Origin of the sequence: Vibrio lentus (assembly GCF_030409755.1) — a bacterium.
Classification (GTDB): Bacteria; Pseudomonadota; Gammaproteobacteria; order Enterobacterales; family Vibrionaceae; genus Vibrio; species Vibrio lentus.
This window is the reverse complement of record NZ_JAUFQE010000001.1, coordinates 346030-403700: the sequence shown is the minus strand read 5'-3', so window position 1 is coordinate 403700 and position 57671 is coordinate 346030. Positions and strand designations below refer to the sequence as shown.

At 44.9% G+C, this 57671-nt stretch carries 31 protein-coding genes (2 of these 31 only partly in view); 13 read left to right on the top strand and 18 right to left on the bottom strand.

Annotated elements, in window-relative coordinates; genetic code table 11:
- Nucleotides 1-2638, top strand: partial view of an aminomethyl-transferring glycine dehydrogenase gene (gcvP, locus tag QWZ07_RS01635; protein WP_192852596.1) — the 3' portion only. It extends 242 nt beyond the left edge of the window; only the last 2638 of its 2880 coding nucleotides appear in the window; its start codon lies off the left edge, out of view; it ends in the stop codon at nt 2636-2638.
- Nucleotides 2639-2983: 345 nt separating this feature from the next.
- Here the strand turns inward: gcvP and QWZ07_RS01630 are convergent, their stop codons facing one another.
- A complete protein-coding gene (locus QWZ07_RS01630) occupies nt 2984-3742 on the bottom strand; it encodes a hypothetical protein (RefSeq protein WP_192852595.1) in 759 nt (252 codons plus the stop codon).
- A gap of 398 nt (nt 3743-4140) precedes the next feature.
- On the opposite strand from QWZ07_RS01630, the gene QWZ07_RS01625 reads away from it, so the two are divergent.
- Nucleotides 4141-5523, top strand: coding sequence for an MATE family efflux transporter (locus QWZ07_RS01625; protein WP_192852594.1), 1383 nt, complete (start codon nt 4141-4143; stop codon nt 5521-5523).
- Nucleotides 5524-5619: 96 nt separating this feature from the next.
- Here QWZ07_RS01625 and QWZ07_RS01620 read toward each other — a convergent pair whose 3' ends face one another.
- The 11 genes from QWZ07_RS01620 to dsdA form a co-directional block, all read right to left on the bottom strand.
- Nucleotides 5620-6183 (bottom strand): type II secretion system protein, encoded by a 564-nt coding sequence (locus QWZ07_RS01620; RefSeq protein WP_225998383.1) that lies wholly within the window; start codon nt 6181-6183, stop codon nt 5620-5622.
- A 360-nt stretch (nt 6184-6543) separates the two neighbouring features.
- Nucleotides 6544-8070, bottom strand: a complete 1527-nt coding sequence (locus QWZ07_RS01615; protein ID WP_170960670.1) for a methyl-accepting chemotaxis protein — start codon at nt 8068-8070, stop codon at nt 6544-6546.
- A gap of 482 nt (nt 8071-8552) precedes the next feature.
- On the bottom strand, nt 8553-9179 hold the full coding sequence (locus QWZ07_RS01610) for a LysE family translocator (protein WP_065105689.1): 627 nt from the start codon (nt 9177-9179) through the stop codon (nt 8553-8555).
- Between the two features lie 275 nt (nt 9180-9454).
- On the bottom strand, nt 9455-10315 hold the full coding sequence (locus QWZ07_RS01605; RefSeq protein WP_192852592.1) for a delta-class carbonic anhydrase: 861 nt from the start codon (nt 10313-10315) through the stop codon (nt 9455-9457).
- A gap of 360 nt (nt 10316-10675) precedes the next feature.
- A complete protein-coding gene (locus tag QWZ07_RS01600) occupies nt 10676-11134 on the bottom strand; it encodes a hypothetical protein (protein WP_192852591.1) in 459 nt (152 codons plus the stop codon).
- A gap of 132 nt (nt 11135-11266) precedes the next feature.
- Nucleotides 11267-11644 (bottom strand): VOC family protein, encoded by a 378-nt coding sequence (locus tag QWZ07_RS01595; RefSeq protein ID WP_192852636.1) that lies wholly within the window; start codon nt 11642-11644, stop codon nt 11267-11269.
- Between the two features lie 218 nt (nt 11645-11862).
- Nucleotides 11863-13911 (bottom strand): M4 family metallopeptidase, encoded by a 2049-nt coding sequence (locus tag QWZ07_RS01590; RefSeq protein WP_192852590.1) that lies wholly within the window; start codon nt 13909-13911, stop codon nt 11863-11865.
- A 393-nt stretch (nt 13912-14304) separates the two neighbouring features.
- Nucleotides 14305-14661, bottom strand: coding sequence for a YbbD-related protein (locus QWZ07_RS01585; protein ID WP_192852589.1), 357 nt, complete (start codon nt 14659-14661; stop codon nt 14305-14307).
- 222 nt (nt 14662-14883) lie between these two features.
- A complete protein-coding gene (gene trpS, locus QWZ07_RS01580) occupies nt 14884-15906 on the bottom strand; it encodes a tryptophan--tRNA ligase (RefSeq protein ID WP_192852588.1) in 1023 nt (340 codons plus the stop codon).
- A gap of 236 nt (nt 15907-16142) precedes the next feature.
- Nucleotides 16143-16916 carry a hypothetical protein gene (locus QWZ07_RS01575; protein WP_192852587.1) on the bottom strand — a complete coding sequence of 258 codons (774 nt, stop codon included), beginning with the start codon at nt 16914-16916 and terminating at the stop codon, nt 16143-16145.
- A 161-nt stretch (nt 16917-17077) separates the two neighbouring features.
- Nucleotides 17078-18409, bottom strand: a complete 1332-nt coding sequence (dsdA, locus tag QWZ07_RS01570) for a D-serine ammonia-lyase (RefSeq protein ID WP_192852586.1) — start codon at nt 18407-18409, stop codon at nt 17078-17080.
- A 277-nt stretch (nt 18410-18686) separates the two neighbouring features.
- On the opposite strand from dsdA, the gene dsdC reads away from it, so the two are divergent.
- Nucleotides 18687-19622: a DNA-binding transcriptional regulator DsdC gene (gene dsdC / locus QWZ07_RS01565; protein WP_192852635.1), complete on the top strand. Its 936-nt coding sequence runs from the start codon at nt 18687-18689 to the stop codon at nt 19620-19622.
- A 149-nt stretch (nt 19623-19771) separates the two neighbouring features.
- Nucleotides 19772-20965: an MFS transporter gene (locus QWZ07_RS01560; protein WP_102513349.1), complete on the top strand. Its 1194-nt coding sequence runs from the start codon at nt 19772-19774 to the stop codon at nt 20963-20965.
- 18 nt (nt 20966-20983) lie between these two features.
- Here the strand turns inward: QWZ07_RS01560 and QWZ07_RS01555 are convergent, their stop codons facing one another.
- From QWZ07_RS01555 to QWZ07_RS01545, 3 genes are all read right to left on the bottom strand, one after another.
- The gene (locus QWZ07_RS01555; protein ID WP_102513350.1) at nt 20984-21766 is read right to left on the bottom strand and encodes a helix-turn-helix transcriptional regulator; all 783 of its coding nucleotides are present in this window, start codon (nt 21764-21766) and stop codon (nt 20984-20986) included.
- 37 nt (nt 21767-21803) lie between these two features.
- On the bottom strand, nt 21804-22337 hold the full coding sequence (locus QWZ07_RS01550) for a YbhB/YbcL family Raf kinase inhibitor-like protein (RefSeq protein WP_065112947.1): 534 nt from the start codon (nt 22335-22337) through the stop codon (nt 21804-21806).
- A gap of 235 nt (nt 22338-22572) precedes the next feature.
- On the bottom strand, nt 22573-23898 hold the full coding sequence (locus tag QWZ07_RS01545; protein WP_192852585.1) for a metal-dependent hydrolase family protein: 1326 nt from the start codon (nt 23896-23898) through the stop codon (nt 22573-22575).
- A gap of 440 nt (nt 23899-24338) precedes the next feature.
- On the opposite strand from QWZ07_RS01545, the gene QWZ07_RS01540 reads away from it, so the two are divergent.
- From QWZ07_RS01540 to QWZ07_RS01525, 4 genes are all read left to right on the top strand, one after another.
- Nucleotides 24339-25748, top strand: a complete 1410-nt coding sequence (locus tag QWZ07_RS01540; RefSeq protein ID WP_192852584.1) for an ATP-binding protein — start codon at nt 24339-24341, stop codon at nt 25746-25748.
- Nucleotides 25726-26376 (top strand): response regulator transcription factor, encoded by a 651-nt coding sequence (locus QWZ07_RS01535; RefSeq protein WP_076670225.1) that lies wholly within the window; start codon nt 25726-25728, stop codon nt 26374-26376. The genes QWZ07_RS01540 and QWZ07_RS01535 overlap by 23 nt, the downstream gene beginning before the upstream one ends.
- Entirely contained in the window at nt 26373-27191 is an 819-nt protein-coding gene (locus QWZ07_RS01530; protein ID WP_192852583.1) for a DUF2861 family protein, read from the top strand. The genes QWZ07_RS01535 and QWZ07_RS01530 overlap by 4 nt, the downstream gene beginning before the upstream one ends.
- 119 nt (nt 27192-27310) lie before the next feature.
- Complete coding sequence (locus QWZ07_RS01525) at nt 27311-29653, top strand: glycoside hydrolase (RefSeq protein WP_192852582.1); 2343 nt, start codon at nt 27311-27313, stop codon at nt 29651-29653.
- A gap of 106 nt (nt 29654-29759) precedes the next feature.
- Here QWZ07_RS01525 and QWZ07_RS01520 read toward each other — a convergent pair whose 3' ends face one another.
- The gene (locus QWZ07_RS01520) at nt 29760-30662 is read right to left on the bottom strand and encodes a LysR family transcriptional regulator (RefSeq protein ID WP_017105947.1); all 903 of its coding nucleotides are present in this window, start codon (nt 30660-30662) and stop codon (nt 29760-29762) included.
- A gap of 127 nt (nt 30663-30789) precedes the next feature.
- Here QWZ07_RS01520 and QWZ07_RS01515 point away from each other — a divergent pair, with 127 nt between their 5' ends.
- The 5 genes from QWZ07_RS01515 to QWZ07_RS01495 all read left to right on the top strand — a co-directional run bounded on the left by QWZ07_RS01515 (nt 30790) and on the right by QWZ07_RS01495 (nt 36950).
- Nucleotides 30790-31854 carry an HlyD family secretion protein gene (locus QWZ07_RS01515; RefSeq protein ID WP_099166694.1) on the top strand — a complete coding sequence of 355 codons (1065 nt, stop codon included), beginning with the start codon at nt 30790-30792 and terminating at the stop codon, nt 31852-31854.
- A gap of 3 nt (nt 31855-31857) precedes the next feature.
- The gene (locus tag QWZ07_RS01510; protein ID WP_065112940.1) at nt 31858-33408 is read left to right on the top strand and encodes a DHA2 family efflux MFS transporter permease subunit; all 1551 of its coding nucleotides are present in this window, start codon (nt 31858-31860) and stop codon (nt 33406-33408) included.
- A gap of 291 nt (nt 33409-33699) precedes the next feature.
- Nucleotides 33700-35289: a response regulator gene (locus tag QWZ07_RS01505; protein ID WP_065112939.1), complete on the top strand. Its 1590-nt coding sequence runs from the start codon at nt 33700-33702 to the stop codon at nt 35287-35289.
- Entirely contained in the window at nt 35283-35615 is a 333-nt protein-coding gene (locus QWZ07_RS01500; protein WP_076670207.1) for an Hpt domain-containing protein, read from the top strand. Before QWZ07_RS01505 ends, QWZ07_RS01500 begins: the two co-directional genes overlap by 7 nt.
- Before the next feature lie 438 nt (nt 35616-36053).
- Nucleotides 36054-36950 carry a sigma-70 family RNA polymerase sigma factor gene (locus QWZ07_RS01495; RefSeq protein ID WP_192852581.1) on the top strand — a complete coding sequence of 299 codons (897 nt, stop codon included), beginning with the start codon at nt 36054-36056 and terminating at the stop codon, nt 36948-36950.
- 189 nt (nt 36951-37139) lie between these two features.
- Here the strand turns inward: QWZ07_RS01495 and QWZ07_RS01490 are convergent, their stop codons facing one another.
- Together QWZ07_RS01490 and QWZ07_RS01485 are read right to left on the bottom strand one after the other, a co-directional pair.
- Complete coding sequence (locus QWZ07_RS01490; protein ID WP_192852580.1) at nt 37140-37493, bottom strand: hypothetical protein; 354 nt, start codon at nt 37491-37493, stop codon at nt 37140-37142.
- Between the two features lie 184 nt (nt 37494-37677).
- A protein-coding gene (locus tag QWZ07_RS01485) for a tandem-95 repeat protein (RefSeq protein WP_192852579.1) crosses the window boundary here: on the bottom strand, nt 37678-57671 show its 3' portion. 949 nt of this gene lie beyond the right edge of the window; 19994 of the gene's 20943 nt are visible here — the last part of the coding sequence; its start codon lies beyond the right edge, outside the window; the stop codon is at nt 37678-37680.

The following is a 57671-nucleotide window of genomic DNA, read 5'->3' as shown; positions in this document are numbered from 1 at the left end:
CCTAAACCAAGTGAAACGTACTTTCATTGGCCAAGGCTACTACAACACATTCACTCCAAACGTTATTCTACGTAACGTTTTAGAGAACCCAGGCTGGTACACAGCTTACACACCATACCAACCAGAGATTTCTCAAGGTCGCCTTGAAGCTCTACTCAATTACCAACAAATGGTAATGGACCTAACCGGTATGGAAATCGCGAACGCATCCCTTCTTGATGAAGCTACAGCGGCTGGCGAAGCGATGACACTGTGTAAGCGTGCTGGTAAAAGCAAGAGCAAAGTATTCTTCGTTGCTGACGATGTTCACCCTCAAACACTAGAAGTTGTTAAAACTCGTGCTGAGTACATCGGTTTTGAAGTAATGGTTGGTGCTCTTGAAACACTTCCAGAGCAAGACGTATTTGGTGCGCTTCTTCAATATCCTAGTACAACGGGTGAAGTTCGTGACCTAACTGACATCATTGCTAAAGCTCAAGCTAACAAAACACTGGTTACAGTTGCTACTGACCTACTTGCCTCTGCTTTACTTAAGCCTGCGGGCGAAATGGGCGCGGACGTAGTCATCGGTTCAGCGCAACGTTTCGGCGTTCCTATGGGTTACGGCGGTCCACACGCTGCATTCATGGGTACTCGTGAAAAGCATAAGCGTACAATGCCAGGTCGTGTAATCGGTGTATCTATCGATACTCACGGTAACCAAGCGCTACGTATGGCAATGCAAACTCGTGAGCAACACATCCGCCGCGAGAAAGCGACATCGAACATCTGTACAGCTCAAGCACTTCTAGCAAACATGGCGTCTTTCTACGCGGTTTACCACGGTGCAGAAGGTCTACGTACTATTGCTCGTCGTACACACCACATGACAGCTATCCTAGCGGCTGGCCTGACTAAATCGGGTTACGAGCTAACGAACAATAGCTTCTTTGATACCATCACGATTAACTCTGAAGAGAAGACAGATGCACTGTACGCGAAAGCGCAAGCAGCAGACATCAACCTTCGCCTTCTTAAGGGTAAGATCGGTATCAGCTTAGATGAAACAACAACGATCGACGACGTGAACTCACTGTTTGCAATCTTCGACGTGAAAGAAGACGTTCAAGCACTATCTTCTGACATTGCTTCAAACGAGTTTGCAGCAATTCCAGAAAACTGCCGTCGTGAATCAGAGTTCCTAACTCACCCAGTATTCAATACGCACCACAGCGAAACGCAAATGATGCGTTACCTAAAACAGCTTGAGAACAAAGACTTCTCACTAACGCACGGCATGATCCCACTGGGCAGCTGTACGATGAAGCTGAACGCTGCTGCTGAGATGATTCCAGTAACATGGCCTGAGTTTGGTTCAATTCACCCATTCGCACCTCTTGATCAAGCAGCAGGTTACACAGCGCTAGCAAAAGATCTTAAAGAGAAGCTTTGTGAAATCACTGGTTACGACGATTTCTCACTACAGCCCAACTCTGGTGCATCTGGTGAGTACGCAGGTCTAATCGCGATTCAACGTTACCACGCAAGCCGCGGTGAAGGTCACCGTAACGTTTGTCTGATTCCAAGCTCTGCGCACGGTACTAACCCTGCAACAGCATCAATGGTTTCAATGAAGGTAGTGGTTGTTAAGTGTGATGAAGATGGCAACATCGACATGACAGACCTAGCAGCGAAAATCGAGAAGCACAAAGAAAACCTATCAAGCATCATGATCACTTACCCTTCTACGCACGGCGTATACGAAGAGCAAGTGAAAGAAGTGTGTGAACAAGTACACGCAGCGGGCGGTCAGGTTTACCTAGACGGCGCGAACATGAACGCTCAAGTAGGTCTAACTTCACCTGGCTTCATCGGTTCAGACGTATCTCACTTGAACCTACACAAAACATTCTGTATCCCACACGGTGGTGGCGGTCCGGGTATGGGTCCTATCGGCGTTAAATCGCACCTAGCACCTTTCCTACCAGGTCACATCGAAAACGGTGTACAAGGTTCTGACTACGCGGTATCAGCGGCAGATTTAGGTAGTGCTTCAATCTTACCTATCTCTTGGGCTTACATCGCAATGATGGGCGAACCTGGCCTAACAGACGCAACGAAAGTAGCGATTCTGAACGCGAACTACGTGATGGAAAAACTACGTCCTCACTACCCTGTTCTTTACCGTGGCACTAACGGCCGCGTAGCGCACGAATGTATTATCGATATTCGTCCACTTAAAGAAGACACAGGCATCAGCGAAGAAGATATTGCTAAGCGTCTAATGGACTTCGGTTTCCACGCGCCTACGATGTCTTTCCCAGTAGCTGGCACACTAATGGTAGAGCCAACTGAATCAGAAGATTTAGAAGAGCTAGACCGTTTCTGTGAAGCGATGATCGCAATCCGTCACGAAATGGCAGCAGTGAAAGCCGGTGAATGGCCACTAGACAACAACCCTCTAGTGAACGCACCACACACACAAGTTGACCTTTCAGGCGCAGAATGGAATCGTCCTTACTCTCGCGAACTGGCTTGCTTCCCATCGAAAGCAACCAAGAACTCGAAGTACTGGCCTACTGTTAACCGTGTAGACAACGTATACGGCGACCGTAACCTAATCTGTTCTTGCCCAAGCATCGATAGCTACGAAGATTAATTCGTAGCGGCGCTTAGTAGCGAAACATAACAAAAGGCGAACCAAACGGTTCGCCTTTTTGTTTTCTGAAATTCAAGGTCAACAAATGCATTGACCTTACCGTAAGGGAAAGGTTTAAGGTGAAATGAATCCAACGATGAATGAGGAAACGATTATGGGATGTTGTAATAAAGCGCCAAAAGGTGGAGCCCCTCTTGGCCTGCTTCTAAAAGTCACGCTCGGGATTGGGTTATTTGTGTTTCTGTTGGCTTTGTGGCAGTAAGTTCAAAACAAAGAAGTGATTGTATGAACAAAGCAGAAAGCGCCAAGTTGATTTTGGCGCCATAGTCGTTTGTTAAGTGTGTTTTACTCTGTCATAGAGGCATTTAGTATATCAATATTAACCTCTTTAACTTTTATACGCTCTTCTACTTTTAGGTCATAAACGCTGACCGTATATTTCACAAACTCACGATAATTTTTCTCTAAATTTGGATATACCTCAAATAACACTTTATGCCAATCTGCTTCACCAAAAGGGGTGGACAAAACGGTATCTGGATTATAAGCCACATAGTCAAGCTCCCATGATTTATCGTGAAATCCAATTGCCTTTTCTAGCTCGTTACTAGCTAAATGCGATAGAAACAAACCGTAATATGAAGACGCTGACTCTTTAATTTCATCTTGTCGGTAAAGAGACATAGACCTTAGAAAGTAGTAATTTGCCTTTTTAAGTTGGTCTGTACTTAGATAAACCCAACCTAGACTATTACTCATCGAAGCTGTTAACGGAACCTCATCCCCAACCAACTTTAAAATCCCATTTACTTTATGTAGATATTTATGTGGATAATCGTGGTCAGCGATTTCAGCCAAATAAGATTCAACAATAGAAACTAACATTAGCTCGTCTACATTCCCTTTGTGTAGTCGCTCCAAAACAAAATCATAAGATTCAATCGCTTTTTCACCAGAAATAGAATTGGCGATAGCAAACTGCTCGTAAGGTTTTAGTCTTTTCTCTACAACTTCATTAACTTCACTATCAATATATAAAACAGCTCCATAAATTGAAGCCAAAATCCCAATCACACCACCAATAACTGCTACAAATTTTTCCAACTCAAAACTCCTATATTACACTTAACAGTTCTTAGACAGAAAAATTCTGCATTTAAATATAGAATTTTTCTATCTAGTTTCTTATGCCACCAATTGTACTAAATTTAGCTCATACATAACAGTGGCTTATGATACGCGCATTGAAATTCAACAAATAAATATAGAAACTTTCTATCTAGTATGAATCAGATTAAAATCATTGAGTTTTGTACATAGAAACAGTATCTAAACCATGCAAATCTGGCATTCCTCCTGAGCAAATTAACCCCTATAAATCCAAAGCTTGACCCTATACGGTAAGGTGTTTATATTGTCGCCCGCCCAACGGGGCACATCCTAAAATACACACCGGCCATCCTGCCATCATTCGTGTATTTATATTGGTGTTGTGAACTTCCATGCTAACGAAATTTCGTCCTTTTACTCGTGAATCGGGTGCGCTTATGCATCTTTCGATTCCAATCATTTTGACTCAAATAGCTACCCAAGCGATGGGATTTGTCGATACGACAATGGCTGGCCAAGTAAGCCCAGCCGACCTCGCCGCTATCGCACTTGGCACCAGCCTTTGGATTCCTGTGTTGCTGTTGCTACGTGGTGTGATTATGGCGTTAACGCCTGTTGTCGCTTACCACCGTGGCGCTCGCGACTTTCAGAGTATTTCTGTTGAATTCTTCCAGATGGTTTGGTTGGCATTAATTGCTAGCGTACTGCTTATCGCTTACTTGGTGAGTGCGAAACCGATCTTAGAATGGATTGGCGTAGCCGCTGAGATAATTCCAATTGGCAGTGACTATGCGTTTGCCCTCGCCTTTGGTGTACCGGGTATTGCCCTGTTCTACACCTTGAACGGCTTCTGTGAAGGAATGAACAACACCAAAGTACCAATGATCATTTCGGTAATTGGTTTGCTGATTAATATTCCAGTCAACTACGTGCTTATCTACGGTAAGTTCGGCTTCCCTGAAATGGGCGCTGTCGGTTGTGGTTGGGCGACAAGCTTGGTGTATTGGTTGATGTCGGGAATGCTGTATTCCTACATTAAAGGCCATCACCACTACAAGACCATCATCAACTTTTCAGATGCGAAGCCAAAAGCAAAAGAGATGCTTCACCTTCTAAGATTAGGTTTACCTATCGGAATGAACATCGCGGTATGTGGCAGTATCTTTGCGGTTATCGCTCTTATGATCGGCCGTATTGGTGCAGAGAACGTGGCAGCAGCACAAATTGCACTGAATATATCGAGCCTAACTTACGTGATTCCAATGAGTATCTCATTTGGCATTACGATTCGTGTTGGACATGCATTAGGTGAGAAAGACGAACTAGGCGCAATTGAACGCAGCAAAGTCGGCATTTTGGTTGCCGCGTTGATTTCATTACTTTCAGTTGCGATGTTCCTGCTGTTCCCTGAGTGGATCATTAGACTTTACACGACCGACCCTGCGATAAGTGCAACGGCAGCAGTATTGTTGACCTTTACGGCTATGTACCAGTTCAGCGATGCATTACAAACGTCTGCTAACGGTGCATTACGTGGCTATAAAGATACTAAGATCCCAATGATCTTAGCCATCGCTTCATACTGGGGCTTAGCATTACCACTTGGTATGGTGTTGGGCTTAACAGACCACATTGTTCCTGCAATGGGTGAAGAAGGCTTTTGGATAGGTATTCTAACGGGCTTGAGCGTTTCAGCAACGCTGATGTTAATTCGCTTGCGATACGTGATTAAGAAGCGTGACTTGCCACCAGTAAGTGCTCCATTGGCAAACTAAGACAAATCATCAAGCTAATACAAAAAAGCGCGTTATTGCTACCCGGCAATAACGCGCTTTTTTATTGAATTTCTATAAACCAGATGTGTGCTTGGTTTAACACTCATCGTTCATAACACGAACTGTACACTCACAACCATCTACTGGACATGTGTCTCCACTTGTCCTGCCACCAAAAGAATCGTAAAGAACATAACAACCCGAGGGTAAGGCATCATCAGTTATGTTATTTCTGTCAAGGTCAGCTTGACTGAATGGCTGAGTAAATCCCACTACCGTGTGTCTGTTGCCTAATTCAGAGATTATACTGTCATCATCTGACAAAGTTAGGAAGTGGAGCATATTTAACGCATCTCCTGATTCACCTTCACTTTCAGGGCAAAGTGTTCCCCAGTCAACTTCAACTCTACCGATACCGAAATCGATCACATAGTTACTTTGGTCATCTGGGTTTTCCGCACTAGGGTTAAGTCCAACAATAATTGCCTTTGAGGTTACCTGAGTGATGACCCCTTCCATTGCACCCGCAACACCTTCAAGTACCGCTTCTCTCGCTGACTCTTGGATATTAAGAAACCTCGGAGCTGCTGTAACGGCCAAGACTCCAAGTATCACGATGACAATGATTAATTCCATTAAAGTAAATCCGTTTTTCTTCATAACACCCACATCAAATGACAGCTATAGATACAATTACTGAATAAACTATCAATAACTATACATCGCGATGAGATGCGGAACACCTTATGTGTCGTATCAGAGCTGCTATTTAGTCGATTTTTTGAACTTGCGCATGTGAGGTAAAGGTAAGTAGCTTCATGTTACTGTCTTATTTATTCACGTTGTTTTGAATAAGCTAAATTGTCACGATATAGCGACGCGGTTACATTCTTCATTTCTGTCTTGCGCTATTGGTGTATCTGCATTGGCATGTCGCAAAAAAAAGCGCTCATATATAACATAAGCGCGATTGAATAACTGGAGACTCGACATACATCTTAAAGATGCATGTTGGGAAATCTAGATTTTAAATGAACCAACGTAACGGTCGAGAACTTGTGATAACTCAGCCAATTTCTGACTTGATTGCTCTAACTTCTCACTTGCGTTCAAGCCATTTTTGACTGAACTATTAACCGTATCCATGTTCATGTTTATCTCATTCGCTACCGCTGATTGCTGCTCAGTTGCCGTCGCGACTTGAGTGTTAATATCAAGAATAGCCAATACTTGTGTAGAAATTTTTTCTAAAGCTTGGCGAGCCATTTCCGTTTCGGACGTACCCTCTTCAATTAAGCTTTTACTGTTACTCATCGAGCTGACTGCGTTCTTAGCTTCGGTTTGAAGTTGATTAATCATGGTGTCAATTTCATCGGTCGACTGTGCTGTTTTTGTCGCAAGATTACGAACTTCATCAGCAACGACAGCAAAGCCTCGGCCCGCTTCACCAGCACGCGCAGCTTCGATTGCAGCATTAAGTGCAAGCAAGTTTGTTTGCTCAGAGATACCTCGAATAACGTCAAGAATAGTGCCAATCGACTGAGTATTATCAGCAAGGCTCACGATGATGTTAGAAGCACTATTCATCTCAGCTTCAAGGTTGGCAATCGAAGTTGTGGTCTTCTCGATCGTCTTGTGACCTTCTTGAGTTTCACTCGCGGCCATGTTTGCGGCACTTGCTGCACCTGCCGCGCTAGACGCAATTTCATTAACCGTAGAAATCATTTCATTCATAGACGTCACGACCAACATGGTTTGTTGGTTCTGCTCTTGCCCTCTTTGCAAGGCTTGTTGTGACTGTTCACGAAGACCAATTGCGGTGCTGTTTAATTCAACACCTGTATTCACTGTTTGTGTAATGATCTCGTGTACCTTGCCAACGAACACATTGAAAGCCGATGAGATTTGAGCAACTTCGTCATTCCCTTTGATCGGCAGACGTACTGATAGATCGCCATCACCTTCAGAAATATCGTGTAATGTGTTTTTCAATACCAAGAGAGGTTGCATCAGTTTGCTAAGAAGAAGCGATAGAACAATGAGGCAGACAACAAAAATGAAAACCATTGAAGCGAGCTGGTAGCTAATAATACCATTCGTTGCTTGGCTCACTTCCGTGATCGGAATACCGATATCAAAGGTACCGTACAACTGACCGTTGACATAGATAGGTGCCATAATGTCAAACACCCATACTTGTTGAACATCAGCGTACCATTTTGAATACTGTTGGACGCCTTGGGTTGCACCTTTAACGGTATAGCTATCTTCATAAACTTTATTCAGTTTATTTTTGTCGCTGTGTGCAACAGCGCTTACGTTACTATCAATAACAATGGCATAAGTGACATCAGATCGCTGTTTCAGCTCACCCACCAGCTTTTGTAAGTCTTGAACTGGATTATCCGAATTCTCTAAGATATACCCAGCGTTTCCAGCCAAAAATTCAGCTTGAACTTGAGATTTGTTTAATATTATCTCATCAATTTTTTCGCTTGAAATGAAATAGGTTGACGCCATACTCGCAGCGACTGCAATGCCAAACATAATAAAAACGGCAAATAGGATTGTTTTCTTCATTTAGGTTGTCTCGACGCAAGGTTGTTAAAAGTTCTCTAAAGGTTTCAAAAAGCGAAACCAAAGCTCGCACGTTTTATCTCGTGTTAGAGCTCCCCACTAGCCCTTTATCTGTAAAAATTCCGATAACTTTAGCTTAATCATACGAAAAACATATGTTAATCACACTTATTTAACATGTGAGTGCATTCAACGCGAAACGAGCACTTGGAAATCTGATTAACAAATAACATCCCTGCTTAAGAGGTATAGGTGAATAGCGAGTAGAAAATAGAGGATAGAAAATAAAGAGTAGGTTTCGCGTATTAACCCGCAGAACCAGTACCTTGTGAAATGTTGGAAGCTTGATGTAAACCCGTTCACTTGTGAGTACTTAATATTCTCGCCTCTAGTTGATGCAATAACAAAAAAGCGAACCTATTGGTTCGCTTTTTTGTTAAGTTAATCCGTGTTTATCTGTTTATCGCGAGATAAGATCCAGCTGCAATCATTATTCCACCAGCACTTTGGTTTAATCTTCTATGTGCGCGTGGCGTTTTAAGTAACGCAGACATTCTGCCCGCGCCCAAAGCAATCAACATTAAACCAGACATCAGCGCAACAGATGCTAAAACGGACACCAAGATGATATCTTGTGAACGTAAAACCGTCAGATCAACGAAAGTCGGTAAGAACGAAATATAAAACAGAATTACTTTAGGATTTGATGCGGAGATCAAAAAGCCTTGTGCGAAACTCGCGAGTGCCGATTTCTGACTTTGTTTGGCAGCGAGCTCCGCTGAACCTTGCACTTCAGGCAGACTCTTAAACATCTTGTAGCCCAAGTAAATCAAATAAGCCGCACCAACGTAGCGAATCACCTCAAACGCAAAAGACCAATTATCAGCAATCGTCGCTAGGCCAAAACAGGCTAAAACAAGATAAATAAGGTCACTGCATATCATGCCTAACGAAAGAGTGATGCATTTACGCCATCCGTGAACCATACCGCGAGCCAAAATAGCGAATACGCCAGGCCCCGGAGTAATACCAAATATAAACATGGCAATAAAGAATGTAACAGCCCCTTCTAGTGACATCCGCCTACCCTCAAATATCATTCAACATAATTAGTTTCGAACGTATCATGGAGCCTTGATTCGAGTAAAGAACGCTTTTTAACAAGGGCGATTCAAACGATTCATGTTTTGAACAAGTGTCACACGTAATTTGCCCGCTAAGCATGACCCACAAAGCTAAAAGCTAAACCCAACGTGTTTTTCGTTAAGACATAAAAAAGGCGAACTCTATGGTTCACCTTTGTATTCATTTAAGACTTAAAGCAATTCAGCCTAGTGTCTACCGCCATATAAATCTAGTTAGCTATTGGTGACAACAGTTCAGGGTTTACGACTATATTTCTCACACCGTGTGCATGGTCTTCGTTAAAATCGTTTCCTTCACACCAGTTACCAACCGTCGCGATATTCACTTTCGCCACTTGTGGACGCACACTCCAAGTCACTTGGAATGGCGAACCTTGTTCATTGTAACCTGGGCCCGTTGTAGAACCTGCGTATTGAATCGCTGAACCGGTATCTTGTGGAATGTTTGGAGCTTGGTGCAAACCGTTGACTTTAGAGTGCTTAGCCAGTGCTTCAAAATCGAGTGCTTGGTCGTCATTCACTAATACGTAAACTTGGGTTTCTACACGCAATTGCGGATTGGTAATCGCATCGTTGAAGCAAGCGCCAAGCGTTTCACCCGGTTCGACTTGTGCGGTTGAATACACGTAATGCACCTCGATGGTGTCGCCCGAATACAAAGAACCATGATCGCTCGGACAAACCTTTCCCTCAAATGGTTTCAGCTCAGCAGAACTTAGCTTGCCTGTGTATTTAAAGCCACTCTGGAAACCTTTTCCATCACCGTTACCAGCGTATTGAGTAAACTCGCCACCTTTATGCTCTGCGTTCTTATGGAAGTGAATATTACATAAGTTCATGGCTGTTGAATCTGGCGCATCCGAAAACAGGCGAGCATTAGTACCCTCAAGTGAACCCAAGTCACGAGGAGCTTGTGGGCCAAAACCTTTTCCTTGAGTATTTTCAGATAGATTCGCTCTTTGCTCAGCGATAACACTGTCTGCTACAGACTCATGGCTCCCCTCAGATGCGTTCGCTTGAGCAGCTAACATAACCATCGCGACGCTTAAAAATGCACTCTTATTCTTCATATCTCTTCCCTAGAATATTGATAACAAAACCTAAATAACGGATTTAACCGCAAACATACTACTATGCTCACAAGTGAATATCAGACATTGTCTTTGTAAGATTAGATTTCACGGCTTACTTTGGGGAGAGTATTAAAACCCTTGATGCATATAACAAGTCAACTACGGTAAATACGGCGTGTCCATTCCAGAATAAACAAATACCTACTTTGCTGACTGTCTCTTGACTCAAGCCGACAGACAAGCAAACGACACGCTATAACCAGAGCTACGACCAGAGCTAACAGTAAGTTTCTGATATAAAAAAGGCGAACCGTTTGGCCCGCCTTATTGACTGATTCGATGTTCTTCGTTCTTCGCTCAACCGTGGCCAGTGGCAAAGATTCCAAAGGTCAGAATATTTAATGTATCTGTCACACCCTCTAACGATTTAATGACTTTCTTAGTCGGCTCATTGTTAAGTAATAGGTAACTTCCAAGCCCTTTCTCATTGTCGGTCTCGACTTTATCTTCAGTCACTTGTTTAGCCGTTACTTTAGAAACATGTACTTGAGATGCACTTCCTTGAGTAGCATTAGCTTGAGAAGCTTCAACTGGTTCAGTTTGTGTCTTGCCGTTTATATTGGATTCTTTAACTAAATCAGCATTTGTCTCATCAGTAGACTCAGCAATGACGTTTAGATTCGTCTCTTCTTCGATAGTGTTAGACAGAGTGTCTTCGTTGCTCAATGTCTTTTCATCGATTTGTTCATTACTCGTTGTGGAGCAAGCGGTTAAGAAAAACAGACTAACGATGAATGTGACTAGGTTTCGCACCATGACGATAAGGCTCGAATTAATAAAACATTGTTCAATTGTAATTTATTTGTCTTGCTACATCTAGCTCAAGCGGCTTTGAGTATGAAGTTATCTACTCGTAAACAAACCAAAAATGAAGTTTGACTCTGAAACCTAGTAATTCGAAATCTCAATCAGATTGCCATCAGGGTCTCGAACATAAACGGAGACAATTTTCCCCGTCGCACCTGTTCGTTGTACTGGCCCTTCTTCTATAGTGACTCCTTGAGCTTCAATATGTTCTATCGCCTTTGCCATTGGTGTATTGGTGATAAAACAAAGGTCAGCACTACCCGCTTGCACGTGCTGCGCTTTTGGTTCGAACTCATTACCTCGTTGATGAAGATTTATCTTTTGGCTGCCAAACGATAACGCTAAGCGACCTTCTCCAAATTGGATGGGTTTCATGCCTAACACGCGCTGATAAAAATCCACCGTCACGGTTAAGTCTTTAACGGTTAACACCAAGTGATCTAAATGACTGATTTCCAATTTAATCATCCTTGTTTCGTCGTTACTAGATATTGCATGCTAAATGCTGAATAAGGCTAAGGCTAAGGCTAAGGCTAAGCCACATACTCTAATGTTGGACGTGCTAACACAAGATCAGCATGCATCTTCACTTCTCACTTTGAACGAATAAAGGGAGCACAGATTGCGCTCCCTTCTCGTCGATTCTAGCTAACTTGAACAGCTTTAAGTCGTTTTAACTAGTAACAAGAACCTTCAAATACCCAGTACCAATAGTTATTGAACGGGTCTGCTCCCCAGTTATCCGCAGACGCAGAGAATCTGTTGCCATAGTATTGAACTGCCGTACCTGCTGGATAATAGTAGCTTGGGTTCCACTCTTGAATATTATCGCACAAACCTTGTGGTTCTGGTTGTGGCTCAGGTTTAGGTGCTTCTAAGTCAGCACTGACCGCAACATACGCATCCATCGAGCCTTTAGAGCCAGAAGCCATCACATATATATCAGCACCCTGTACGCCATTTAGACCACAATATTCACGATTACCTTGATTGGTAGAGGCGCAATCGTAATCATTTACTGATGCTGGTCGACCGACAGCAACGTACATGTCTACATCACCGTATCCATTGTAAGTTTGAACCCAAACTTCATCGGCCGGTGCGTTCTTAAGCACAAACTGTTGCTGATCATCACCTTCTGCCTGAATAGGTGTCGGCATGTTTATCTCTAGATCCACGACGCCAGGAGTTGGTGTTGGTGTTGGTGTTGGTGGATTAGGATTCGGGTTTGGCTGACCAGAACCACAATTTTGTACATCAATGCCCACTTCGTTAAATGCAGATTTCACTGCAGAGGTCTCATAACCTAGCTTTTCAGCGGCTTTGCACACCCCGTTGGCACCTTGTTGGAAATCCGAGTTTGGCGTCCAGTAAAGTTGGTTCGCGGTTGCGTAAGCCTTAAACGCTTTTTTGATGTCCCAACGGTTGCTTGTTGCTAGGTGGTAGAAGGCTTTATTAAAGATCCCTGAACTATGGTGAACATCAATGCCATTGTAATACTGGTTGATGTGACCGATAGACATACCATCTTGGCTCGGTTTGATGAAATAACGCATTGCATCGCTATGCTTCATTACATGTTCACCCATCTTCCAATTGAAACTACCGTGCACATATTCACTTAACGCTGCTGCTGCCACATCCGAGAAAGATTCGTTCATTCCGCCCGACATGCCACGATATTCAAGACCCGAGTTTTGCTCAGTAAAGCCGTGACTCACCTCATGAGCAATCACGTCCCACGTCGCTAATGGATACATGGATTGGTTGCCATCACCAAACGTCATTTGGCGACCATCCCAAAATGCGTTTCCATAGTTCGAGCCATAGTGAACACGCATAGTAAGCTTTTGCTGAATAGGACGTGTGTTCAACCAATCTTGGTACATGTCGAACACACGTTGACCAAAGTAATGTGCATCGTTCATTGGCGCATACGCACCGTTGACGGCACGATAATTATTAACGTTGCTCCCACCATTATCGTTACAACTAAATTGATGTACTTGACCTGAACTCTGCTGGTTGTTCATGTTAAGCGTTATTACGTCTTGGCTGTCCATCTGGCAATACGAGTTGACTTGGAATCCGCCAAACTGCGTATTCGATCCAAAGTAATAACGGCCACTTTTCTGGTTTCCTCCAGGCCCTTCTGCTTCAATGAATGCAATTCCTTCCCACTGGTCGAGCAACTCGCCAGATTTCGCGTCAACGAGTGTAATCGGTCGTGACGGCGCCATACCTTTCGTTTGTAGGAAGTCAATCTTATAAATAAGGCGGGCTTGTTGCTGTTCATCAAGCCAAATTCCAAGTTCAGTATTTGGACTGTGAATGGTCGCTGCCGCTACACCTTGATATTGTGATTTAGCAATAGCGAGTGCTTGCTGAGCGTTGATCATTGGCAATGTTGAGCCGATATCAGCTTCGATATCCGTTAACACTTGTCCATCTACTGCTTTAGCAATGCCCTTCTGGGAAAGATCAACCACTACCGATTGACCGTAAACCGGAATCCCATAGTGGAGTTGTTTCTTACGTAGGAGTGTTGTTGTACCAGTATCCACACGACTTGCATCTTGGTAAGCAAGTGGTTGGCTTACAGCGGTAAAACCCTGTGTTGTTTGATTGAGTACTGTAGATAAATCGACTTGCGAGTAGTCGACAACATTGGCAGCTTGAGAAGTAAACGCTATCGGAAATAGCATTAGTAAATGTGCACCACGCATACGTCACCTTTATAATTATGTTTTTATAAATTCACCCACTGGATGAGCGCGCATCTTAACGATAGAAACTCCATATAAGTAAATACACCCAATTGCATATGTGATATCGATTCAGAACATAGTTCCTAGTACAATTAAAAATGAGAATGGTAGCCAAAAATCAATAATTTCTTATACTTACCAACAACTCAACAAATAGACCTAGAATATGGAGGGGTATCTGATTTTCGATGATACGCACAAATTTCATGCTTCAAATCGTTACGAGATTCAGTATCGATATCGATTGTTAATTAACAGCACCAACTCACCCTCACAAGATTCAACTCCCGCAGTCACACAAGATGGTATCGAGTAAAATAGTGATGAGGGTGTGTTGCCGGTGTTTAGGACTTAGTGTTTGGTTTTGTTGAGCGTGTAAGTGACCAAGCTATCGTCCGTTACCTTAAACGTCCAAGTATTATCGTTGTCGGTAAAGAGATACTCACCCTTTGACGGGGTTTGTGTCAGCTTAGCGATGAACTCGGATAACTGAGGCTCGTATATACGAAAACTCCCTTCAGAGGTGTTGATGTCTAAGTCGTTATTCACTTCAATCTGCGATGTTGAGCTAGGCAATATGTCGGGCAACCAACCTCTATCAAACAAACGATCTTGTTGAGCCAATTGGTAAGTTGCGTACTCGTCATTGACCACGTCAGAACAGCCCGAGGCTAGAAGTAAGATTGGGAGTAATAATTTGGTTTTCATTTAATTCCATCATTTGAAGAAAAGGCCTCGTTCACTCGCCCAGCCATAAAAGCATGAAAAAATCAGCAAGCGCGTAACAAGTGCCGTTACAAAAGCGATGTTATAAATTAATCATTATTCCCATTCAACGTAATTGACTTTATTTACATATAACCCACACTTAAATCATTGATAAATTGAATGTTAGGCACCAGCATTTGTGTGCCATAAATAGCCTTACAATCAGAGTATATTCAGCCCAAACACGCCCTTTACATCAAATAATACATTTGCTGTTCTTTCTCTCGATACCTGCGTGCCTTTACGTAAGATATCAATGAGCTGAGCCTTGTCTTCTAACAGTTCAGTTCGGCGCTTTCTAATCGGTCGAATCATATCCTGTAGGCATTCTTCCAACACCTTCTTAGTTTGACCATCACCTAACCCGCCTCTGCGGTAGTGATCTTTTAGTTCATTGACATAGTCAGCGTCAGTGTGAAAAGCATCAAGATAAGTAAACACGATGTTCGCTTCTACTTGGCCCGGATCTTCGATTCGTAGATGATTTGGGTCGGTATACATAGATTTGACTGCTGCACGAATCTCTTTTTCTGTCGCGCCAAGGTTAATAGCGTTGCCCATTGATTTAGACATCTTACTTTTTCCGTCAGTACTCGGAAGTCGTGAAGCATTGCTAAGCAGCGGTTTACACTCATTTAAGATGGGCTTGCCCGCGAGTGAGTTTACTTTTCTCACGATCTCGTTGGTCTGTTCTAGCATTGGCAATTGATCATCGCCAACAGGAATCAAGGTTGCGTTAAACGCCGTGATATCAGCCGCTTGTGAGATGGGGTAAGTCAGAAAGCCAGCCGGGATTGAACGGCCAAATTCCTTATTCTGAATTTCGCTTTTAACAGTGGGATTGCGTTCCAAGCGAGCAATAGAAACAAGGTTGCTGTAGAACATAGTGAGCTCAGCCAATGCTGGCAGCTGTGATTGGAGACAAATGGTTGTCTTTGTCGGATCGATACCTACCGCAAGATAGTCAGCGACGACATTAAGAATGTTGGACGAAACCTTTGCTGGGTTATGAGCATTGTCGGTAAGGCCCTGCATGTCAGCGACCAGTATTGTTTGGTCGTGATGGTTCTGAAGAGACACGCGTTGCTGTAATGACCCGACATAATGACCAAGATGCAGTGGTCCTGTCGCGCGGTCACCCGTTAAAATAATTTCAGGTTTTTTGGTATCTAGAGTGGTTTTCATAGTTATCTCCAAGTAAAAAAGGCTACTGGAGATAAAAAGAGACGACATTCTTGGTGACATTCTTAACTACCTTCCAGCAGCTAAAGAATGTGAGTATTCCGTGCTGCTCTAGATAGAGCACCACCAAAAGAAAATTGAAGTTGAAGCGGAAGTAAATTTCATCCTAAAAACGTATCAATAATGGCCGTGAGTCACAACCATTATTTACACATTGTCTTACTACAGCCAAAAAAACGTTATTTACACAGAGTCGTAATTCTAGCGAACATGGCTTGATTGACTGAAAAGTGCGTATTCAAAAACGCCAATTGCGCGAGTGCCGATTCAGCCGTTCTGTCATAGCCTTGTGTGAACGTTGGCAATAACTTAGCAAATTGAGGGAAACGCGCCTCTAACCTTCTGTCCGACATAAATTCATCGACGAATTCTGGCTCAGACGTTTCAGTTTGATCGACAAGATCGATCAGACGATCAAGCGCGTAGGATTGAACAAAGCGAGAACCAGAAAGCTTCTCACCTCGATTATATCGGCTCATGCCCACATAAAGATTGGTTAACGCCTCGCCGATGATCCACTCTTGAGAATTCGCTTCAGCCGCACCTTTTGCTGGTGGAACACAACACTGAGTATCAAAGTCGGCTTCTTGCCAAACAATGCGACCTTCAGCAAACGGAATATGCGCTAATTCGTGTGGTTCAAACACGGCAAACTCGCAAAATATTCCATCAGCGTACAAGACTTTGTAGCCATCGACAGTATTTCTCACGGCATAGTCGATTGGAAGAATGTCAGATAACCAATGCAAGCTGTCTAAGAAGTACTGCTTGTGCCCCGTTTGTACTATTGCGAAGAAATCCACATCTGAGTACTGATCCAATCTCTCCGTTTCAATGCCAACAGAACCGAGCCCCAATAAGGCATGCGCCCTACCAGAAGCTTTCAAAGATTCCCCAATGGCATCTAGGCGCTGTAAGAGTTTTTCTGGTGTATTTGGCTGTTGTGCTTGCATCGCTCTATCCCTATCAAGTTGAATGCCACTCAACCTAACTGATAGTTAGAACATCTATGAAGTCAAATTTATAAAATATGTGTTTTAAGTAACGATCTGCGCAACTTATTGCTTCGTTTAAACTCATAAATCATCAACCAGCGTCCGACTTTCTACCTGATTTACACCGAAGACTTAGCTAAATACGCAGCCATTTCTTGCTCTGGCACCATGCCGCCGCCTGTCGCCCACACAAGATGCGTCGCGTTGGCTAACGTAGAGTCATTAATACCTAACCTCGCCAAATACTCACTGTTGTGTTCAACATGCACAGCTCCCGGCATACCCGCCAGTGCAGAAGGCTCCAATTGAATTCCCTCCGCTCGATTCAGTTCACTTAGCAATAGATACATGCGTTCGTCGGTTAACGTGTAATAGCCGTCGAGTAAACGCTCCATTGCTCTTCCAACAAAACCTGAAGCTCGGCCTACTGCAAGTCCGTCTGCGGCAGTTAGGTTATCAATACCCAGATCTTGCACTGAGATTTCGTCATGCAAACCGGTATGGACTCCCAACAACATACAAGGCGAATGTGTGGGTTCTGCAAAGATGCAGTGTACATGGTCACCAAAAGCCATCTTTAAGCCAAATGCCACACCACCGGGGCCACCACCTACACCACAAGGCAAATAAACGAACAGCGGATGGTCTTCATCAACCAGAATCTGTTGCTGTTCAAACTGTTGTTTTAGTCTTTGCCCCGCCACAGAATATCCAAGGAACAGGGTTTGTGAGTTTTCATCATCAATGAAGAAACAACGCGGGTCTTGCTCCGCTTCTTTACGGCCTTGCTCTACCGCAACACCATAATCTTGCTCGTACTCAACCACATTGACGCCATGCTCACGCAGCTTGTTTTTCTTCCACTCTCTCGCATCAGCAGACATGTGAACCGACACTGTAAAGCCTAACTTGGCGCTCATGATGCCAATCGACATACCTAAGTTACCCGTTGAGCCTACGGCAATGCTGTACTGTTTGAAGAAATCACGAAACACTGGTTCTAGCAGTTTGCTGTAATCATCGCTCTCACACAGTAACCCAGCTTCAAACGCTAACTTCTCGGCGTGTGTTAACACTTCGTAGATACCACCACGTGCTTTAATTGAACCCGAGATTGGCAAGTGACTGTCTTTTTTCATCATCAAGCGACCTTTTATCGACGACTGATAATGATCTTCTAATACTGATTTCATCGCTGAAATTTCAATAAGCTCAGACTCAATAATGCCATTGGTCACTTGTGTTTCAGGGAATGCCTGCGCTAAATAAGGGGCAAACCTTTGTAATCGCAGGTTTGCATCTTGAATGTCCTCTTCGCTTAACCCCACGTAAGGTAAACCCTGTTCTAACGTCGTGATGTTTGGGTTAAACCAACTCACCTCTTGCAAAGCGGTCAGTTGCTCCAACAAAGGAAACTTATTGGTCAGTTCAACGATATTCAATTCAGTCATGGTTATCTTCTTTGATAAAGGAGCGATCGATGCTTAAAAAGGTAATTAGTTGAACAAAAGTCCAATCGGCTCAAATCTAATCACAAGGTTTAGTTGCTATTTAAACGCTATATGAGCGTTTGTTCAAACGACAAAAACTCACATTCACATGATGTAGATTCACCTATTATTCCGATTCTTCACTATTTACGTAAAAGAAAGCCACTATGAGTAACTATTCTTCACGCATGGTTTTATAATGTTGTGGTCTGTTCATTCCAACAATGGTGTTTCTAATATGTATAGCCAAGACAATGTGTACTCCAAAAGCCAGCGATTAAACAGTCAACAGCTATCAAAACTGCACACGTTCGAAGTAGCAGCAAGGCATGGTTCATTTTCGTTGGCGGCGCAGGAACTCTCTATGACACCCAGCGCCATATCTCACCGTATCAACAAGCTTGAGCAAGAGATGGATGTTAAGTTGTTTGAACGTGCACACCGCAAGATCTTGCTCACCGCCGAAGGCAAGCGTATCTATGCCGCGTTGAGTCGAACCTTGAACGACTTAAACCAAGAGATTTTGGATGTTAAGAATGAAGAGGTTTCAGGCACGCTGACGATTTATTCACGCCCGACCTTCGCGCAGAGTTGGTTGGTTCCTCGTATTGCTGAATTTAAACAGCGCTATCCCGCGATCACACTAAAACTACTCACCGGCAACGAAAACATTAGCTTTCAAGGCCACGGGATTGATGTCGCCATCTACTACGATGACCAATTGCCCGATAAGCTTTGCTGCCAAACATTTATGCAAGAAAGTATTACTCCCGTTTGCTCCCAAGAGTATGCAGATAACCATGAGCTTCATAACAACCCTGATAACTTAATTAACGCGACCTTACTGCACGATAACCAAGCGTGGAATTATGACTCAAGCCACAGCGAGTGGGCAGTATGGGCGAATGCCAACCAATTTGATGAGGTGAGTTCAGAATCCAATATCGAATTCGACCGATCCGATCTGGCTGTATTGGCTGCGATAAATCATGCGGGCGTAGCCATGGGTAGGCATAGCGTGGTTTCTCAATATATTGAGGCTAGCACTCTTATTGCGCCTTTTAACGCACAACCCATTGTGTGCAAACAACAATATTATTTCGCTACGCCGACAGAGCAGCACTCGCCCAAGGTCGCGCTGTTTATTGATTGGGTCTTAAAACAAGTGACGTAAATCGTCATAAAGTCAGTGAACGTTGAGGAATAGCAGCGTCATTACCGTTTATATGACTAATTAACCTCTTTTTAACAACGGTAATTGTGCAGCAACTCAATGCCCTGTAGGCTAGCCTCTCTTCTCATAAGCAAACAGTAGAGCAACCTATGAGCGCCTCACTTCGTAATAGTATTTTCGTCATGTTAGGGATTCTATTCCTTTCACTTAACCTGCGTGGGCCTTTTACTAGCTTGGCCCCTGTGCTTTCTCAGGTTATGGAAGGGCTCAACCTTAACTCTTCTGCTGCTGGATTCTTAACGGCTTTACCGCTGCTCACGTTCGCCTTGTTTTCGCCGTTAGTCACCAAAATATCTCAACGAATCGGCCTTGAGCCAAGCCTGCTGTTAGCATTAGTTTTGATCACGACAGGTATCACGCTGCGCTCTTTGGGAATTATTCCAACCTTATACATCGGTACGGTGATGATCGGAATGGGCATCGCGATTGGTAATGTTCTTCTACCTGTTGTGGTTAAAATCAGTTTTCCGACACGGATTGCTACGGTTACGTCTCTGTATATCTTTACGATGGGTATTGGTTCGACGTTAGGCTCAAGTTTGATGGTGCCATTTTCAGATCTAACCTTATTTACGCTTACAGGTTGGCAATTAGCACTGTTAATGAACCTCGTATTTCCAATACTGGCTTTGATGATCTGGTTACCTAAAATCAGAAAACGTTCCTCTTCTGCCACCAATAAGAAGCAAGAAGATAAACCGCTACCGATGAAAAAGATGATTAAGAGTAGTGTTGCGTGGCAAGTGACGCTAGCTCTTGGGCTTAACTCATTTACCTTCTACTCTTTGGCAGGCTGGTTACCACAAATCTTGAACGATCTTGGCTATAGCGAAATCGATGCGGGTTACATCTACGGGTTTCTACAGTTTTCAACCATGGTTCCAGGCCTACTTTTACTGCCATTCTTAGGTAAAAACGATAATCAACAATGGCTCATTACCCTTTGTACTTCGAGCGTGTTTATTGGATTGATTGGCCTACTGTATTTGCCTGAGTTTGCGATATTCTGGGTGGGATTATTTGGACTGGCAAACTGTTCGACCTTTATTATTGCGCTTTCTTTTGTGGGTTTGAGAACATCGAATAGCAGCCAAGCGGCTTCACTGTCTGGTATGGCTCAGGGCATTGGTTATGCCTTAGCGGCAACTGGCCCAACTTTGGTCGGTAAGCTTCATGCTTTGACTGATTCTTGGAGTGTGCCCATTCTATTGATCGCTGCGGTCGCGTTTGCTTGTACGATTTTCGCGGCACTGGCCGCAAGAGACAAGAAGATCAATGTGTAACAAGACCTCCCAAGTTCGTTAATTAGTCGTCACTGTTTTAATGTAATCACTCGGCGTTAGACCGAACTTACCTTTAAAGCGTTGACTAAAACGCCCTTCGGATTGGTATCCACAAGACTGAGCCAACATTGCGACATTCTGTTGGCCATGTTGCATCAAATATAAAGCATGGCTTAAACGTACCTCAGCCAGTACTTCTCGGTACTGCTTCCCTTCGTGTTTTAGTTTTCGAATCAGAGTCGCGCGGCTCATTGCAAAATGTTCTGCAACCGCTTCAAGTGGGTGTTTTTCATCTGGCGAACGTGACAGATAATGACTCAATTTCTGGCTAAAAGAGGCATTAGCGCTCACAAACAACTGGTGCAATGCGCCTTTTTCAGCCAACTGTTGATACAAGCCCAGCAGCCAAAACTGTTGTGTCTCTTTGCTCATGCTCTGCACATCAAATGAAAACAGCGCATTCAGTGATTCTTGCAATGCTCGATCAGCGTCTACAGTTGGTAATGATTCACTGCTTGCCCTTTCCTCGCTCAGTTCAAGCATGGCTTGAGTTGGCTGATAGTGGAAACTGAATACACGAGATAGAAAACGGCCTTTATGGGGTAAGTTTTCGAAACTCAGCGAAGCAGACGCCTCACACAATAAGAGCTGAGAGTGAGAAAGATCAAATGGCGACTCTTTCCAAAACAATCGCTTACTACCAGTAATGATCTGAATAATACTCGGGGAAAGAATCCTCACATTACGCAACTTTTGTAGCTGCTCAGCACGAAATGTCGTGACTTGATATTGGTGATTCATCTTTCCCCCTTTCTATACTAAAAAGCTGTGATTATCGTTAGCGAGTATAAGTCGCGGTTAGTTTTGCTTTGTCTAGCGCCATGCTATTCAACGTAAAGCCAACAACGGCAGACGGCGTGTTTTCATCAAGATTCAGTTTGTCTGCTGGCAACGCCCAGACAGTAAATTGGTAACGGTGCATACCGTCATTTTCTGGAGGGCACGCACCACCAAAACCAACCGTGCCGTAATCGATGCGCCCTTCTTTACCACCCAACTTAGAGATATCGACACCACGAGGCAATTCATTTACCGACGCTGGAATATCAAACGCAACCCAATGCCAGAAGCCACTCTCAGTCGGTGCGTCAGGATCATAAGCCGTTATCGCGAAGCTTTTCGTTCCTTCAGGTGCATCTTTCCACATCAACTGTGGAGATAGGTTACCCCCATCACAGCCCCAGCTTGAGTATTCAAATGTTTTAGCCATTGGATGGCCTTCTTGAATATCCTTACTGGTGAGCTCAAACGCTTGTGTGGAGCCTGCTGCTAAAAGACTAAGTACCAATACTGATTTAGTGAATGCTTTCATGATGTGTTCCTCTGATTAGGTATGAGTTAAGTATATTTACTCACACAGGAACGCGCCCAACATTAAGTATCATATTAACTCAAATATAAGCAACCAATGATACTTTTTGATTTCATCCCAATTTAGTCAGGGCTCTATAACGAACAGAACCAACGAAACAAAAAGAAAACAAAAGCAAAACAACCGGAAGTATTAAAACGTTCCGGTTGATCCTTAAGTGCGATTTTTCAGTGGCTTAGTAATACGAAACGACTTCACCTTCAATTTTCACTATCTCTCCATCTTTGATAATGGTTGATAGGTACGTTTTTGGTTGAGCCACGATGTTTATATCATCCAATGGGTTAGCCGAATACAGAAGTACGTCAGCCATTGCTCCTTCCTCAATTACGCCCACTTTGCCATAAGGGTTGCGTTTGCCAGTCAGTTGTAGGATTTCGCTGTTAGTACCCGTCGCTTGAATCAAGATCTCTGCTGGTGTGAACCACTTTTCACGTAAAGCCAAGTCCTGTAGTTGTTGCTCTCGGTTATCTAAACCTTCCAACAAATCGGTTCCCCAACCCGTCTTAACATTGTATTTCTTAATATGGTCAAAGATATTGTCTAGATTATCCCAACCTTGCTTAGCTTTAGGGTAACGTGGGTCGTTTTTATCTATCGTGTCGAGCAGCTGTTTGAACACTAACACTTGGATCGAAGTATAAAGCCCTCTGTTGGCAATCATTGCGAATGTCTCTTCATCGGCCATTGCCGCATGCTCGATGGTTTTTACACCCGCTTTGATGGCTCTTTGAATGCCTTCCGAAGAGTGAGCATGAACCATCACATAAGTACCGTAGTCAGAGGCAACTTTCACTGCCGCTTCTATCTCTTCCAACGTGTATTCGTTCACGTATAGCGGATCTGTGGTAGAGCTAACACCACCCGTTACGGCCATTTTGATTTGTGTGGCACCTTGGTACAGGTTGTTACGTGCAGCTGCCAATACTTCATCGGTGCCGTTCGCTAAAATACCAATGCCCATCTGTTCGATTGGGTCTACTGGACCACCCCACTCTTTAGGTAAGAAGTTCGGGTTTCTGAAATCAATATGCCCTGAATATTGGCCAATCAGAGCCTGTGATGGATAGATTCTAGGCCCCGGTATGAACTTATTGTCGATGGCCATTTTCAACCCAGCGGAATTCCCTGCCGCATCTCGAATCGTTGTGACACCACGAAGTAACATGTCTCCAAGTTCATCTACCGCAATCGCATCAACGTATTGGTTTGGTGCTCGTAAAAGTTGGCCTAAAGGGAGTCCGAGCGTTGAGTGCCAATGGTTGTCGATGAGTCCGGGAGTCATGGTTTTCCCTTCACCATTAATAATCGTCATGTTTGGCAGTGCTGCTAAGTCTTCGCCAATTTGTTTGATGATATTGTCTTCAATGATCACATCCATGTTCTTCTGTAGTTGCTTTGATGTGCCGTCAAAGATGTCCACATCCTGAATAAGAATGTCCGAAGCGAAGCTAGGAGTTTGGACTGCAAGCAAGATGGCGCATGCCAATAATTTTTTCATGAGTAACCTTTACGTCAATTAAAATGAGTCACTGCTCCCCCCTAATATTTGCCAACATATATAGTGGGTGCGTTTTGATGAGGTCACTTTAGCGACCAATAAGATCACTAACATCACAATCGAATAAAAACGTCATTACAATTAAATAAAACGATACAACTCAATTGCTTAAATAAAAATTTCAGATGTGGCTTGTGGGTGTTTTATATGTTTTTTATGTGGGTTTGATATCGTAATTTCTTTATCTATCTTTTCGTTGCGTATGGTTCGTCGATAGGTTCAATTTGATGGTGCCGATTTCAGAACTTACCAAGTTCACGATGATTGATTGGCATGCTAATCACAATTTTAAACAAAAGTGCACTTGTTGACATTCAGGTTACAAAACTTAACCAAAACAATTTAGACTCACCCCAACAACTTTTAACGAGAATGACTGGATGCGCAGGCTGACATTAGCCCTTTGTTTGACCCTTTGGCTCCCTACGCTAGCCAATGCCCAAAGTTTGCAAGACAAGTGGCAAACTCTGTATCAATTGAGCTGGCAATCGTCTCCTATCTCAGTTTCTCAGAAAGAGTTAACCCAATACCCGAAAGCACTTCTTCAGGAAAGCAGCCGCTACCCGGATTTCAACAAATTCAGTTGGGAAGACATCGCCGCACTAGCCTCGATACAAGATCACTGCCGAGCGATTGAAAGTGCCAACCCTTCTTTGAACGATGCCATCGAATTCGAACTCGCTGTGTGTCAGCAACAACCTTTGGATTCAATCTGGTTCGCGGCACACTCAAAACGACACCCTGCAGGTGGTAGCTTCGCTGATCGTTACGTAGCTCGTTACCCAGAAAACAGTGAGCAGATTCATCCGTTTTTGAGTATCAGTAATCCTTTGCATCCGTTATTTTCCAAGCTAGAAAACTTAACCGCACAAGGCAGAGAAGCACTGCTCAATGGATACCGCGCTTGGCAACAAGGTGATGTGCTTTGGTTGAGTGGCGAACAAGGTTGGAAAGCGATTCCATCGGAGATTTGGAAGCCTATTGCCGAGCAACAAGAAGTGACCTTGTCAGGTGAAAGCTGTTCTTTTCGTTACAGTAACCTGTGCCTGAGCGAGTCAAGCAACGACAACCTGATCATGAAAACTCTGATCTTTACATTGCTGTTTACATTGTTATCCGGACTCGGCAGAGTCTTATACCTAAGAACAAAACAACGAAAAGAGAGGCAGTTCATTTTACAGCTTCTTACTCATGAACTGCGCACACCAATTACTAGCCTAGGTCTAACTGTCGAGATGTTCAGAAATCGTTACGACGATTTTCCCGATGAGACCCAAGGGGCAGTTTGGCGTTTAATCTCAGACTATCAAAGGCTTTCTCAGCTCACCGAAAACAGCAAAGTGTATCTAAGTTCGGATCAGTCCGAACCTTTGTTGAAGCAAAATGCATCATTGGAAGAGTGGCTCGACCATGTCTGCGAAAAGCACAATATTGCTTATCAATGTGAAGCAAGAGATGTTGAACTTAACCTGCCTTATTACTGGCTAACCATCTGTTTAGATAACTTGATCAAGAATGCCAAGCAGCACGGACAAGGTAAGGTTTTAGTTAAGGTCTCCCTTGCAGATAAACTGAGAATCGAGGTACAAGATGAGGGTCACTTCCCCTCTTTGATACAACGACTTATTTCAAGAACAACACCGTGCGGCAATCACAAACAAGATAATATGGGCATAGGCCTGACTATTGTCGAACACTTGATGAAGCAAGCGAATGGCCGTCTCATCATTCTCCGTAATCCAACCCGATGTATTTTGGAAATCGCTTATGAACACCCTACTGCTGATTGAAGACGACCCACTGCTTGGGCAAGGCCTCGTCAGCTTCTTTGAGTCCAATGGTTATCAATGCCTTTGGGTGCAAGATGCTCAGAGTGCCAGTAAGCTGTGGTTACGTGCCGATCTCGTGGTGCTTGACCGACAACTTGAAGACGGCGATAGCTTGCGACACTTACCGAATTGGTTACTACTCAAAGCGCTACCTGTAATAGTGTTGACCGCCAAAGTTGAAGTTCAACAACGTGTTGAAGGTTTAATGGCAGGCGCCAAAGATTACGTGACTAAGCCATTTTCGAACGATGAATTGCTTGCTAGAGTCATTACGCAGCTTCGGCCGTTAGGTGTTAGCCACTTAAATTACGCTAATATCCAAATCAACTTGTCGGAACGGATCGCTTATCTGGATGAAAGTCCAATCACGTTGAAACCTAAAGAGTTTCAGCTCTTGGTACTGTTTATTCAGAACCAAAGTCGTGTGTTTCACCGAGATGAGTTGCTCAATAAAATTTGGGGTTATCAAGCATTCCCAAGCACAAGAACCGTTGATAACCACATACTGCGTTTACGTCAAAAGCTACCAACGCTAAATCTAGAGACGCATCGTGGAGTTGGTTATCGTTTGGCTGGGGAATCACAATGAAAGTAAGCTCTCTAACAGCACTGTTCTGCACATTACCCTTTGCGTGTAATGCGGCTTGGTTTACAAACACGCCATTGCAACACACCTATCAATCGCTGCTCGATAATCAGCCGCAAGTGGCATGGCAAGAACTTCAAATCGCGCTTGATCAGGCAGAGCTTAATAGTCAGCTTTGGCTGCCCGTTAAACAAGAAATACTAAGTCGAACTCAATGTGGAACCACTCTTGAACAAAGCGCTGCACCCAACAATCACATCCAAGTCAGCTTTATCAAACGCCACGGTCTTTCATCACAAGGCTATCAGATTAAAGTGTCTGCGGAGCAGTTGAATAAAGCAGTAGACGATCAAACACAGCGTATCTCTTTGGTTTCACCTCAGGGGAAAGTGGTTATCGACGGGCAACTCAATTCAGATGTCGAATATCAAGAGATCGAAACCAGTGAGATGTTCATCAAACCGGAATCGGGTGTTTATCAGTTAACGATAGGTTCGAACAACTACCCTATTATTGTTGCTTTAGACGATAACAAGCGATGGCTAACACTCGAAAGCAAACTCAACGACCCGCGCATTGTGGTAACGCCACCCAAGGTGATCGACAACTGCCCGGACACCAATGTGAGTTGGCAATGGTTTGATGAAAACTACGACATGTTAGGTTTCAAGGTACCAATCAAGTCACTTGAAACAACAGTTCCGACAGAAAGCCCTTCGGCAACTAAAGCCAAACATTTGAGTGCATCGGTTGAAATGTTTGAATACCAAGGTGCGATTGAAATCCAATATGTCCAGCGTGTCGCGATGCCTTTCTAAGTTAAGCTCGCTATACAATGGCATTAAACGCCTAAGGGAAAGAATAGAGACATATAGGTGACAAAACACCAACGCGACTTGGGTGTAATGACCGTACTTACCCTTTACGGAATCTAGATATGGTCAACGTTCGTCATCAACTTAATTTTACGTCTTTTGCTATTGCGGCTCTATTCACGACTTGTGCGCTCTCTGCAAACGCACAAGATAATCAAATCGCCCTTATAAGCAATAGCCACACCACCAACAACGCCAACAACATAGTGTCGATTTCAACAAAAACATTAGCGATAGATTGGAATGGCTTAAGCGTGAATAGCACTGCTTTGACCGTTGATCGTCAACCTCAAAAAGTTACTCACCTAGTCATAAACTCAAAAACCAAGGCATCTTGGACACTCATGCCGAGCGGAATCAATGTTGAAGCTGAGTTGAAGCAAGATAATCTTCTCGTCCAATTCACCTTACCTTCAAACACACAGGTAAAGCGAAATCACCCCATTGAACTCGTTTGGTTTGACCTAGCAGAACAACAAACTCAGACTCTATTTCTGCCCTTTAGTGAGGGGATTCGCGTACCGACCAACAACAAGCAATGGGCCAATTACTTAGTCGAAAACCATTCAGGAAGTAACACCACTCAAGACTTAAAAATGCAATTTTGGACGGTACAACAGAACGATCAATTCATCAGTTATCAGTTGATTAACCCGACAAACAACCAATTGTTCTTTTCTGATGCGCCATCGGATGTGCCATCGGACACGTCCTCTGATGAGAAGACCAAGATTGATATGAGCGCTTCGCACCAATTTACAACGTTGAATCAATCACAGCCTTTTACGGTTCGGATAACACTTGGAGACTCTTGGTTAGATGGCGCTAAACAATACCGAGATTGGCGCATTAAAAATGGACTCTCCGAATCACTTGTCGAAAAGCAAAAGCGTAGCCCTGACGTGAGCAAGCTAATTGGTGCGAGCCACGTTTATCTGTTTGGTAAAGACCCATTGAGCATCCAAGATGTGAGCGATTGGTGGGGATTAAAAGCCTGGTATCTCGAGGGCTCTCAATTAAACATTTCAGGTGAAGCAAAGCGAGAGTTATCCCCTCTGTCTAAAAGCAAAAATTGGTTTAGCCAGTATCACAAACAGCTGCTGTTGGACTCTATTAGCCAGTCATTACAAAGCTTGTATCCTGTTGCAACACCAACACTGGCTGATAACACCATTAAAGCTCAACATACCGCAGCTCAGAGCAAGAAAAGCTGGTTGATTAAGCATGCTTCCTCTTATCTCAATGCACCTGAAACTTGGGGGCAAGCCTTATCATCGGATATGGTCAACAATCTGAACAAAGCAGGATTAAACAAGCTTTGGTTAGGCTTCGATAACTGGATACCAGCTTTCTATCAACCGAATGCCGTTGAACTGGCTAAACAATCTGGTTATCTGGTTGGAACCTATGACTCCTACAACACAGCCATTCCTGCGAAGCTCAATGACAACTGGCTAACCGCCCAATTACCAAAGCCGATGCGTCAAAGTTGTGCTATTGAAATGGCGGATGGCAGTTTGAAAAAAGGATTTCGAGGAAACGGTTTTTACTTGAATCCGAATTGCCATTTGGGTTACGTAAAACAGCGCGCTGTAGACATCATGCGTTTTGGTCACTTCAATAGCCTGTTCCTAGATGTTGATGCGACTGCGATGGCGCGTGAGGACTACAGCGATAACAGCAGTGAGTCGGATATGCTTTCTGCCTTCAATAACCGAATGCAGTGGTTAAGCGAGCAACCAGATTTGGTGCTTGGTTCTGAAGATGGCAATAGCCTGACGACAAAAGGCATCGCGTTTGCACACGGCTTAGAAACGGTCGGCTTTGGTTGGTCAGATAAAGAAATGAAAGAAGACCACCAATCACCTTATTACTTGGGTCGTTGGTATCCAGACCATAAACCTGACTTTTTCTTCAAGTCCGCTAAGGTCAAAGAACCCTACAAGTCATTGCTGTTTTCGTCTCAATACCGAATTCCGCTATACCAAGCCGTATTTCACGACGAAGTGATTAACACCCACCACTGGCATTCAGACAGCTTGAAATTCACCAATGCAAAAGCCAATCGTGATTTGACTGCCATGCTTTACAATACGCCAGCGATGGTTCACTTAACACGAGATGAAGCGTTATCGAGTTCAAGCCCAAGGCTTAAGGCTTTGAAGCACTATCAAGATGGATTTGAGCCAATACATGAGCAGCTATGGGATAAACAATTAGTCGATTTCATATGGTTAGACAATAGCGGTAAGGTTCAACAAACCCTGTTTGATGATGGCAGTAAGATCATCGCGAATTTCTCTGACCAAGCATTTCACCCAAACGGTGTCGATGTTGCGGCAACGTCTATCAAAGCCGTATTAAGTAATGGACAAGTCGTAGAGTGGAAACCAGAGCTCAATTGATCGAACTCTTATTTTTTCGCTAGTGAGTTCTTCAGTTCTTTGGCTTTCTATTTCGGACTAAAGAACTGAATACTTGTGTCGCGACTTAAGAGTGGTTAGAAAAAAGCTACTCATGCTTGCGGCTTTGAAATGCCGTGAGTAGATAATCAATGAATACCTTTTTGCGCTTGGGCATCAGTTGTCTGTCGGCATAAACCAAGCTTACTGAAACTTCCGGCATCTCATATTCTGGCAATAGGCGAACTAACCTACCCGTCTTAAAGTGCTCTCTACAAATAAACTCTGGTAACACCGCTAACCCAAGTCCATCCACACAAGCAGTAAGACACGCAGTAATCGTATTTACCCTCAACTGATAAGGTAAATCGATCAATACCGACTCACCTCCCTCCAACTGCAAATGCCACTTAGGTAAACGAGCAGCTTTATTTACCACTTCAATCAGACGAAATGGAGATTTTAAGTCTGAGGGCGTTTTGATTTCTCCAAACTGTTCCAGATATTCAGGGCTTGCCACAAGCGTTCTTTTTGAAGTGGTGAGATATCGAGACACCAGACTCGAATCCACCAATTCACCAATTTGCGCGTATAGATCAATACCCTCCGCAATGATGTCGACTTCTCGATTGGTCAATTCCAAATTCAAAGTCACATTCGGGTGTTCTTTTAAGAAACTGTGAATGTATTGCGCTAACACTTGATGCCCAAGCTCGACAGGAAGAACCACATTGAGAGGGCCTCTGATCAAGTCTTGATTGGCAGAAACCTCTAACTCAGCTTGGTTCATGATCTCTTGCATCTGCATACTCGACTGATAAAAGCGCTCACCCTCTGGCGTTAACACTAAACTTCGTGTCGAACGAGTGATCAACCTCACACCTAAATGCTGTTCTAACTCTGCCAGTTTTCGGCTGACGGTTGATTTAGTCATGTTGAGCGCCTCAGCGGCATGCGTAAAACTCCCACAATCAACCACTTGTGTAAAAACAGTCACAGCATTCAAGTCCATACTTATCTCCCAAACTCGCTATTAGTTAGATTTTTGCAACAGTGTTTCTCTTTTTTCCTATCTTATCAATCAATGAGATTCATTTACAATTCGTTACATCTAAATAAGAGCAAAAAGAGAAAGAGAAATGACAGAGAACAACAACGCTTCGCAACCAGTAAGCACAAAAAAACGTAAAAAAGCACCGCTTATTGCTACTGCGATCATGCTGTCATTGGGCTTAGCTGGCGCTGGATATTGGTATGGCTATGGCCAGTACTTCGAGTCAACCGACAATGCCTACCTACAAGGCGACATTACCAATATTAGTCCTAAAGTAAGTGGCTATATCGTTAAGTCTTATGTGAGTGATAACCAATCGGTTAAAGAAGGTGATTTGTTGGTTCAAATCGATGACCGTGATTACCAGTCAGCACTCGCTCAAGCCAATGCCCATTTAAGCGTGGTGCAATCAGACGTAAAAAATCTAGTGGCACAACAAACGTTACAACGTAGCAAAATTAACCAAGCAGAAAGCCGTGTCGATTCCGCACAAGCTGAATACGAACGTGCTATTCAGCAAGTGGTACGTTCTCGTAGCTTACTAAAACGTAACTACGCGTCTCAAGATGAAGTCGACAGCATGGCCGCACAGCAAAAAGTCACTCAAGCAGATCTCGAAGAAGCAAAAGCAAACCTCGTTGCGACCAACGATCAATTAACCGTTATTGCTAGTGAGATAGAACAAGCAAACGCATCGGTAACTGAAGCTCAAGCGCAAAGAGATCAAGCACAACTTAACCTTGATTACACCAAAGTGTACGCGCCAGCAGATGGTGTAATTGGCAAACGCAGCGTACGTGAAGGCTTGTTGATTCAAGCAGGCGCGCCATTGATGAGTTTAGTACCAAACAACCAAGTGTGGATTGAAGCTAACTTCAAAGAGACACAGCTAAGCGGCATTCATAAAGGTCAATCCGTAGAAGTTGAATTAGATGCGTTCCCGGGACAACCACTCGAAGGCGTTGTAGACAGCTTCTCCCCTGCTACTGGTGCAAAGTTTGCGCTACTGCCGCCAGAAAACGCGACAGGTAACTTCACTAAAATCGTTCAACGTGTACCGGTGAAGATCATCATTCCAGATCAGCAAGAGTTGAAAGGTCGACTGCTTCCTGGTTTGTCTGTGGTAGCGACCATCGATAAACGAGGCTAGACCATGAGTAACGCTGGTGTTGTCACCCACACTAATGATGATGGCGAGGTTTCAAGACGTCATTGGATCGCCCTATTTGGCGGTTTGATTGGCGCGTTTATGGCGATTTTGGATATTCAGATCACCAACTCGTCTCTCAAAGATATTCAAGGTGCGCTATCTGCCACCTTAGATGAAAGCTCGTGGATTTCTACGTCTTATCTAGTCGCAGAGATGATTGCTATCCCACTCAGTGGTTGGCTTTCTAAAGCGCTTGGTAAACGTCGTTATATTACGTGGACGACGGCTATTTTCACCATTTCATCTTTGTTGTGTTCGTTCTCTTGGAACATGACCTCGATGATTGTATTCCGTGCGATGCAAGGTTTTAGTGGTGGTGCTTTAATCCCTCTTGCTTTCTCGTTAGTGATTCAGCTTTTGCCTGTCAACAAGCGTGCCGTGGGTATGGCATTGTTCGGCGTAACAGCGACGTTTGCTCCGTCTATTGGCCCAACGTTTGGTGGCTGGCTTACTGAGAACTTCTCGTGGCACTATATTTTCTACATCAATATTCCACCGGCTTTGCTCGTGATCACCATGATCCGATATGGCTTGGATGATGAGAAACTCGACCTTGGCACGCTGAAAAAAGCTGACTGGTTTGGTATCGCGACCATGGCGTTAGGGCTCGGTTGTTTGGAAGTGGTGCTAGAAGAAGGTAACCGTGAAGAGTGGTTCAGTTCGAGCTTCATCATAGGTTTGAGTATTGTGTCTGCAGTAAGTTTGGTTTACTTCGTGATAAACGAACTCCAACACAAAAAACCGCTGGTGAATTTGCGGCTATTGCGAGATGGGCAGTTTGCTATGTCTTGTATCGCTTATTTGATTCTAGGGATGGCGCTGCTCGGCTCTATTTATGTTTTGCCAATGTATCTCACTCAAATTCAGCAATATAACGCGATGGAGATTGGTGAAGTCTTGATGTGGATGGGTTTCCCACAGTTGTTGATATTCCCAATCGTCCCTAAGCTGACGCAAATCATTAAGCCTAAGTACTTGGTGACCTTTGGTTTCGCGATGTTTGGCTTCAGTTGTTACGTGAATACACATATGACGATTGATTTTGGTGGCCAACAGTTGATCTTGTCCATGGTTCTACGAGCTATCGGTAGCCCGTTTATTATGGTTCCCCTGTCTTTGGTTGCGATGAAAAACATCAGCAAAATGGACACACCTGACGCTTCGACCTTAACCAACGTAATGCGCAACCTAGGGGGTGCTTTTAGTATCGCGATTATTGCTACGTTGTTAGATAACAAAACGCGCGAGCATTTGGCTCATATCAAAGAGTCGCTGCCTTCAGTGAGCCAATTGGGTTGGCAAACGCTCAAAGATCAACAAGCGTTCTTTATCCAATCAGGAAGTGATGCCGCGACAGCAATGCAACAAGCGCAAGCGAGCTTACTTGGAACCATGCAACGTGACGCCGCTATCATGGCTTATAACGATGTGTTCTTAATGATGACGGCATTCTTAGCATTAGCTGCGGTATTAATCCTTAATATGCGAGATTAGACTTAGAAGCTCCTTTCAGGCTTCCATATCGACAACAAAGCCAAGAATAGAAAGTAAAACAATCGAGTGCAGAGTAAAGAGGCAAGCTTATTAGCTTGCCTCTTTTTGTTGGTAAAGCTGGTATCACCATGCAAAATACAGGTCAAAAAATAGCCATAGAACGAGTTTCATTGATGTTATCGAATACTCTTTAATTACCAATAGTTTATTGAGCGATTACATGTGATCTAGACACCTTGACAATGTGCAACCTGACACCTAAATTAAACATAACATTTGGTATTGAGGAAAATGGATTTGACCTTACCACCAGACCTACGGGTTTTGATTGTCGACGACTCTAAAAGTGCAACGATACTTATCAAGCAACAATTGGCGAGCCTTGGCATTGCGCGTGACTGCATTTTTATTGCAACCGATTATCGACAAGCCATTAAAGCGGTCGAGACGCACTCTTTTCACGTTCTCCTCATTGATTACCACTTAGAGCAATCTTTCACGGGTTTTGAATTATTGGGAATTCTGTATCGAAATCGACTTATCGACCACACAGTCGCGACGATTTTGCTCTCTGGTGACATGCGCCAAGAAACGGTATTAACCGCCCTTTCAGGCGAGGCTCATCATTTCATTTCTAAGCCGATTCATACTCAATCATTAGGTAAGAAAATCCAAAGTTCGGTGTTCGAGTCGCAGCAAATCGATCAACTAAATCGTCTCTACCCGATTAACACACCAGACTTACTTAAACAGGCGCTCAGCATCCCCAGTAACCAAGTGAATGTTCAGTTCGAAGCGACACTGATTGAACACTTAATTGCAGGTCAAAAGTGGGACTTGCTGTCGAATGTTATCACTAACTCGAAAACGAAAATGCACCCGACCAAGTTAGTGGCTGAGGCATTAATTTTAGACAGCTTAGGTAAGCCAAACCTGGCGATAGAGAAACTGCACAATTATCTGATTGTTCAGCCATTGTCATTGAACGTGATTGATTGCTTAAGCTGCATCTATGAAAAGCACAAGATGCTGTTACCTGCTCTCAAATTGGCGATTCGCGCATTTGAAATGACACCAAGCATCAGCCACAGAGCAATCAGAGCGATCGACTTAGCTGAAAACTCAGACAATACCCATATGCTAATTAAGCTTGGGGAAATGTATGCGACACACATTTCGTCCGCTGACATTGATCTTATTCATTCCATAGGTACGCATTACGACTCTCTGAAAGCGACCTATCAACGTGAAACTCAAACACAGAACAAACGGATGTTACTTGAGCACGCCAACCAATTTACTGAGCTGGTTAATTTAAAGCTGCCAGCAAAGCTACAACAACAAGTGTTAGCAAGCCTTGCTCTGTTTCAAAGCAGTATATTGCTGATAGAAAACAGCCCATCGGTTGCACATAAAAAAGTAATACGAGCAACCAAGCTTTTATCGAATCAATTTTTCAACCAACCCACTTCGCTGCTCGCTCAGCTGCTGCCTTTGCTCAGTCATTTTGGCGAATACTCTTTATACCACTTAGTCGCAGAATGCCTTAAATCGCGCGGCGAGCAGGTACAGGAGCAACTTGCGTCAAACACAGCCGACCCTTCGACCTGCATCAATATTGGAAATTCGGGGTCGATCCAAGAATTAAAAGATTACATTCACAATTACCCCTATTCAGTCGCCGCTAAACTTGACTATCTATATGCCGTCAATAACGCTCAAATAGAAGCAAACCTTAGCGACGAATACATAGAAGAATTGACACAACTAGAACTTCCACCCAGATGGAACCAGTGGGTCAGTGATTCATCAAGGTATGGTTTTTCCACTAAACCACCTAGTCCATTTTCAACAAGCAGCCGACAGGAGTCTATATGCTAGATTTTGATGCTTTAAATGCCTACTTAGATAATGACAGAGAAGTAATTTTCGCTGTGCTGTCTGTGTATCAAGAAGACCATGGCAATTCATTAGAAGAGATACAAGAACTGGTACAGCAGCAGGATTGGGGCAAGCTTCATTTTACGGTGCATACATTGAAAGGCATCTTAGCCAGCTTCGGCGAAGAAACGGCCACTGTGGCCTTAGAAAGAGTCGAGCAAAATACGCTTAATAAACTTGCGCCTCAAGATGATGATCTTTCGGTTATCTACAGCGAAGTAAAGATCATTAATCAGCAAATTGATGAAGTGCTTAGCACTTATTAATAAATTCACTGAGCTTGTTTGACAACAGATTTTCAAACGTTACGCAGTGACCAATACCAGCTGTACAGATTAAAGAGTTGGGGAACTTTGGCAACATTGAACCTCGACTCTTGCCATTTTCTCTTCATTACTCCCTGTCAATTACAGAGTCCAAATACACCTATAAATTCACCTCACTTATCTACATATAACGATGCATAACACGTGCTTTATAAACCCTGCATGTTCATGTTTTATCTGCAATAACGCCCCTCTCAATAAGATGCAACTTAGTTAAATATTTGTAGTTCTTTTTGTGACAGTAACACACGAAATTGCATTTTATTTATTGGTAAAGAAGAAACTGTTATCTACACTCTAATGAAACCAAGCGTTAATCACTTGGTGGCATAATAATAAAAAAATAAAACGTTCAGTCGGCTAAAAAAGGACAAGGAAATGAACAATGACAGTTTTGCTGCGTTTCAGGGGCTCACGAATGAAACTCCCATTAAAGAATCATTTTCTACTGCTACAGAACCTTATGCTCACTATCTAAAAGATATTGTGGGCATTGATCTGTTGTCGCGTGAAGATGAATTGTATTACGCAAAGTTGAATCGTGCGGGTGACAAACAAGCGCGCGACGTAATGATCGAATCGAACCTACGCCTCGTTGTAAAAATCGCAAAAAGTTATCTAAAACGCAAAGGCAACAACTTCACACTGCTCGACCTCATCGAAGAAGGGAATATTGGCTTGATCAAGGCCATCGATAAATACGACCCTGAACCTGGCTATCGTTTTTCGACTTATGCTGTGTGGTGGATTCGCGAAAATATTGAAGCGGCTTTAATGAACAAAGGTCGTACCGTTCGCTTACCTGCTCATTTGTGCAAAGAAATTAATAGCCTTGCATCAAAGAAGCTCGATGTAAGCAAAAAAATGCGCAAAGAAATCTCGATCTCAGAATTATCGAATAGCTCAGGTGTAAAAGCTGAACGTGTCGATCAACTGGTCGCATTAAGCGGGTTTATTGATGTAACAACAACGGTTGGTATTAGCCACGCGCCACTCGTACTTGAACAGTGCGAAAGTGAATGCATCCCCGACCCTCAACAAGATTGTGAAGACCAATCATTTACACATGCGCTAGAGCAGATCATAAACACACTGCCACCTAAATTGCAGAAGGTTCTTATTCACCGTTTTGGTTTCTTCGATAACAACGTGAAGACGCTATCCGAAGTGGGAGAAATGTTGGATGTGAACGTGTCTAATGAGCGAGTTAGACAGATGCAGAAAGAAGCGGTCGAGAGAATTCAAAAACGACTGAAATTTGATGGTTGGGTATAAGTCGCACCTGTATAGAATTAGGTGAAAATAGCGGTTAGTAAAAACTGTAACGTTAAGTAAAGAAAGAAAGAACCTTAAGGGTGAGCCTCAAAGCTTGCCCTTTTTGTTTGTCTACTTTCTTAGCAAACTTAAGTCCTCATAAACACTCAAAACAAGCAATCATGGTCAGCGAGCCCAGACTGCGTTTGATCACCTTAACGAAGTGGCTCTTTCGCTGCGTAGAATGAGATAATTGACATAGGTAGTTTCAAGGCAGTCTTGTTCCCACAACGACAAGATACGCTTAGTCGCAAAGTAATAGTCTTTGTTCCTCAATAACATGCCAACCGTGCGGCTGAGTTTCTCAAATCGAACTTGGTCACTTGCAGAAATATAATCGTCTTCACTTTGAATAATTGGAGCCAAACCATCGGCAAACCAATTATTTAGAATTTCTCGCATCTCCAATTCAGACTCAGGCACATCCACACTCGACAACTCACGATGTTGAGGTGGTGGCACGATGTATCTCGACGCTTGTGGCGAACTGACATATCGATACATGTCGTCCCTCCTTTTAATTAACTCTTCTAATAATTAAGGACATTTTTATCTGTTCTCAAGTTTATTTAGCGAGACAAAAACAAATAAAAAAGCCACGCAAAGGCGACTCTGCATGGCTTTAACGAGGGCAACATTACGCTGCCCTGCCTACTTGTCGTTTTAGACTAAAACTAAGCACTCTCGATTAAATCGAGCTTTGGTCGAAGTCGTTGCCTTGATCGGTTCCAGTTTGAGAATCTGAATCGAAGCTTCCAGAGTCGTCCGTGAAGTCAACACCTTGATCTTGACCACCAGAACTTGTCCAATCGCTACCCCCGGATTCCATACCCGCCATGTCTGGTTGCTGCTCTTGAGTAGAACCTTGCATGGTGTATTGATCATCGACTTCAACTTCCACAGAGCCGCTTGCACCGTCTATTGAGCTACCCAATTCGTCATAACCTTGGAATTGGATCTCGCTAGTACCTTCGTAACCCTCAGGAAGTTCAACCGATACAGACTGCTCTAAATTGCCGCTGATTGTGAAACTACCATCACCGTTATCCAATGCGTTACTCACAGTAGATCCCTCAGGTAAGCCAGACATTTCAGCATAATCAACCGATTCGTTACCACTCACCTCATCTGGAATCGAGATAGAGATAGTATCGCCCGGAGCCGCCGTTACATCAGCCACGCTGTCTTCGGTTTCTGTATCTTGAGCTTGGTCATCAGCTTGTTGTGCCACTTCCACTTGCTGATCTTCTGTTGCTTGAGCAGCTTGAACTTGTGGTTCATCACTTTGTACTGAATCATTGGCTACTTGGATACTTAAGCTATGGCTCGACACCTCACCACCATCGTTAACGTCGACATTCATCGCTAAGTTGCCGTCAAAGTCTTCGTTTGGCCAGTATGTCCATTCGCCTTCACCAGATTCAGCGAAGAAGCCTGCATCGTTCGCGTCTGCAACATCAACAACTTGTGCTGTATCGCTAACGCCCAACTCATCCACCAGCTGAGACTCTGTGATAGTTAGTGAACCATCATCCGCTAAGGCATAACCTTCACTCGCAGCTGCTTCATCGCCACCTTGGATATCCACGTTGAAGAAGCTTTCGATGCGGTTTTCGCCATCGGTCGCTATAAATCCAACTTGGACATCTCCGGTGTAATCTTCAGCAGGTGTGAATTGATAGTTACCTTGGTTATCGCTCTCTATCACGCCCTGACCTTCCATCAAGCTCACTGACTCAATGCTCAAGCTATCGCCCTCTGCATCACTCAGGTTCGCTAACATATCTTGATCAGTGAACGACAAGGTAGCGTCCGCTGCAATTTCAGTGGTTGTGATGCTGTTCACTTCTGGTGCTGCATTCTCTTGTGAATCGCCCTCTTTCACGACCACGCCAGTTTGCTCATCATGAAGCACGCCATCTTTATCGACCACGTAAGCAATGTCTGCTTCGCCAGTAAAGCCCGGTGCTGGTGTGAATGTCCAAGTGCCATCACCATTATCGACAATCTCACCTTGGCTGCGGTCTGCTAGATGAACCAGTTTCACTTCATCGTCGCTGTCTGCATCCACATTCTCAGCCAATCCGATTAGATCATCAGCGGTTAGGATAATGGAATCACCCGCCACGGTTTCGAAGTCACCAGAATCGATGCCATCTTCAAACGCTTCTGGTTCATCCCCGTAATCGACCGTTGTTGCACTTACGGTTACGAAGAACTCACCATGGAAGTCTTCAGGAGGCGTCATTTGAATGTTTGAAATATCCCAGTCGAACAGGTCGATGTATTGACCCGGCTCAGTGATCATCACGGTGTTCACACCATCGGTTACCTCGAATCCAACAGGGAAACCTGTCATCACCAAGTTACTTAGTGTTTCTGAATCATCGACTAGGCCAACATTCAATCCTAAGTGACCAGTTTCATCTTCACCGAACACTAATGGACCGTCATGGTCAGTTGAAATTACCGCGCCATCTGCGACAGGACGTACGTACACCGGAACATCGAGAACCGTTTCGAACTCACCGTCACTCACGACAACTTGTAGGTCAGAGACGCCTGCAAAGTCGCCTGTTGGTGTGAATGTCCAAGTACCATCACCGTTGTCTGTTACTTCACCACCATCTTCACCGTCTGCGGTAATAATGCGTGAAACAACAAGGTCTGCGGTATCAATGTCACCGAACAAGTTCATCAAGTCGCCAGCATCGAAGGTGAATGCGCCATCTTCGTTTGTGGTCATCATTGCGTTGCCGACGTTAAACGGTGCGTCGTTAACAGGAATGACATCCACATTCAGCGAACCATCGACCACTTCTTCACCGTCAGTTGCTTGATAACCGAGTTCTACTAAGCCATTGAAGTCTTGAGTAGTCACTAAGTGATACATGCCGTCTGGTTGCTGAGTTAAGGTTGCATTGGCTGGAGCACGAACTGTGATGCTCTCAATGCTGATCTCGTCGCCATCAAGGTCTGTGACTTGATCCGCGATGTAAGCTGGGTCAATCACCATGACCACATCTTCTTCGCCTTGCATCTCAATCATTGGTGCTTCAGGTGCATCGTTCACTGGCGTGACATCGATGTTACCGTCGACTGAGATTGTCTCTTGGCCATCGCTAACGTTAAACGTCATTGGCACATCGCCATTGAAGTTTTCGTTTGGCGTAAATGACCAAGTACCATCTTCGTTGTCTAGCAACTCACCCAAGCTAGGGTCTATTTGTAGACCAGAAGCCGACAACTCGTCTGCGGTGTTATCAATGTCGGTAGCTTGAGCTAACAACATGTCTTGTGTGATAAGAATGGTGCTGTCTTCGGCTGTGGTTAGTTTCACATCCTCAGATTCAGGTCCATCATTCACAGCCAGAACTTCAATACCCGCCGTTGTTGTTGCAGTCGCACCGTCATCGTCGGTTACAACCACATCTAGGCTGATATCACCGTTAAAGTTCTCACTCGGTGTGAAGGTCACAGAACCATCATCGTTTTGAACCAATTCGCCGTCAGAGCCTGTGTAAGTCACGCTTTCAAGCGACACCTCACCATCAACGTCTGAGCTGTTCGCAATCAACTGCTCAGGGCTAATGGTAATCGTGCCGTCTTCGTTCATTTGGTAAGAGGTAGAACCCGCCACTGGTGCATCATTCACATCCGTTACGGTCACATCAATATTGGCATCGACTGTCTCAGTGCCATCAAACACTGTGAAGCCAAGGTTTACATCGCCATTGAAGTTCTCGTTTGGAGCAAAGCTGTAAGTACCATCACCGTTATCAGTGAACACACCTTCTGCGCCCGTGTAAGACACGTCCGTAATAGACAGGTCATCTCCGTCGATGTCTGCAGCTCCTGCTAGTAGATCTGCATCCGTGAAGATTAGCGTTCCATCTTCCTCAACAGTGAAGCTTTGGTCAGCGGCTGTTGGTAAGTCATTAACAGGGTTAACCGTTAGGTCGACACCTGCTTGAACAGTTTCAAGGCCATCTGACACATCGAAGCTTAGGTCTATGTCGCCGTTGAAGTCAGCATCAGGAGTGATAGTAAATGAACCATCATCGTTCGCTGTTACAGTCGCATTGTCGCCTGCAGATAGGTTGCTTGCGGTCAGTGCATCACCATCAACATCGGATGCGTTAGCCAGCAACTGCTCTTGAGATAGCGTAATTGAACCGTCTTCATCAACCGAGTAAGCCACGTTTCCAGCCACTGGTGTGTCGTTAACTGCAATGACTTCAATACCAGCGGTGGTTTGAGCCGTTGCACCATCGTCATCAATAACTGTCACATCAAAGTTGATGTCGCCGTTAAAGTTTTCGTTTGGTGCGAACGTTACCGAACCATCTTCATTTTGAACCAAGATACCGTCTGCACCTGAGTAGCTCACGCTATCAAGCGACACTTCACCGTCCACATCGGAGCTATTAGCAATCAACTGCTCGGGGCTCAATGTGATGGTGCCATCTTCGTTCATTTGGTAAGACGTTGCGCCTGCCACTGGAGCATCATTAACGTCTGTTACCGTTACGTCAATATTTGCACCAACCGTCTCTGTACCGTCAGATACTGAGAAGTCCAGACTTACATCACCGTTGAAGTTCTCGTTTGGTGCAAAGGTGTAAGTACCATCGCCATTGTCGGTAAACACACCCTCTGCGCCAGTGTAAGAAACATCGGCAACTGAAAGCTCATCACCATCAATATCAGAAGCACCCGCTAGCAGTTGCTCGTCTGTAAAGGTAAGTGAACCGTCTTCTTCAATGGTGTAAGCGACATCTTCTACAACCGCGATGTCATTCACTGGATTCACAGTAAGCTCGGCCGTTGCAACAACCGTTTCAGTACCATCAGAAAGGTCGAAGCTAAGGTCAATATCGCCATTGAAATCGGCATCCGGTGTGATAGTAAATGAACCATCATCGTTTGCCGTAACCGTCGCGTTATCACCTGCGGTTAGGTTGGCAGCGGTAAGATCATCGCCGTCCACATCCGATGCTTGAGCAAGCAGTTGCTCTTGGCTTAGCGTGATTGAACCATCTTCATCCACTGAGTAAGCCAAATCGCCAGATACTGGAGCATCGTTAACCGCGATAACTTCAATACCCGCAGTGGTTTCAGCCGTTGCACCCTCTTCATCAGCAACGGTCACATCTAGACTGACATTACCATTGAAGTTTTCATTTGGTGCGAAGCTGTAAGTACCATCGCCATTGTCGGTGAAGATACCGTCAGCGCCAGAGTAGGAAACATCGCTAACGGATACATCACCCTCAATATCTGAGCTGTTTGCAAGAAGCTGTGCATCAGAAATAGTAATCACGCTATCTTCGTCAACACTGTAGGTCGTTGAACCTGCAACCGGTAGGTCATTGACGGCAATTACGTCGATACCAGCGGTTGTTTCAGCGGTTGCGCCATCTTCATCCATAACAGACACATCAAGGCTGATGTCACCGTTAAAGTTTTCGTTTGGCGAGAAGGTGTAAGTACCATCACCATTATCAGTGAACACACCATCTGTGCCGCTGTAGCTGACATCGCTAACAAACACTTCCCCTTCAACATCTGAGCTGTTCGCCAGAAGTTGCGCATCGCTTAGGGTAATGCTGCCATCTTCTTCAACACTGTAAGCGGTGGTTCCAGCAACCGGTACGTCATTAATTGGCACAACTTGAACATCAATATTCGCCGATACAACATCCGTACCGTCACTCACATCGTAAGTTAGGTCGACGCTGCCATTGAAGTTCTCATTTGGAGCGAAGGTATAAGTGCCATCGCCGTTATCCGTAAACACACCTTCGGTGCCTTCGTAGTTAACCGATTCAACAGAAAGGTCGTCGCCATCGATATCCGTTGCACCAGCGAGTAACTGCTCATCAGTGAAGGTTAATGAGCCATCTTCATTGATGATGTAGTCATGGTCGTAAATAACCGAAAGGTCATTAACTGCTGTTACGGTAACGTCAAGTTCCGCAGGTGTAACCCCTCCGTTGCCATCGTCCACGTTGTAGCTAATGGAGAATTCACCGTTGAAGTTCTCTTCCGGAGTAATGGTGTAAGTGCCGTCACCATTGTCAGTGATAAGAGCGTTCTCAATTGAAACATCTCCAACACTTGATTCGTTACCACCCGTCTCACCAGAATCATCACCTTCATCGCCGGTTAGCAATTCAGAGATATCAATGCTGTTTTCATTCGCAAGCGCTTCTTCTGCCGTTGGCAAATCAAACGCGTTTTGTGTACCGACATCTTGGCTTGGAACAATAACGCCGTTCACGATATCAAATACATGCCAGTGGTCACCCGATGGGTTTTCAGATAAGTCAGGACTAAAGGTTTCAACCAATGTATCGCCAACAAACACCTGAACCTGTACATCTTCAACACCATCCACATCCCAACTTCTGCTGGTGTAGTTGTGTACTGAATAGTGCATGTCAGCATCTTGATAATTTGGAATAGTGATGGTTTCAGGACCACCGCCATTCGTGTCATCCACATCTTGCTGAACGACATTACCTTCGCCCAAATCGTGGCTCATGTCGCGATAGTAAATATGGTCTAGCTCATTGCCATTTTCTGTATCGTAGAGCCATAGATGGTTGTCCATATCACGTGGGCTTTCACCCCATGTGACCACGATACGCATATCTGTTTCTTCAAGTACTTCAGATATTGCAGTTACGCCACCGTTGGTATCTTCACCAGCTGGAACTAGGAAACTGCTGGTAATAGAGCCGTCTTGTTCAATAGTAACGGTACCTTGGTCAACAACAGGACCGCTTACAGAGTAGTTACCGGATTGATCCGTCACCGCTGTGTAAGAGTGACCCGCGTTGTCGGTTAACGTCACATCCGCACCTGCGATTGGATTGCCAGTTTCAGCATCCAACACGGTACCGGTTACGGTTGTTTCATCACCCGGCTCTCCGATAATTGCGGTCATGTCATCGTCTTCGATGTCAGTCGCGAATTGTAGGAGTTCTTCTTGAGTAATGGTGTACGAACCATCCTCTTCAATGGTTATCGCCACATCAGCAGAAACAATTGGCGCGTCGTTAACTGGATCAACCGTCAAGCCTAAGTTAGCGGCAATTGGTGTGTCGCCATCGCTGATGCTGTAGGCAACATCGATGTAGCCATTGAAGTTCTCGCTTGGAGTGATTGAGAACGTGCCATCGCCATTATCGACAATTGTTGCATCGTCACCCACTAAGGTTAAGTCGGAAGCGACAAGCTCATCACCTTCAATATCCGCGGCATTCGCAAGTAACTGCTCCTGCGTGATAGTAATGGTGTTGTCTTCATCAACATTGGCATAAACATCGTCGTTAGTTGGCAGGTCATTAACAGGGTTAACCGTCAGATCGGCGTTCGCCACAATTGACTCAGTACCGTCCGAAATATCAAAGCTTAGGTCGATATCGCCATTGAAGTTAGCATCTGGCGTTACCGTAAAGGTGCCATCGCCATTATCAACAACGGATGCATTGTCGCCCGCGCTTAGGTTGCTTGCGGTCAGGTCATCGCCATCCACATCAGATGCTTGAGATAGCAACTGCTCTTGAGTCAGAGTAATAGAACCATCTTCATCAATGCTGTATGCCAAGTCACCCGATACTGGTGGATCGTTAATTGGAAGAACATCAATGCTTGCCGTCGTGGCCGTCGTTGCACCATCTTCATCGGTCACCACCACATCGAGGCTAACATCTCCGTCGAAGTTTGCGTTCGGCGCGAAGCTGAATGTTCCATCGCCATTGTCAGTAAAGATGCCGTCAGCGCCTGTGTAGTTCACGCTATCAATCGCCACTTCACCTTCAATATCAGAAGAGTTCGCCAACAGTTGCTCTGCACTGATGGTAATAACTTCGTCTTCATTCACTGAGTAGCTCGTAGAGCCAGCGATTGGTGGGTCGTTCACCTCAAGAACGGTAATTCCGGCAGTGGTCGCTTCTGTTGCTCCTTCTTCATCGGTAACAACAACCGCTAAGCTCACATCACCATTGAAGTTCTCGTTTGGCGAGAAGGTGTAAGTGCCATCACCGTTGTCTTCGAACACACCGTCACTACCAGTGTAAGTCACGCTATCAATCGAAACTTCACCTTCAATGTCTGAAGAGTTGGCTAATAGCTGTTCGTTACTGATCGTGATTGAGTTGTCTTCATGCACAGTGTAAGACGTACTACCCGCCACTGGTGGATCGTTCTCTGGTGTCACGCTGACATCAATGTTGGCCTGAACGGTATCCGTGCCATCTGACACATCAAAGTTGAAGTTCACATCACCATTGAAGTTCTCGTTTGGCGCAAAGCTGTAGCTTCCGTCGCCATTATCAGTAAGAACGCCATCAGCACCCGTGTATGTCACACCTTCTACCGTCAGGTCATCACCTTCAACATCCGTTGCACCTGTTAACAGGTCAGCGTCAGTGAAGTTAAGAACCCCATCTTCACCAATAGTGAATGCTTGGTCTTGTGGCTCTGGCGCATCATTGACTGGTGTTACCGTCAAGTCTAGGCCAGCAGCGACCATCTCTTCCCCATCGGTGACATCGTAACTAAATTCGATATTACCGTTGAAGTTTTCACTCGGAGTAATGGTGAAGCTGCCATCGTCGTTCATTTCAACGGTCGCATTTTCGTCATTAGTGGTTAGGTTGATTGCGGATAGATCATCACCATCAATGTCGACAGCGTGCTCTAGCAACTGCTCTTGAGTTAGCGTGATACTGTTGTCTTCGGCCGTAACGGCACTGATGTCACCATCAACTTCTGGAGCATCATTCGCTGGCGAGATGTGAATCGTCACATCTTGTGTTGCCGTTGCGGTTGTTCCTGTATCAACATCCGTTGATGTCGCATTGACCGTTAGTACCACATCACCATTGAAATCACCTGAAGGGATAAACTCAAGTCCTGCAAGTTCTTCTGGCTGTAGAGACCACGTGCCATCGCCGTTGTCGGTACCTGCAGAAAGCGAACTTCCCTCTGGTACATCTTCAATCAAGATAGCGAGATTTTCTGAACCATCGGTATCGGTTAACGCCGCATCAATATCCAGTGGTACTGGCGTATCTTCGGTACCAATAATTTGGTAATCCGCATCAGACACTGTGATTTCAATGTTATCGATGCCAAACGACTCATCACTCACACCTTGGTTCAAGGTTGAACCGAAGCCTAACTCAAGTTGGCCATCTTCAACTGGTACCGTTAGGTTGATTTGGTGTGCTTGGTCGTTCCAACCACTGAAGCCTTCACCTTGCGACACGCCGTGAACGACTTCACCCACTTCATTGCCAGCGGAATCGTACAACGTTGTCGTGCCATCTTGAGTTTGGAACGCCGAGTTGTCTAACGAAGTAAGCTCTTCGCCGCCGACAAAGATTTGGAATGACTCACCATCCCAAGAGTCAATTTCATAGAAGCTAAACGAAATATTAACTTCGCTCACATCACTTGGAATGTCGTAAGTTTTGCTGACTGCTTCATCGCCACCAGTGCCACCAATACGACCTAGCATGTCTCCTGATTCGAAACCTTGTGAGCTTTCAGTGCCTGTATTCCAGCCGTTTGAGCCAGACTCGAAGTTGTCTGAAGCAATCACCAAGTCAGATGCAATCGACAGCTCTGGCATATCAACCACAGATTGAACATCAATCGTCGCTTCTGCTGGTACTATCGCTGTGCCGTCATTCACATCGAAGGTCACATTTACATTGCCATCGAAGTTTTCATTCGGAGCAAATGTGTAAGTACCGTCGCCGTTATCAACCAGTGAACCACTGTCAGAAGCGACATTTTCAACCGATAAGTTATCGCCATCAATATCGCCTGCATTTTGCAGCAGTTGCTCTTCTGTGAAGGTAAAGCTCGTGTCTTCTTGAGTCACAAACTGTGGCTCACCGACTGTTGGCAAGTCATTGACAGGGTTAACGGTAAGATCAGCCGTTGCTTGAAGCGTCGCATCACCATCGGTAATGTCGAAGTTCAAATCAATGTCGCCATTGAAGTTCGCATCTGGTGTGATAGTAAAGCTACCGTCATCGTTTGCAGTGACGGTCGCATCACCACCAACGGTTAGGTTAGCCGCTGTTAAGTCATCGCCGTCAACATCGCTCGCTTGAGCAAGTAATTGCTCTTGGCTCAAGGTAATTGAACCATCTTCGTCCACACTGTACGCCAAGTCGCCCGATACCGGAACATCGTTAACAGGCAGAACATCAATGCTTGCAGTGGTAGTTGCGGTCGCACCGTCTTCATCGGTCACTACTACGTCTAGACTTACGTCACCGTCGAAGTTTGCGTTTGGTGCGAAGCTGAATGTGCCATCACCATTGTCAGTAAATATGCCGTCAGCGCCTGTGTAGTTAACGCTATCAATCGCCACTTCACCTTCGATATCAGAAGCATTCGCCAACAGTTGCTCTGAACTTATGGTGATAACTTCGTCTTCGTTCACTGAGTAGCTGGTTGAACCTGCGATTGGCGGATCGTTCACCTCAAGTACAGTAATACCCGCGGTTGTCGCTTCTGTTGCACCCTCTTCATCGGTAACAACAACATCTAGGCTCACATCACCATTGAAGTTTTCGTTTGGTAAGAAGGTGTAAGTACCATCGCCATTGTCTTCAAAGACACCGTCTGTGCCAGAGTAAGTCACGCTATCAACGGCAACATCACCTTCAATATCCGAAGAGTTAGCTAGAAGCTGCTCATCGCTGATGGTAATTGAGTTGTCTTCATGAACGGTGTAAGACGTGCTGCCTGCAACAGGCGGATCGTTCTCTGGTGTCACGCTGACATCAATGTTGGCCTGAACGGTATCCGTGCCATCTGACACATCAAAACTGAAGTTCACATCACCATTGAAGTTCTCGTTTGGCGCAAAGCTGTAGCTTCCGTCGCCATTGTCAGTAAGAACACCGTCGGCACCGATGTATGTAACGCCTTCAACCGATAGGTCATCCCCATCGATATCGGTAGCACCTGTTAGCAAGTCTTCATCTGTGAAGTTCAAGATGCCGTCTTCGCCAATGCTGAACGTTTGATCTTGTGGTTGTGGAAGGTCATTAACTGGATTGACGGTGAGGTCAGCCGTCGCAACCAGCGTGTCGGTACCGTCGCTAATGTCGAACGTTAGGTCAATGTCGCCATTGAAGTTCGCATCTGGCGTAATGGTAAAGCTACCATCATCGTTAGCAACAACTGTCGCGTCTCCATCAACCATTAAGTTAGAAGCAGTAAGGTCGTCTCCGTCTATATCGCTAGCTTGAGAAAGAAGTTGCTCTTGGCTCAAGGTAATTGAACCGTCTTCCTCTACGCTGTATGCCAAGTCTCCTGATACTGGAACATCATTGATTGGTAAGACATCAACCGTAATATGAGTGTCAACTTGAGCCCCGTCTTCATCTTGAATGGTCACATCCAACTGCACTTGGCCGTTGAAGTTTTCATTCGGTGCAAAGCTACATGTGCCGTCACCATTGATTGAGAAGATTCCGTCTGGGCCGTCGTAGTTGATCTCAACAAGTTGTACGTCACCTTCAATATCAGAGGCGTTCAGCAGAACTTGAGACTCATTAAAGGTCAGTACCGAGTCTTCATCGATAGTGTAAGACGTTGGGCCAGCAACTGGCGGATCGTTCACTTCTAGAACCGTAATGCCCGCAGTCGTCGATACGGCTGCATCGTCTTCATCCACAACAACCACATCAAGGCTAACTTCGCCATTGAAGTTCTCGTTTGGAGAGAAGGTGTATGTGCCGTTACCGTTGATTTCAAGCACACCATCATTGCCGCTGTAAGTCACGCTATCAATCGCCACTTCCCCTTCAATATCTGAAGAGTTCGCTAGCAATTGTTCGTTACTGATCGTAATGGAGTTATCTTCATGAACCGTGTAAGACGTGCTACCCGCCACTGGAGGATCATTCTCTGGCGTCACGCTGACATCAATGTTAGCGGTTACCGTATCGGTACCATCTGATACATTGAACGAGAAGTTCACATCGCCATTGAAGTTTTCGTTTGGCGCGAAGCTGTATGTACCATCGCCATTATCGGTTAGAACACCATCTGCGCCAGTGTAAGTCACACCTTCAACGCTTAGGTCGTCCCCTTCAATGTCCGTCGCACCTGTTAATAGGTCTTGGTCTGTGAAGGTTAATACACCATCTTCATTGACTGTAAATGCTTGGTCTTGTGCTTCTGGACCATCGTTCACTGGTGAAACGGTTAGCTCTAGATTGGTAGAGACAACATCATCACCATCCGATACATCGAAGGTGAAATTAACGTCACCGTTGAAGTCAGCGTCTGGCGTTAATGTGTAAGTACCATCACCGTTATCTGTGATAGTTACACTGTCGTCATCAGTCGCTAAGTTAAGCGCTGTTAGTTGGTCGCCATCGAGATCGCGAGCATTAGCTAACAAGTCTTCTTGCGTAATGATGATAGAACCATCTTCTTCCACTGTTGCTGCAACAGGAAGTGCTTCAGGTGCATGCTCAATGTGTGCGCCTGTCGCGTTAATGTAAATGGTTTGGGAAACCGTTTCAGAATCATCATTCGATAGCTCTGTTGCGGTTGCGGTTACATGAACTTCAAGCTGCTCATTGAAGTCTTCTGGTAACTGGATTTGTAGTGAGTTTTCGATAGCCGTTGTCGGTAAGTTCACCGTACCATCAGGGCCAACCGTCACTTCACCACTGTAGATTTGGCTGTTCACTTCACCGACATCGATTGTGAAATTGAAGTCTGAATAGTCAGCATCACCGCCGCCATACAAATCTTCAAATCCGTAAACGAGCTCGCCATCTTCATTAACCGTCGTGCGAGTATGCTCGATACCATCTTGGTTTAGCTGAGAGCTTGAACCACCATGGAAGATCGCGTCGCCATTCTGCCCTTGAACTACGGTTTCAGTGCCATCGGCAGCAACAAATACAAGTTGAGGATCAACCGTATCCATGTTTGCAGGCGATCCATCCGCTGCGCGGAACTCGTACTGACCTTCCTGCATCGCGTCAAAGTCATTGTGCTGATGTCCGTTTGGAATCAAGAACAGATTGAAACTTTCACCTTCTTCAACTTGGAAGCTGAACTGGTCTTGTCCTGGAACAAGGTCACCACCGCCACCAACTTGTGATGCATTTTCATAGACAACTTCAACACCCGTGATATTTCCATCTTCGTCAACTTTGTAGTAACCCGCTGCGTTTTGGTAACCCGCGGTTTCACCTTCAAACGTTACTGTAATTTCAGTGTCGTTGTAACTGGTGATACCGTTCTCTTGGTCATTCAGAACGCCTTCGTTATCGTATTGAATAACCGAACCTTCTGGCACACCATCTACGGTTACCGTCAGTGTTTCAGACAAGTCTTGATCGACAAGCGCCGCTGCAATGTTCAGTTCAACAATGCCGCCTGGCTCAACCAAAATTGCTTCATCATCAACGTTAACACCGTCGCCATCGGTTATCACAAGATCCGGTGCATCCGCGACCGCTTCAATATGAACGCTAAGGTCTTGTTCTACCTCATCAGTTCCGTCGGTAACCGTAAAGCTGAACTGCAGGTCACCACTAAAGTGTTCTTCAGGAACGAAGCTAAACGTGCCGTCACCATTGTCGGTGACAGTACCTTCATCACCAGAGTAATTGATGCTGGTAACGCTAAGGTCATCGCCATCAATATCAATCGCACCGCTCAATAGATCTTCTTGAGTGAACAGGATGCTGCCATCCTCTTCGATGTGGTACATGCCTGGGGCAACAATTGGAATGTCATTCACCGGATTCACGGTCAATGTCATGTCATTGGCGGTACTGAGTTCACCATCACTCACTTCATACGTGAATGCGATATCACCATTGAAGTTTTCCGAAGGTGTCACTGTGTAAGTACCATCGCCATTGTCTACGATACTTGCATTCGGATCGTTGGTTTCTAGCGCGCTCGCAAACAGCTCATCGCCATCTTGGTCACTCGCGTTCTCCAGCAACATCGCTTGTGTAACGAGAATTGAACCGTCTTCGTCGACATCCGCAACCATTGGTGTTGCTTCTGGCGCATCATTAACGAACTCAACTTTTAGGTCGATGTTTGCAGCCACCACGTCGGTGCCGTCACTCACATCAAACGTTAAGTCAACATTGCCGAAGAAGCCCTGCTCTGGCGTTAATGTGTATGTGCCATCACCATTGTCTGTCACATCTACCGTATCACTCGCACTTGTCACGTTCAGTACAGAAAGCTCATCACCTTCAACATCTGTCGCTTGTGCTAATAGTTCAGCTTCTGTAATCGTAATGGCTTGACCGTCTTCCGTAGTGAAAGACATGTCCGGCACATCTGGTGCATCATTGATTGGGTTTACGGTTAGATTGAGGTCCGCCGCAACAGTTTCGATCGCATCTGTCACATCGTAAGTAAATTCAATTTCACCAAAGAAGTCTGCGCTTGGTGTGATAGTGAAACTACCGTCTGGGTTTTCTACAACAACCGCATTTGGATCGTTGGTCGCAAAGTTAACCGCTTCAAGGTTATCGCCATCGACATCCGTTGCATTCGCTAACAGATCCTCTTGAGTGATAGTGATTGAACCATCTTCATCAACAGCGGCTTCAATTGGACCGCTAACTTCAGGGCCTTCGTTGACAATTTCAACGTCTACTCTTGCAGTACTTGGTGCGCTTGCTTGACCATCACTGATATCGAAGGTCAGGTTCACTTCACCGTAGAAGTCCTCTGCAGGTTCGAAGGTAAAGGTATTATCACCATTATCCGTTAACGTACCTTGTGTTTGGTCTGCAAGTAATAGGTTTTCGACATGAAGAATGTCACCATCAACATCGGTCGCGCCAGACAATAGGTCTTTCGCTTCGATGATCATAGAGCCATTTTCAAGCATTTGGGTGTGCAATGGTTCGCCAGGAACTGGCACATCATTGACTGGTACAACGGTCAGATCTAGATGGGTTGCAACTTCATCGGTGCCATCGAATACCTTGTAATCAATGTCGATTTCACCGTTGAAGTTTTCATTCGGCATGAAGGTAAATGTACCATCACCATTGTCGATTAAATCACCGTCATCACCGCCGTAAGTGATGTCAGAAATAGACAGCGCATCACCCTCTACATCTGTAGTGTTCGCCAGTAAATCATCAGCACTGAACGTAATACCTTGGTCTTCGTCTGTCGATAGAACCATTGGACCAGAAACGATTGGCGCATCATTCACCGACTCAAAGTTGATGTTAATGATGTTGTCATCAGTCAGTTCACCATCAGAAACTTGGTAACCCAGCTCAATTTCACCGTAGAAGTTTTCATCTGGTGTCACCGTCCAAGTACCATCACCGTTGTCAGTCAGTGTTGCATGCTCTGAGTTTTCACCCACCAGCTCAAGATTTTGAATATCAAGATCATCGCCATCGATATCTGATGCTTGTGCCAGTAACTGTTCTTCTGTAATCACAACAGAAGCAAATTGAGCAGAACCTTCAGTATCGATAGTGATATTAGGAAGATCAGCCGTTAGTTCAATTTCGTTGTCACCCGCATGGATGTTCAACTCAACAGTTTCGGTGATTTCTGAACCATCTACACCAATCGATGTGAACACGGCTTCATCATGACAAGTTTGTGACACTGTCATGTTTTGCACAACGTAAGTACCATTACCTTGCACTGTACCCAGTTCAAAGTAAGACACAGGTTGGTCAACGGTTAGCGTGTAGTCTGTCTCGAAAGTACCACGGTCTTCTTTGTGGTAAGTCATCGAGTCAATCATGTCACCGTCTTCATTGAAGGCGCGAATTTCGACTTCAGTAAAGTGGCGCGACTCTTCCATGAACCAGCCACCCAAACCATCTAGGTGGAAACTGATTTCATTGATGTCTTGACCTTCAACCGAGATAGTCAGTTTTTCATCACCACTCAAGCCTTGACGGTCAGTGTCACCGATACCATGACCAATGTGCGTATTACCATTCCACGCACCAAGCGGATCATCGTTACTTTGAACCGTAACCGTTAAGTCACCATCTGAGAACTCACGAGTGTATGGGTCAACTTCGGTGCCCCAGTCATCAACGCTCGCGTTATCATCGAAGGTACCAATTTGCGTGGTATGTGTACCTTCAGCTAAAGCGTCTTCACTTGGTACAAAGCGCACTTCTGTGTCGGCTGGTACTTCTTGTCCAACTTCGACTACTACCCATTCATTATCAAGATTTGCTTCGATGATGCCGTTTTCTGGCGCTTGATCCAGACGTAGTGCTGGCTCTTCACGAAGCGTCACACCAACCGTTTGGTCTTCTTGCGCTTGAATGAAGATCTCTTCGCCTGCTTCTGGCGCATCATTAACTGGATTAACGGTTAGATCGAGTGTGGTCAGAACTTCGTTGTCACCATCACTGATGCTGTATGTGAAGTCCAACTCACCATTGAAGTTCTCTGTATGCGTGATAGTGAATGAACCATCGTCATTCGCAACAATTGTCGCGTCAGGGTCGTTGGTTTGAAGGTTAGATGCCGTTAACTCATCACCCTCAACGTCAGTAGCATTCGCAAGCAGCTGTTCTTGAGTAATAGTGATTGAATTATCTTCGTCGACTTCGGCTTCAATACCGGACGTTTCAGGGCCGTCATTGACAGCAATGACATCAATGCCCGCTGTCGTTGTCGCCGTTGCACCGTCTTCGTCAACGACAACAACATCTAGTGATATGTCACCGTCGAAGTTTTCATTTGGTGTAAAGGTGTATGTGCCGTTACCGTTATCAACGAATGAACCGTCGTCACCAGTGTAGCTAACACTTGATAGAGCAACATCACCTTCTACATCTGAAGAGTTAGCTAATAACTGTTCATCACTGATCGTGATTTGGCCATCTTCTTGAACTGTATAAGCTGTCGAGCCCGCTACAGGAGGATCGTTCTCCGGCGTTACACTTACATCAATATGGGCGGCTGTTGAACCCGTGCCATCAGAAACATCAAATGAGAATTGAACATCACCATTGAAGTTCTCGTTTGGTGCAAAGCTGTAAGTACCGTCACCATTATCACTAAGAACACCATCAGCGCCCGTGTAGATCACGTTTTCAATCGACAGCTCATCACCATCAATATCTGACGCACCAGCAAGTAGGTCAGCATCGGTGAAGAGTAACGTACCGTCTTCTTCAATCGTGAACTGTTGATCTTGCGCTTGTGGCAAGTCATTCAACGGGTTCACTGTGATATCAAGACCAACTTGAACCTCACCACCATCGTTATCGATGATATCGAAGCTCAGGTCTAGGTCGCCGTTGTAATCAGCGTCTGGTGTAATGGTGTAGCTACCATCCTCGTTTTGTTGGATGGTCGCGTTCTCATCGGTCGAAAGGTTAATAGCTTCTAGATTTTCGCTATCAATATCACCAGCTCGCGCCAGTAACTGCTCTTGGCTTAGTGTGATTGAGCTGTCTTCGTTGATGGTGTAAGCCAAATCGCCCGATACTGGTGGATCGTTAATTGGCAGTACATCAACATTAATCTGTGTCTCTACCGTCGCACCATCTTCATCTTGAATGGTCACACCCAATTGAACCTGACCATTGAAGTTTTCGTTTGGTGCAAAGCTACATGTACCATCACCATTTACAGTGAAGATACCGTCTTCCCCATCGTAATTGATGCCGACTAGTTCTACATCACCTTCAACATCAGAGGCATTCACTAGAATCTGAGATTCGCTGAACGTCAGTACCGAATCTTCGTCAATGGTGTATGACGTTGGACCTGCAACTGGTGGATCATTGACTTCTAGAACGGTAATGCCCGCGGTGGTCTCATCGATCGAACCGTCTTCATCAGCAACAATAACGTCAAGGCTGATATCGCCACTGAAGTTTTCATTAGGAAGGAAGGTATAACTGCCGTCACCATTATCTTGGAACACACCATCGGTGCCACTGTAGGTCACGCTATCAACCGATACCGCACCTTCAACGTCAGAGGAGTTTGCTAACAATTGCTCATCAGAAATTGTGATGGCGTTGTCTTCGTTGACCATGTATGAGGTTGAACCCGCAACTGGCGGATCGTTCTCAGGTGTCACACTCACATCAATGTTAGCACTGACCGTTTCTGTGCCATCAGACACATCGAAACTGAAGTTCACATCGCCATTGAAGTTTTCGTTTGGTGCAAAGGTATAAGTACCATCACCATGGTCTGTTAATACACCGTCACCGCCTGTGTAGCTGACGCCTTCTACGGTGAGGTCATCGCCATCGATATCGGTGGCACCAGTAAGCAGATCAGCGTCGGTGAATTGCAGCGTACCGTCTTCTTCAATGCTGAATTGTTGGTCTTGAGGAACCGGCAAGTCATTGACTGGATTAACCGTAAGATCGGCGGTTGCTTGAACCGTGTCAGTACCATCCGTGATGTTGAATTGGATATCAACGTCACCATTAAAGTTCGCATCAGGAAAAATGGTAAAGCTACCATCATCATTAGCGGTTACCGTTGCGTTACCATCAACCGTTAAGTCGCTCGCGGTCAGGTCTTCGCCTTCAACATCGGATGCTTGAGACAACAGTTGCTCTTGGCTCAATGTGATTGAACCGTCTTCGTTAACGTTGTAAGCCAAATCACCCGATACTGGTGCATCGTTAATTGGCAGAACATCCACGTTAATGACCGTATCAACTTCTGCACCATCTTCATCACGAATAGTCACATCAAGTTGAACTTGGCCATTAAAGTTCTCGTTCGGAGCGAAGCTGCAAGTGCCGTCACCATTTACCGAGAAGATACCGTCAGGGCCGTTGTAATTAATACCAACAAGCTCAACATCCCCTTCTACATCAGAAGCATTCAGTAGCACTTGTGACTCACTGAAGGTCAGTACTGAGTCCTCATCAATGGTGTAAGACGTTGGGCCTGCGACTGGCGGATCGTTCACTTCAAGTACGGTGATACCCGCAGTTGTCGCATCGGTTGCACCTTCTTCATCGGCAACCACGACATCTAGAGCAATTTCACCATTGAAGTTCTCGTTTGGCGAGAAGGTGTAAGTACCGTTACCGTTGATTTCAAGGACACCATCACTACCCGAGTAAGTCACGCTGTCTATCGATACATCACCTTCAATATCTGAAGATGTTGCCAATAGTTGTGCATCAGAAATGGTAATCGAATTGTCTTCATTAACAGTGTAAGACGTAGAGCCAGCAACTGGCGGATCGTTCTCTGGAGTCACGCTAACATCAATGTTTGCAGACACCGTGTCGGTTCCGTCTGAAACATCGAAACTAAAGTTCACGTCGCCATTGAAGTTTTCATTTGGCGCAAAGCTGTATGAGCCGTCACCATGGTCTGTCAGTACCCCATCAGTTCCTTCATAACTGATGTCTTCAACCGTTAAATCATCACCTTCAATATCGTTTGCACCAGTTAGCAGATCTGCATCAGTAAACTGCAGCGTACCGTCTTCTTCAATGCTGAACTGTTGATCTTGGGGAACTGGCAGGTCATTGATTGGGTTAACGGTTAAATCGGCTGAAGCTTGAACCGTGTTAGTACCATCTGAAATATCAAAGCTGATATCGATATCGCCATTGAAGTTCTCATCTGGCGTGATGGTAAAGCTACCATCGTCGTTTTGAGTAACTGTCGCATCACCACCAACCGTTAGGCCACTAGCAGTTAGGTCATCGCCTTCTACATCTGATGCTTGAGACAGTAATTGCTCTTGGCTTAAACGAATCGAGCCGTCTTCATCGACTGAGTAAGCAAGGTCGCCAGATACTGGTGCATCATCGACTGCTGTTACGCTTACATCAATGTTTGCAGCAACCGTGTCTGTACCGTCTGATACATCGAAGCTGAAGTTTACGTCACCATTGAAGTTCTCGTTTGGCGCAAAGGTGTACGTGCCATTACCGTTGTCGGTAAGAATACCGTCGCCGCCATCGTAGGTCACACCTTCAACCGTAAGGTTATCACCTTCAATATCGGTTGCACCCGTTAGGAGGTCTGCATCCGTGAACACAAGTGTGCCGTCTTCTTCAACACTGAACTGTTGATCTTGAGGAACTGGCAAGTCATTGATTGGATTAACGGTTAAATCTGCAGAAGCTTGAACCGTGTTAGTGCCATCTGAGATATCAAAGCTGATATCGATGTCGCCATTGAAGTTCTCATCCGGCGTGATGGTAAAGCTGCCATCGTCGTTTTGAGTAACTGTCGCATCGCCACCCACCGTTAGGCCACTAGCAGTTAGGTCATCGCCTTCTACGTCTGATGCTTGAGACAGTAATTGCTCTTGGCTTAAACGAATCGAGCCGTCTTCGTCGACTGAGTACGCAAGGTCGCCTGATACTGGCGCATCATCGACTGCTGTTACGCTTACATCGATGTTTGCCGCTACCGTATCGGTACCGTCTGATACATCGAAGCTGAAGTTTACGTCACCATTGAAGTTCTCGTTTGGCGCAAAGGTGTACGTGCCATTACCGTTATCAGTAAGAATGCCATCGCCGCCATCGTAGGTAACGCCTTCTACAGTCAGGTTGTCACCTTCAATATCGGTTGCACCCGTTAGGAGGTCTGCATCCGTGAAAACAAGTGTGCCGTCTTCTTCTATTTCAAACGTTTTATCTTCTGGTACAG

Bases quoted from the DNA above. Each gene is read 5' to 3' on its own strand.
- QWZ07_RS01625 (WP_192852594.1), top strand. From the start codon at position 4,141: ATGCTAACGAAATTTCGTCCTTTTACTCGTGAATCGGGTGCGCTTATG.
- QWZ07_RS01620 (WP_225998383.1), bottom strand. From the start codon at position 6,183: ATGAAGAAAAACGGATTTACTTTAATGGAATTAATCATTGTCATCGTG.
- QWZ07_RS01615 (WP_170960670.1), bottom strand. From the start codon at position 8,070: ATGTTTGGCATTGCAGTCGCTGCGAGTATGGCGTCAACCTATTTCATT.
- QWZ07_RS01610 (WP_065105689.1), bottom strand. From the start codon at position 9,179: ATGTCACTAGAAGGGGCTGTTACATTCTTTATTGCCATGTTTATATTT.
- QWZ07_RS01605 (WP_192852592.1), bottom strand. From the start codon at position 10,315: ATGAAGAATAAGAGTGCATTTTTAAGCGTCGCGATGGTTATGTTAGCT.
- QWZ07_RS01600 (WP_192852591.1), bottom strand. From the start codon at position 11,134: ATGGTGCGAAACCTAGTCACATTCATCGTTAGTCTGTTTTTCTTAACC.
- QWZ07_RS01590 (WP_192852590.1), bottom strand. From the start codon at position 13,911: ATGCGTGGTGCACATTTACTAATGCTATTTCCGATAGCGTTTACTTCT.
- QWZ07_RS01585 (WP_192852589.1), bottom strand. From the start codon at position 14,661: ATGAAAACCAAATTATTACTCCCAATCTTACTTCTAGCCTCGGGCTGT.
- trpS (WP_192852588.1), bottom strand. From the start codon at position 15,906: ATGAAAACCACTCTAGATACCAAAAAACCTGAAATTATTTTAACGGGT.
- QWZ07_RS01575 (WP_192852587.1), bottom strand. From the start codon at position 16,916: ATGCAAGCACAACAGCCAAATACACCAGAAAAACTCTTACAGCGCCTA.
- dsdA (WP_192852586.1), bottom strand. From the start codon at position 18,409: ATGACTGAATTGAATATCGTTGAACTGACCAATAAGTTTCCTTTGTTG.
- dsdC (WP_192852635.1), top strand. From the start codon at position 18,687: ATGTATAGCCAAGACAATGTGTACTCCAAAAGCCAGCGATTAAACAGT.
- QWZ07_RS01560 (WP_102513349.1), top strand. From the start codon at position 19,772: ATGAGCGCCTCACTTCGTAATAGTATTTTCGTCATGTTAGGGATTCTA.
- QWZ07_RS01555 (WP_102513350.1), bottom strand. From the start codon at position 21,766: ATGAATCACCAATATCAAGTCACGACATTTCGTGCTGAGCAGCTACAA.
- QWZ07_RS01550 (WP_065112947.1), bottom strand. From the start codon at position 22,337: ATGAAAGCATTCACTAAATCAGTATTGGTACTTAGTCTTTTAGCAGCA.
- QWZ07_RS01545 (WP_192852585.1), bottom strand. From the start codon at position 23,898: ATGAAAAAATTATTGGCATGCGCCATCTTGCTTGCAGTCCAAACTCCT.
- QWZ07_RS01540 (WP_192852584.1), top strand. From the start codon at position 24,339: ATGCGCAGGCTGACATTAGCCCTTTGTTTGACCCTTTGGCTCCCTACG.
- QWZ07_RS01535 (WP_076670225.1), top strand. From the start codon at position 25,726: ATGAACACCCTACTGCTGATTGAAGACGACCCACTGCTTGGGCAAGGC.
- QWZ07_RS01530 (WP_192852583.1), top strand. From the start codon at position 26,373: ATGAAAGTAAGCTCTCTAACAGCACTGTTCTGCACATTACCCTTTGCG.
- QWZ07_RS01525 (WP_192852582.1), top strand. From the start codon at position 27,311: ATGGTCAACGTTCGTCATCAACTTAATTTTACGTCTTTTGCTATTGCG.
- QWZ07_RS01520 (WP_017105947.1), bottom strand. From the start codon at position 30,662: ATGGACTTGAATGCTGTGACTGTTTTTACACAAGTGGTTGATTGTGGG.
- QWZ07_RS01515 (WP_099166694.1), top strand. From the start codon at position 30,790: ATGACAGAGAACAACAACGCTTCGCAACCAGTAAGCACAAAAAAACGT.
- QWZ07_RS01510 (WP_065112940.1), top strand. From the start codon at position 31,858: ATGAGTAACGCTGGTGTTGTCACCCACACTAATGATGATGGCGAGGTT.
- QWZ07_RS01505 (WP_065112939.1), top strand. From the start codon at position 33,700: ATGGATTTGACCTTACCACCAGACCTACGGGTTTTGATTGTCGACGAC.
- QWZ07_RS01500 (WP_076670207.1), top strand. From the start codon at position 35,283: ATGCTAGATTTTGATGCTTTAAATGCCTACTTAGATAATGACAGAGAA.
- QWZ07_RS01495 (WP_192852581.1), top strand. From the start codon at position 36,054: ATGAACAATGACAGTTTTGCTGCGTTTCAGGGGCTCACGAATGAAACT.
- QWZ07_RS01490 (WP_192852580.1), bottom strand. From the start codon at position 37,493: ATGTATCGATATGTCAGTTCGCCACAAGCGTCGAGATACATCGTGCCA.